This window comes from Thiocapsa bogorovii, assembly GCF_021228795.1.
GTDB classification, from domain to species: domain Bacteria; phylum Pseudomonadota; class Gammaproteobacteria; order Chromatiales; family Chromatiaceae; genus Thiocapsa; species Thiocapsa bogorovii.
Genome location: NZ_CP089309.1, coordinates 2,183,350 through 2,239,868 on the forward strand (window position 1 = coordinate 2,183,350; position 56,519 = coordinate 2,239,868).

General features: G+C 63.7%; 55 protein-coding genes, 1 tRNA gene and 1 pseudogene (2 of these 57 only partly in view). 29 read left to right on the top strand and 28 right to left on the bottom strand.

Going from position 1 to position 56,519, the window contains the following annotated elements; translation table 11 throughout:
- From LT988_RS09845 to LT988_RS09860, 4 genes are all read left to right on the top strand, one after another.
- Positions 1-440, top strand: partial view of a NapH/MauN family ferredoxin-type protein gene (locus LT988_RS09845; RefSeq protein WP_232409973.1) — the 3' portion only. It extends 532 nt beyond the left edge of the window; 440 of the gene's 972 nt are visible here — the last part of the coding sequence; the start codon falls outside the window, past its left edge; it ends in the stop codon at positions 438-440.
- A complete protein-coding gene (locus tag LT988_RS09850; protein ID WP_232409974.1) occupies positions 437-1,321 on the top strand; it encodes an ABC transporter ATP-binding protein in 885 nt (294 codons plus the stop codon). The genes LT988_RS09845 and LT988_RS09850 overlap by 4 nt, the downstream gene beginning before the upstream one ends.
- A gap of 211 nt (positions 1,322-1,532) precedes the next feature.
- Entirely contained in the window at positions 1,533-2,042 is a 510-nt protein-coding gene (locus tag LT988_RS09855; RefSeq protein ID WP_232409975.1) for a nitrous oxide reductase accessory protein NosL, read from the top strand.
- A gap of 23 nt (positions 2,043-2,065) precedes the next feature.
- The gene (locus tag LT988_RS09860) at positions 2,066-2,893 is read left to right on the top strand and encodes an ABC transporter permease (RefSeq protein ID WP_232409976.1); all 828 of its coding nucleotides are present in this window, start codon (positions 2,066-2,068) and stop codon (positions 2,891-2,893) included.
- Positions 2,894-3,348: 455 nt separating this feature from the next.
- On the opposite strand, the gene LT988_RS09865 is transcribed toward LT988_RS09860, so the two are convergent.
- Positions 3,349-3,978, bottom strand: coding sequence for a hypothetical protein (locus tag LT988_RS09865; RefSeq protein ID WP_232409977.1), 630 nt, complete (start codon positions 3,976-3,978; stop codon positions 3,349-3,351).
- A 305-nt stretch (positions 3,979-4,283) separates the two neighbouring features.
- On the opposite strand from LT988_RS09865, the gene LT988_RS09870 reads away from it, so the two are divergent.
- The 7 genes from LT988_RS09870 to LT988_RS09900 all read left to right on the top strand — a co-directional run bounded on the left by LT988_RS09870 (position 4,284) and on the right by LT988_RS09900 (position 12,427).
- Positions 4,284-4,502, top strand: coding sequence for a hypothetical protein (locus LT988_RS09870; protein ID WP_232409978.1), 219 nt, complete (start codon positions 4,284-4,286; stop codon positions 4,500-4,502).
- On the top strand, positions 4,499-6,640 hold the full coding sequence (locus LT988_RS09875; RefSeq protein ID WP_232409979.1) for a type I restriction-modification system subunit M: 2,142 nt from the start codon (positions 4,499-4,501) through the stop codon (positions 6,638-6,640). The genes LT988_RS09870 and LT988_RS09875 overlap by 4 nt, the downstream gene beginning before the upstream one ends.
- Positions 6,637-7,803, top strand: a complete 1,167-nt coding sequence (locus LT988_RS09880) for a restriction endonuclease subunit S (RefSeq protein WP_232409980.1) — start codon at positions 6,637-6,639, stop codon at positions 7,801-7,803. The genes LT988_RS09875 and LT988_RS09880 overlap by 4 nt, the downstream gene beginning before the upstream one ends.
- Positions 7,800-8,324 (top strand): AAA family ATPase, encoded by a 525-nt coding sequence (locus LT988_RS09885; protein ID WP_232409981.1) that lies wholly within the window; start codon positions 7,800-7,802, stop codon positions 8,322-8,324. Before LT988_RS09880 ends, LT988_RS09885 begins: the two co-directional genes overlap by 4 nt.
- Positions 8,321-8,533 carry a hypothetical protein gene (locus LT988_RS09890; protein ID WP_232409982.1) on the top strand — a complete coding sequence of 71 codons (213 nt, stop codon included), beginning with the start codon at positions 8,321-8,323 and terminating at the stop codon, positions 8,531-8,533. Before LT988_RS09885 ends, LT988_RS09890 begins: the two co-directional genes overlap by 4 nt.
- Positions 8,534-8,803: 270 nt before the next feature.
- A complete protein-coding gene (locus LT988_RS09895) occupies positions 8,804-9,013 on the top strand; it encodes an addiction module protein (RefSeq protein WP_232409983.1) in 210 nt (69 codons plus the stop codon).
- Between the two features lie 21 nt (positions 9,014-9,034).
- Complete coding sequence (locus LT988_RS09900; RefSeq protein ID WP_232409984.1) at positions 9,035-12,427, top strand: type I restriction endonuclease subunit R; 3,393 nt, start codon at positions 9,035-9,037, stop codon at positions 12,425-12,427.
- 829 nt (positions 12,428-13,256) lie between these two features.
- Here the strand turns inward: LT988_RS09900 and LT988_RS09905 are convergent.
- Positions 13,257-13,332, bottom strand: a tRNA-Asn gene (locus LT988_RS09905).
- Positions 13,333-13,396: 64 nt separating this feature from the next.
- Positions 13,397-14,581: a pyridoxal phosphate-dependent aminotransferase gene (locus tag LT988_RS09910; RefSeq protein WP_269752120.1), complete on the bottom strand. Its 1,185-nt coding sequence runs from the start codon at positions 14,579-14,581 to the stop codon at positions 13,397-13,399.
- A 108-nt stretch (positions 14,582-14,689) separates the two neighbouring features.
- Between LT988_RS09910 and uvrB the strand changes: the two genes are divergently transcribed.
- Complete coding sequence (gene uvrB / locus LT988_RS09915) at positions 14,690-16,699, top strand: excinuclease ABC subunit UvrB (RefSeq protein WP_232409985.1); 2,010 nt, start codon at positions 14,690-14,692, stop codon at positions 16,697-16,699.
- 121 nt (positions 16,700-16,820) lie between these two features.
- On the opposite strand, the gene LT988_RS09920 is transcribed toward uvrB, so the two are convergent.
- Complete coding sequence (locus tag LT988_RS09920; RefSeq protein WP_232409986.1) at positions 16,821-17,084, bottom strand: hypothetical protein; 264 nt, start codon at positions 17,082-17,084, stop codon at positions 16,821-16,823.
- A 211-nt stretch (positions 17,085-17,295) separates the two neighbouring features.
- Between LT988_RS09920 and LT988_RS09925 the strand changes: the two genes are divergently transcribed.
- Entirely contained in the window at positions 17,296-18,003 is a 708-nt protein-coding gene (locus LT988_RS09925) for a biliverdin-producing heme oxygenase (RefSeq protein WP_232409987.1), read from the top strand.
- A complete protein-coding gene (gene mtgA / locus LT988_RS09930; protein WP_232409988.1) occupies positions 18,003-18,833 on the top strand; it encodes a monofunctional biosynthetic peptidoglycan transglycosylase in 831 nt (276 codons plus the stop codon). Before LT988_RS09925 ends, mtgA begins: the two co-directional genes overlap by 1 nt.
- A gap of 29 nt (positions 18,834-18,862) precedes the next feature.
- On the opposite strand, the gene LT988_RS09935 is transcribed toward mtgA, so the two are convergent.
- The gene (locus LT988_RS09935; RefSeq protein ID WP_232409989.1) at positions 18,863-19,915 is read right to left on the bottom strand and encodes a 3-deoxy-7-phosphoheptulonate synthase; all 1,053 of its coding nucleotides are present in this window, start codon (positions 19,913-19,915) and stop codon (positions 18,863-18,865) included.
- A 430-nt stretch (positions 19,916-20,345) separates the two neighbouring features.
- Positions 20,346-20,945, bottom strand: coding sequence for a histidine phosphatase family protein (locus tag LT988_RS09940; protein WP_232410558.1), 600 nt, complete (start codon positions 20,943-20,945; stop codon positions 20,346-20,348).
- A 126-nt stretch (positions 20,946-21,071) separates the two neighbouring features.
- On the opposite strand from LT988_RS09940, the gene LT988_RS09945 reads away from it, so the two are divergent.
- The 3 genes from LT988_RS09945 to LT988_RS09955 all read left to right on the top strand — a co-directional run bounded on the left by LT988_RS09945 (position 21,072) and on the right by LT988_RS09955 (position 22,552).
- Positions 21,072-21,374 carry a hypothetical protein gene (locus LT988_RS09945; RefSeq protein WP_232409990.1) on the top strand — a complete coding sequence of 101 codons (303 nt, stop codon included), beginning with the start codon at positions 21,072-21,074 and terminating at the stop codon, positions 21,372-21,374.
- A 42-nt stretch (positions 21,375-21,416) separates the two neighbouring features.
- The gene (locus LT988_RS09950; RefSeq protein WP_232409991.1) at positions 21,417-21,887 is read left to right on the top strand and encodes a hypothetical protein; all 471 of its coding nucleotides are present in this window, start codon (positions 21,417-21,419) and stop codon (positions 21,885-21,887) included.
- Positions 21,888-22,051: 164 nt separating this feature from the next.
- Entirely contained in the window at positions 22,052-22,552 is a 501-nt protein-coding gene (locus tag LT988_RS09955; protein ID WP_232409992.1) for a bacteriohemerythrin, read from the top strand.
- Here the strand turns inward: LT988_RS09955 and sdhB are convergent.
- The 6 genes from sdhB to LT988_RS09985 all read right to left on the bottom strand — a co-directional run bounded on the left by sdhB (position 22,527) and on the right by LT988_RS09985 (position 28,390).
- Positions 22,527-23,282 (bottom strand): succinate dehydrogenase iron-sulfur subunit, encoded by a 756-nt coding sequence (sdhB, locus tag LT988_RS09960; protein WP_232409993.1) that lies wholly within the window; start codon positions 23,280-23,282, stop codon positions 22,527-22,529. The genes LT988_RS09955 and sdhB overlap by 26 nt on opposite strands.
- Positions 23,279-25,168: a succinate dehydrogenase (quinone) flavoprotein subunit gene (gene sdhA / locus LT988_RS09965; RefSeq protein WP_232409994.1), complete on the bottom strand. Its 1,890-nt coding sequence runs from the start codon at positions 25,166-25,168 to the stop codon at positions 23,279-23,281. Before sdhA ends, sdhB begins: the two co-directional genes overlap by 4 nt.
- Positions 25,165-25,797, bottom strand: coding sequence for a succinate dehydrogenase (locus tag LT988_RS09970; protein ID WP_232409995.1), 633 nt, complete (start codon positions 25,795-25,797; stop codon positions 25,165-25,167). Before LT988_RS09970 ends, sdhA begins: the two co-directional genes overlap by 4 nt.
- Positions 25,798-25,963: 166 nt before the next feature.
- A complete protein-coding gene (locus LT988_RS09975) occupies positions 25,964-26,767 on the bottom strand; it encodes a tRNA 2-thiocytidine biosynthesis TtcA family protein (protein ID WP_232409996.1) in 804 nt (267 codons plus the stop codon).
- Positions 26,764-27,387 (bottom strand): metallophosphoesterase family protein, encoded by a 624-nt coding sequence (locus tag LT988_RS09980; protein WP_232409997.1) that lies wholly within the window; start codon positions 27,385-27,387, stop codon positions 26,764-26,766. Before LT988_RS09980 ends, LT988_RS09975 begins: the two co-directional genes overlap by 4 nt.
- A 4-nt stretch (positions 27,388-27,391) precedes the next feature.
- Positions 27,392-28,390 (bottom strand): zinc-dependent alcohol dehydrogenase family protein, encoded by a 999-nt coding sequence (locus LT988_RS09985; protein ID WP_232409998.1) that lies wholly within the window; start codon positions 28,388-28,390, stop codon positions 27,392-27,394.
- A 166-nt stretch (positions 28,391-28,556) separates the two neighbouring features.
- Here LT988_RS09985 and LT988_RS09990 point away from each other — a divergent pair, with 166 nt between their 5' ends.
- The 4 genes from LT988_RS09990 to LT988_RS10005 all read left to right on the top strand — a co-directional run bounded on the left by LT988_RS09990 (position 28,557) and on the right by LT988_RS10005 (position 32,512).
- Positions 28,557-30,131 carry a bifunctional GNAT family N-acetyltransferase/carbon-nitrogen hydrolase family protein gene (locus tag LT988_RS09990; protein ID WP_232409999.1) on the top strand — a complete coding sequence of 525 codons (1,575 nt, stop codon included), beginning with the start codon at positions 28,557-28,559 and terminating at the stop codon, positions 30,129-30,131.
- Between the two features lie 687 nt (positions 30,132-30,818).
- Entirely contained in the window at positions 30,819-31,319 is a 501-nt protein-coding gene (locus LT988_RS09995; protein WP_232410000.1) for a fibronectin type III domain-containing protein, read from the top strand.
- A gap of 179 nt (positions 31,320-31,498) precedes the next feature.
- Positions 31,499-32,002: a hypothetical protein gene (locus tag LT988_RS10000; RefSeq protein WP_232410001.1), complete on the top strand. Its 504-nt coding sequence runs from the start codon at positions 31,499-31,501 to the stop codon at positions 32,000-32,002.
- Between the two features lie 225 nt (positions 32,003-32,227).
- Positions 32,228-32,512 (top strand): hypothetical protein, encoded by a 285-nt coding sequence (locus LT988_RS10005; protein ID WP_232410002.1) that lies wholly within the window; start codon positions 32,228-32,230, stop codon positions 32,510-32,512.
- Positions 32,513-32,572: 60 nt separating this feature from the next.
- On the opposite strand, the pseudogene LT988_RS10010 reads toward LT988_RS10005, so the two are convergent.
- The 8 genes and pseudogenes from LT988_RS10010 to LT988_RS10045 all read right to left on the bottom strand — a co-directional run.
- Positions 32,573-32,908 (bottom strand): annotated as a pseudogene (locus LT988_RS10010) (chorismate-binding protein); the annotation flags it as partial.
- A gap of 200 nt (positions 32,909-33,108) precedes the next feature.
- A complete protein-coding gene (folK, locus tag LT988_RS10015) occupies positions 33,109-33,708 on the bottom strand; it encodes a 2-amino-4-hydroxy-6-hydroxymethyldihydropteridine diphosphokinase (protein WP_232410003.1) in 600 nt (199 codons plus the stop codon).
- Positions 33,709-33,829: 121 nt separating this feature from the next.
- The gene (locus tag LT988_RS10020) at positions 33,830-34,336 is read right to left on the bottom strand and encodes an Hsp20/alpha crystallin family protein (protein ID WP_232410004.1); all 507 of its coding nucleotides are present in this window, start codon (positions 34,334-34,336) and stop codon (positions 33,830-33,832) included.
- 181 nt (positions 34,337-34,517) lie between these two features.
- A complete protein-coding gene (locus LT988_RS10025; RefSeq protein ID WP_232410560.1) occupies positions 34,518-35,918 on the bottom strand; it encodes an AMP-binding protein in 1,401 nt (466 codons plus the stop codon).
- On the bottom strand, positions 35,807-37,963 hold the full coding sequence (locus LT988_RS10030) for an MFS transporter (RefSeq protein WP_232410005.1): 2,157 nt from the start codon (positions 37,961-37,963) through the stop codon (positions 35,807-35,809). Before LT988_RS10030 ends, LT988_RS10025 begins: the two co-directional genes overlap by 112 nt.
- Positions 37,964-38,259: 296 nt before the next feature.
- Entirely contained in the window at positions 38,260-38,967 is a 708-nt protein-coding gene (locus tag LT988_RS10035) for a c-type cytochrome (protein ID WP_232410006.1), read from the bottom strand.
- Between the two features lie 5 nt (positions 38,968-38,972).
- Positions 38,973-39,617, bottom strand: coding sequence for a c-type cytochrome (locus tag LT988_RS10040; protein ID WP_232410007.1), 645 nt, complete (start codon positions 39,615-39,617; stop codon positions 38,973-38,975).
- A 271-nt stretch (positions 39,618-39,888) separates the two neighbouring features.
- Positions 39,889-41,535 carry a serine hydrolase gene (locus LT988_RS10045; RefSeq protein WP_232410008.1) on the bottom strand — a complete coding sequence of 549 codons (1,647 nt, stop codon included), beginning with the start codon at positions 41,533-41,535 and terminating at the stop codon, positions 39,889-39,891.
- 24 nt (positions 41,536-41,559) lie between these two features.
- Between LT988_RS10045 and LT988_RS10050 the strand changes: the two genes are divergently transcribed.
- Complete coding sequence (locus LT988_RS10050; RefSeq protein ID WP_232410009.1) at positions 41,560-41,991, top strand: acyl-CoA thioesterase; 432 nt, start codon at positions 41,560-41,562, stop codon at positions 41,989-41,991.
- 24 nt (positions 41,992-42,015) lie between these two features.
- Here LT988_RS10050 and LT988_RS10055 read toward each other — a convergent pair whose 3' ends face one another.
- Positions 42,016-42,381 carry an acyl-CoA thioesterase gene (locus tag LT988_RS10055; RefSeq protein WP_232410010.1) on the bottom strand — a complete coding sequence of 122 codons (366 nt, stop codon included), beginning with the start codon at positions 42,379-42,381 and terminating at the stop codon, positions 42,016-42,018.
- 168 nt (positions 42,382-42,549) lie between these two features.
- Here LT988_RS10055 and LT988_RS10060 point away from each other — a divergent pair, with 168 nt between their 5' ends.
- The 3 genes from LT988_RS10060 to LT988_RS10070 all read left to right on the top strand — a co-directional run bounded on the left by LT988_RS10060 (position 42,550) and on the right by LT988_RS10070 (position 46,132).
- Positions 42,550-44,379, top strand: a complete 1,830-nt coding sequence (locus LT988_RS10060; protein WP_232410011.1) for a sodium:solute symporter family protein — start codon at positions 42,550-42,552, stop codon at positions 44,377-44,379.
- 201 nt (positions 44,380-44,580) lie between these two features.
- Positions 44,581-44,751: a symporter small accessory protein gene (locus LT988_RS10065; RefSeq protein WP_232410012.1), complete on the top strand. Its 171-nt coding sequence runs from the start codon at positions 44,581-44,583 to the stop codon at positions 44,749-44,751.
- Positions 44,741-46,132 (top strand): alginate export family protein, encoded by a 1,392-nt coding sequence (locus LT988_RS10070; RefSeq protein ID WP_232410013.1) that lies wholly within the window; start codon positions 44,741-44,743, stop codon positions 46,130-46,132. Before LT988_RS10065 ends, LT988_RS10070 begins: the two co-directional genes overlap by 11 nt.
- Before the next feature lie 177 nt (positions 46,133-46,309).
- Here LT988_RS10070 and LT988_RS10075 read toward each other — a convergent pair whose 3' ends face one another.
- Entirely contained in the window at positions 46,310-46,777 is a 468-nt protein-coding gene (locus LT988_RS10075; RefSeq protein ID WP_332460581.1) for a Uma2 family endonuclease, read from the bottom strand.
- A 143-nt stretch (positions 46,778-46,920) separates the two neighbouring features.
- Here LT988_RS10075 and LT988_RS10080 point away from each other — a divergent pair, with 143 nt between their 5' ends.
- On the top strand, positions 46,921-48,435 hold the full coding sequence (locus LT988_RS10080) for a transposase (RefSeq protein WP_232410014.1): 1,515 nt from the start codon (positions 46,921-46,923) through the stop codon (positions 48,433-48,435).
- Between the two features lie 70 nt (positions 48,436-48,505).
- On the opposite strand, the gene LT988_RS10085 is transcribed toward LT988_RS10080, so the two are convergent.
- The 5 genes from LT988_RS10085 to ppsR form a co-directional block, all read right to left on the bottom strand.
- Entirely contained in the window at positions 48,506-49,870 is a 1,365-nt protein-coding gene (locus tag LT988_RS10085; RefSeq protein ID WP_232410015.1) for an IS110 family RNA-guided transposase, read from the bottom strand.
- Between the two features lie 594 nt (positions 49,871-50,464).
- Positions 50,465-51,865, bottom strand: a complete 1,401-nt coding sequence (locus LT988_RS10090) for an NAD(P)(+) transhydrogenase (Re/Si-specific) subunit beta (RefSeq protein ID WP_232410016.1) — start codon at positions 51,863-51,865, stop codon at positions 50,465-50,467.
- Between the two features lie 12 nt (positions 51,866-51,877).
- Positions 51,878-52,174 carry a proton-translocating transhydrogenase family protein gene (locus LT988_RS10095; RefSeq protein WP_007194942.1) on the bottom strand — a complete coding sequence of 99 codons (297 nt, stop codon included), beginning with the start codon at positions 52,172-52,174 and terminating at the stop codon, positions 51,878-51,880.
- A gap of 120 nt (positions 52,175-52,294) precedes the next feature.
- On the bottom strand, positions 52,295-53,392 hold the full coding sequence (locus LT988_RS10100; protein ID WP_232410017.1) for a Re/Si-specific NAD(P)(+) transhydrogenase subunit alpha: 1,098 nt from the start codon (positions 53,390-53,392) through the stop codon (positions 52,295-52,297).
- Positions 53,393-53,529: 137 nt separating this feature from the next.
- The gene (ppsR, locus tag LT988_RS10105) at positions 53,530-54,345 is read right to left on the bottom strand and encodes a posphoenolpyruvate synthetase regulatory kinase/phosphorylase PpsR (RefSeq protein ID WP_232410018.1); all 816 of its coding nucleotides are present in this window, start codon (positions 54,343-54,345) and stop codon (positions 53,530-53,532) included.
- Positions 54,346-54,549: 204 nt separating this feature from the next.
- On the opposite strand from ppsR, the gene LT988_RS10110 reads away from it, so the two are divergent.
- The gene (locus LT988_RS10110) at positions 54,550-55,005 is read left to right on the top strand and encodes a hypothetical protein (protein ID WP_232410019.1); all 456 of its coding nucleotides are present in this window, start codon (positions 54,550-54,552) and stop codon (positions 55,003-55,005) included.
- A gap of 58 nt (positions 55,006-55,063) precedes the next feature.
- On the opposite strand, the gene LT988_RS10115 is transcribed toward LT988_RS10110, so the two are convergent.
- On the bottom strand, positions 55,064-55,309 hold the full coding sequence (locus LT988_RS10115; RefSeq protein WP_232410020.1) for a HypC/HybG/HupF family hydrogenase formation chaperone: 246 nt from the start codon (positions 55,307-55,309) through the stop codon (positions 55,064-55,066).
- A gap of 120 nt (positions 55,310-55,429) precedes the next feature.
- Between LT988_RS10115 and LT988_RS10120 the strand changes: the two genes are divergently transcribed.
- Together LT988_RS10120 and LT988_RS10125 are read left to right on the top strand one after the other, a co-directional pair.
- Entirely contained in the window at positions 55,430-55,900 is a 471-nt protein-coding gene (locus LT988_RS10120; protein ID WP_232410021.1) for a HyaD/HybD family hydrogenase maturation endopeptidase, read from the top strand.
- Positions 55,901-56,293: 393 nt separating this feature from the next.
- On the top strand, positions 56,294-56,519 hold the 5' end (the start) of the coding sequence (locus LT988_RS10125; protein ID WP_076611726.1) for an IS1380-like element ISTro1 family transposase. It continues 1,169 nt past the right edge of the window; 226 of the gene's 1,395 nt are visible here — the first part of the coding sequence; its start codon is at positions 56,294-56,296; the stop codon falls past the right edge of the window.

The following is a 56,519-nucleotide window of genomic DNA, read 5'->3' on the forward strand; positions in this document are numbered from 1 at the left end:
TCTATGTCGTCTTCGCCCTGCTTGCGCTGCTGACCGGCTATACCGTCTTCGAAACCATCTCGCCGACCGGGATCCTCAGCCGCGCGCTCATCTACGGTCCCGGCCTGGCGCTGCTCTGGATCCTCGCCCTGCTGGTCTTCGAGGTGCTGCTCTCGCGCCGGGCCTGGTGCCGCTATATCTGCCCGATCGGCATCACCTACGGCCTCGTCGGTGTCGTCTCGCCGCTGCGGGTGCAGTACAACATGCGCAGCTGCCATCACGAGGGCGACTGCCGGAAGATCTGCATGGTGCCGCATGTGCTCGACGTCACCATTCGCGGCCGTGCGCAAGGACTCACCACCGACATCGGCGCGGACTGCACCCGCTGCGGTCTCTGCGTCGACATCTGTCCGACCAGCTCGCTGAGCTACACATTCAAGGGACTGGAGAAGGCCCTATGATCCGTTTCGAGCAGGTCAGCAAACGCTTTCGTCGCCAGACCGTTCTGAAGGGGATCGACCTCGTCATCGAGCGCGGACATCGCGTCGCCCTCGTCGGCTCCAACGGGGCCGGTAAGACTACGCTGATCCGCTGTCTGCTCGGGGAGTACGTCTGCCAAGGCAAGGTCCGTGTCGATGATCTGGACCCGCGCGAGCACCGACGCGAGGTGCTCGGCAAGATCGGATTCGTGCCACAGCTGCCGCCGCCGCTCAAGATGCCGGTCGGGCAATTGATCCAGTTCGCTTCCGGGGTCTGCCGTGCCGATCCGCGCCGCATGGAAGCGGTCGCGACACGGCTCGGGCTGGATGCGAAGGCATTTCGGCACCAGCCCTTCGTCAAGCTCTCGGGCGGCCAGAAGCAAAAGCTGCTGATCAGCATCGCCCTGGGTCGGGATACCGACTTGCTGGTCATGGACGAGCCCGCCGCCAACCTGGATCCCGACGCGCGGCACATCTTCTTCGAGCTGCTGGCCGAGCGACAAGACAGTGTCGCCATGCTCATCTCCAGCCATCGGCTGGACGAGGTCGCTGCACTCGTCAACCGGGTCATCGAGATGGACCAGGGCCTGGTCGTGCTCGACGATCGCGTCGCGGACCTGGTCGATCTCACTAGCCGTCTGCGCTGCCATTTGGTCCTGACCCGCGCGGACGACGCCTTTACGCGGGCGGTCACGCCATGGGGTCTGCGTAGCAGCGATCGGGGCATCAGCTGGGACGGCTGGGTCGCCGGGGCAGATCGGCTGCGGTTCCTCGGGCTGCTGTCGCGTTACGCCGCGCTGCTTGATTCCATCCGATTGGATACGGCGACCGAGCCGGAGTTGGCGGAGGTGCGGTATGCGTAAACCGCGTCCGGCAGATTATGGATTGGTTGCGCACGAGCGCTTCATCCGCGGCAATCAACAGGCGTCGCGGTCGACGCGGTGTAATGATCAAGTTTTTCGTTTTCTGAACCGGGTCCAGCTCGGATCTATCGAGTTGTGCAGGTCGGCGAGTTTGCCGCCGAGTCCCCCGTCATCGCGCGGGACGCGGTTCACGAGCATCGTTTCGGCGGTTGTGCTGACACTCCTCGTTTCCGCCTGCGGCGGCGATCCGGGACAGGGACCGGTCGAGGTGAAATGGGACCGCGATGCCTGCAAGCGTTGCCGCATGGTCCTCTCTGACCGTCTGCACTCAGCTCAGGTGCGTGTCCCGACACCGGACGGGCGTTCGCGCGTCTATCGCTTCGACGATATCGGATGCGCGCTGATCTGGCTCGAAGAGCGTGCCGAGCGCGATGATCCGGCCACCGAGATCTGGGTGAACGACTGGCGCACCGGGGACTGGATCGATGCGCGCACCGCGACCTATCTGCGCGGCCAGGTCACGCCGATGGAATACGGCCTCGGCGCCCAACCCGAGGCCGCGCCGGACGGGCTCAACTTCCCGCAAGCCAAGGCGCACGTCTTCGATGTCGAAGCCCGGTTCAACGTCCACGGCGGACATCTGGATGCCAACTCGGCGCCGCCCGGCGCGGCATCGGATCAGGTCCCGCCGACCGAGCAAACGCATGACCACGCCGATTGAGCCGTTAACGGAGTCCCGAGACCATGCGTGAATTCTGGCTGACCGCCCAAACCGATCTCCTCGAGTCGTTTCGGGCCAAGTGGTTCGTCGCCTACACGCTCGTCTTCGGCGGACTGGTCGTTCTGCTGTTCGCCTTCGGACTGACCGAGTCGCGGATCATGGGATTTACCGGGCTGTCCCGCCTGATGGTGACCTACATCCAGCTCGCCATGGCCATCCTGCCGGTCTTCGTGCTCATCACCACCGTGCGTTCGGTGGCCGGCGACCGCGAGGCCGGCGTCTACGAATACCTGCTCTCGCTGCCCATCGGTCTGGCGCCTTGGTACTGGGGCAAGCTCGCCGGGCGCTTCCTGGTCGTCTTCCTGCCCGTGTTCCTCGCGATGATCGGCGCGATCGTCTGGGGCTCGGTCAAAGGGGCTGCGGTACCTTGGTTGGTCTTCATCTGGTACACGGCTCTGCTGATGGCGCTCGCCTGGTGTTTTCTCGGCATCGGGATGCTGCTCTCGACCCTCAGCCGTTCGGCAGACGTCGCCCAGGCCTCGGCCTTCGTCGTTTGGTTGACGCTCCTGCTGTTCCTGGACCTCATTCTGCTCGGCACCCTGATCCGCAATCAGATCCCGCCCGAGACGGTCGTCGGCATCGCCCTGGCCAACCCCATGCAGGTCTTCCGCACCGCGGCCATGCTCCTGCTCGATTCGCAGCTGGTCATGCTCGGCCCGTCCGCCTACGTCATCCTCGACAACTTCGGGCAGGCCGGTTACATGGCCTATGCGATTGTCTACCCGATGCTTCTCGGCACCGCCTGTGCCTTCGGCGGGTATCTGCTCTTCCGTCGGGGCGACCTACCGTAGGCACCCGTTGCGCACGCAACTCGACCGGGCGCGGCGCGATCCACTCCCGACGTCCGCCGATCTCATGCGTCGCCTTGTCCACGCAGACGACCGGCGCCAGATGCCCGCCTTGGCCGGCCTTATAGCGCTCCGCCTGCTCGGATGTATGGCCGTCCGGAAGCTCGTTGCGCGTGAATCCGAACAGCAGTTGCCGGGGTCCCGGCTGCCGCCGAGCCAGTTGCAGAAAATCGTCAAATGACTCCAGCGCGATATTTTTCATCGTTGTTGTGATGACCTCGCCTCTTTGGTGGTCTTTGATTCAGTGCTGTCGACCGGCCATCCGACGACTGACTCAAGCCAAAGACTCGTCGTGCATCAGTCTCTTACCCGCGAATAACCAACCGCAGAAGTCAGAGTACCGACCTCACGACCAACAGCGTCAATTTACCCCGAAGGCTGATCCCGATCCGCCGCCATCACACCATCACGAGATAGTCGTATCGCCCCGGACCACAGCGACGCTCCAGCTGCTTGACGATGCGCCGCTGGATCGCAGGGGTATCGTTCGGCCCGTTGATATAGAAAGGTTTGCCGTCCTTACCGAAGGTGAAGGACACCGGGCAGGCGCCGGCATCGATGTCCCCGAAGATCAACCGAGCAATCCGGTAGTCTGCGTGCGGCTCGAAGCCGAGGTCCTTGGCATAGGCCAATGCCTCCTCGACCAGTTTGCGCGCATAGCTCGGATGCTGAGTCTCGACCGATTCCGTTAGATTCCCTCGGATGCGGGCCAGGACGGTCGGATACTCTGCCGCATCGACAATCTTGTACAAGGCGTCTTTGATGCCCAGACAAAAAACATCGACGACCATCCCGGCTAGGGCATAGCGCCCATCCGGTAGACTCCGGCTCACCCAGACCGTGCCGATGCCCAGCTCGAAGATATTGGCCGGGACAAAGACGTCCGCGATCGGCGCCCGGCCCACGTTGGCCCATACGCTCGCCCGGGATAGGGCTCCCGGCAGCCCCGAAGCCGCCGGCTTGGTTTGCCTGCGTTTCAGCTCACGCTTGGCCCGCTTCTTCTGCAACGCCTTTTGATCGAGCGCCATAAAAAATCCTCGCATGTCTTCGTTGATGGATCGTTTACCGAAGCCTTCTGTCGTCTGGACCGCAGACACTCGGCTGCGCGAAGCCGAAAATGGTACGCGCAGCTCCACGGACGCGCCCACGGAGGCGATCCAGGTGGTCGAGAAGCATCGCGCCATCGCGCCATCGCGCCATCGCGCCGATCCGAAATCAGCGAAGACAAATCCACGACAAGCCATGATTTCGCACACGCCTCGACGCCTTTACCGATTGCCGACACAGCAGTACTTTGGCAGTACCACAAGGATAACGATCAGGAGACCGCGGCATGGCACGCACCAAGAAAAAAGTTCTAACCATCCGCACCTCCGTCGAGGTCAAGGCGCTGCTCAAGCTCTCCGCGGAGCGCGAGCGTCGCTCCGCATCTTCGATGATCGAAGTGCTGGTTCTCAGCTACGCCGAAGCCCACGGACTGGCTGTCCCCGCGTCGAATCAGCCCGAGACCACGGGCTCCATCACAATCAAAAAAGCGAACGCTTCGGAATGACAGGGAACGCCCTCAAAAACATCGAGCAGATCGAAGCCAGCCTCTGGGATGCGGCCGACCAGCTCCGCTCCAACTCCAAGCTGACCTCCAGCGAATATGTGATGCCCGTGCTCGGCATCATCTTTCTGCGCCACGCCGCCAATCGGTACTACGCCGCTAAAGCCGCCATCGAGGCCGATCAGGCGGCGGGCAAGATGCCCAAGCGCCCGCTGCTCCAGGCCGATTTCAAGAAGCGCCGGGCGATGCTGCTGCCGCGGGAGGCGCAGTTCGATGAGCTACTGAGGCTCCCGAAAGACGCCGACCTGGGAGCAGCACTGCTCGGCGCCATGAACGCCATCGAGGCCGCGTTCCCGCCGCTCGCCGATCAGCTTCCGAAGGACTACGAGGGTTTCGATCCCGATCTGCTCGAAAACCTGCTCCGAATCTTCGACAGCGAGGCCCTGCGTACCGCATCGGGCGATGTCTTCGGCCGTATCTACGAATACTTCCTGATGAAGTTCGCCATGCAGGGGGCGCAGGACAACGGCGAATTCTTCACGCCGCCCTCGCTGGTGCAGACCATCGTCAACGTCATCGAGCCCGATCACGGCGTCGTCTTCGACCCGGCCTGCGGGTCGGGTGGCATGTTCGTGCAGTCGAGCCACTTCGTCGAGGAGCGAGGACGAGACACCAGCCATGAGGTCACCTTCTACGGCCAAGAGAAGACCGGCACCACGATCCGGCTGGCCAACATGAACCTCGCCGTGCATGGGCTCGAAGGCGACATCCGCGAGGCCAACACCTTCTACGAGGACCTGCACAGCCTCTTCGGCCGATGCGACTTCGTCATGGCCAATCCGCCCTTCAACGTCGACATGGTCGATGCATCCCGCGTCTCGGGCGATTGCCGTCTGCCGTTTGGACTCCCAGGCATCACGAAGAACAAGCAGACGAAAAAGGAGACCGTCTCCAACGGCAACTACCTGTGGATCTCCTACTTCTGGAGCTATTTGAGCGAGACGGGGCGGGCCGGTTTCGTCATGTCGTCTCAAGCCTCCAGTGGCGGCCATGGCGAGGCGTTGGTGCGCCGCAAGCTGGTCGAGACCGGCGATGTGGACGTGATGATCGCCATCCGTTCCAACTTCTTCTACACCCGCACCGTCCCCTGTGAGCTGTGGCACCTGGACCGCGGCAAACCTGAGGAGCGGCGCGACCTGGTACTGATGATCGACGCGCGCAACGTCTATCGGAAGGTCACACGCAAGATCTACGACTTCAGCCCCGAGCAGCTCGCCAACCTGACGGCCATCGTCTGGCTCTACCGAGGGCAGCGGCAGCGCTTCCTGGATTTGGTCGCGGGCTACTTCGACCGAATACGCGACGAGATCGCCCTGATCGAGGATGCCGTGCTCGCATTCGAGGAACGGCTCGTCGAGATCGAGGACGGACTCAAGGCATTTGCCGATGGAGTCGGCGGCATCGCGGGCATCGACGAAGCGCAACGGAAACCGCTGGCCGATGCCCTGACCGAGTTGACCGAGACCGAGAGCGCCTACGAGACCGATCGCGCCACCCTGCTCAACACCCTGGCCACCTTCGCCGAGGTGACGAGCAAGACACCGCCCGACAGCAACGAGGAACAGCACGCCGCCCGACACGCCTTCGCCCCGCTCGCCGATCGCACCAAGGGACTGGTCAAGCAGATCGACCTGCTCTACAAGCTCGCCGCCCGCGCCGCGCAACTGGCCCAAGACCTCACCCGCGATGAGCCTGAAGGGGCGAATTCATTCGTCCGCGACGCCAAGGCCATGTCACGCCGCCTCAAACCGCTCGACGCCGACCGCAAGACCGCGGTCGAGCAGCTCAAACTCGCCGTCTATTTCCACCGTCAGATCCTCTGGCTCCAGGAGCGCTTCCCCGAGGCCGAATTTGTCGCCGTGCCGGGTCTGTGCAAGGCCGTCACCCGCGCAGAGATCGAGGCCGCCGACTGGAGCCTGACGCCTGGTCGCTATGTCGGCGTCGCGCCACCCGAGGAGGACGAGAACTTCGACTTCGAGCAGACGCTGCGGGACATCCATATCGAGTTGGCGGACCTGAATCGCGAGGCGGCCGAACTGGCGGCAAGGATTCAGGAGAATTTTGAGGAGTTGGGGGTGTGAGTTGGGCTAAACGGAACTTCGAGGAATTGGTTGAGTTCCACGATCACGAACGCATTCCCCTTTCGACGCTTGTACGCGAAACCCGTCAGGGCGAATATCCATACTATGGAGCACAAGGAATCATTGACTCAATCGACGATTTCATATTCGACGGTGAGTATGTACTGATAGCTGAGGATGGAGCGAATCTCGTAACGAGAAAAGAGCCTACTGCACGAGTAGTGCACGGTCAATTCTGGGTTAACAACCATGCACACGTTGTAAGAGCAAGAAAGGGGATAGCTACAAACAGATTTCTCAACCTCTTACTGAATCACTCTGATCTTCGCGGTTACGTCACTGGTGCTGCTCAGCCGAAACTGTCACAAGGCAATCTGCGGAAAGTGACGTTTCTTTGCCCGAGTTATCAAGAACAGCTTCGAATCGAAGCTGTTGTGTCGGAGTACGACGACCTGATCGAAAACAACCGCCGCCGGATGGCGCTGTTGGAGGAGGCAGCGCGGCAACTCTACCGGGAATGGTTCGTCCGCCTGCGCTTCCCCGGCCACGAGCACACTCGCATCATCGACGGTTTGCCGGAGGGCTGGGAAAGAAGATCGTTGAACGACCTCGCCGAGTTTCAACTTGGGAAGATGCTCGATGCACGAAAGAACAGAGGTGAACTTCGACCTTATCTTGCCAACATCAATGTGCGATGGGGTCAGATCGATCTCAGTTATCTTCGGGAGATGCCTTTTGAAGAGCACGAAATCGACAAGTACGGCTTGAGGTATGGCGACATCGTCATGTGCGAGGGTGGCGAGCCAGGCCGTTGCGCCATCTGGAAGGGTCAAGCTCCCGGGATGATGTTTCAGAAGGCGATCCATCGTATTCGTGCCGCCGAGAGCTTTGACCACCACTTTCTCTACTACAGCCTCTATTACAAGGGCATATCCGGGCAATTGGCGGGGCTTTTCACAGGCGCAACAATCAAGCATCTGCCTCGCGAGAAGCTCGCAAAAGTAGACGTGAAAGTGCCGCCTAGACGTCTGATCGGACTATTCTCCGAACATGTCGGCCCTATCGAGCAGCAGATTGGCATACTGCAAGCCGCAGCGAGACGAGCGACCGAGGCCCGCGACCTCCTCCTCCCCCGCCTCATGAGCGGCGAGATTGCGGTATGACGGTCCAGAGGAAGATCGTCATCATCGCCGGCCCCAACGGCGCCGGGAAGACAACCTTCGCCCGCGAACTTCTGCCCAATGAGGCCAACTGCCCCATCTTCGTGAATGCCGACCTCATCGCCGCGGGACTGTCCCCGTTCCGACCGGAAGCGGCAGCGTTCCGCGCCGGACGGCTGATGTTGGAGGAGATACGCCGCCACGTCGCGAACGGGCGCAGCTTCGCCTTCGAGACCACGCTCTCCGGCCTGACCTATGCCGCCATGATCGACCGTTGGCGGGCCGACGGTTATGTCGTGAAGCTGGTCTTTCTATCATTGCCCTCGGCGGAAGAGGCCATCGCTCGAGTGGCCGTGCGCGTGCGTCAAGGCGGTCACGATGTCCCGACCGACACCGTCCGACGGCGCTTCGCATCCGGGCTCGACAACTTTCAGAATGTCTACCGCCATCGCGTCGATTACTGGCAATGGTTCGATAACGGCGGCGAATCGCCAGTCCTGTTAGCCGAGGGGAAGAAGCCATGAGCAACCCTGAACATACCACCCCGGTATCCAATCTCCAGGATGACGACATGCAGGCCGTCCCGCACGCGCTCGTCCGGGCCGCCCAACGGGCACGAGAGATCGCGGCCAGGACGGGCACGCCCTTGATCGTGAGCCGGGCCGGGCAGGTCGTCGAATGCCCTATGACCGACCGGAATCTGGAGCAGGCCGGCACCGATGGATCAGGTTGAGACGCCGAGTGCTCGGTAAGAGAAGCGATACCTTTGGCTCAGCGAAGCCGCAAAAACAGGCAAAGAGCCGCCCAGGTGAGCCATTCGCGGCACGCGATCATCGCAAGCAACTGTTTTAGAAATAGTTTCGCCAAACCCACCTGATATCGAATGAGCCAAAGTCGAGCCAAACGGGTGAGCCAAACACCGGAACATGCCACTATGCTCGACAAGATCCTGCCCTCCGAGAGACACGGTGTCTGAACGGACCGTCCCGTAGAGGAATCAGCCATGACATCCAACCCGCGCCAATTGCCGGTTAGCGAGCGCACACGCCTGGTCGAAGACCTGTGGGACAGCATCGCGGCTGAGCAGTCGGCGCTCCCCTTGACCGATGCGCAGAAGCGGGTGCTGGACCAGCGGCTGGATGCCTATGAATGCGACGGAGACTCGGGCCGGCCGGCACGGGAGGCGATCGCGGAGATCAGGACCAGGAGTTGATTTCAGGCGGAGGGATAAGCCATGGCCATCACGGATATCAACAGCGAAGACCGCTTGGTCCAGGAGACCTTCGCGGATCATCTGCATCGGGTCCTGGGGTGGGACAGCCTCTACGCCTGGAACCAGGAGACCTTCGGACCCGACGGCACACTCGGGCGCACGGACACCAAGGAGGTCGTGCTGACCCGCGATCTGCACGCCGCCATCGCCAAGCTCAACCCGGAGCTGCCCGCAAAGGCCGTGGAGGACGCCATCGCCCAGCTGACCCGCCAGGACTTCACCCGCTCGACGCTTCAACACAATCAGGGGTTCTACCGCTACATCCGCGATGGGGTGCCGGTCAGCTATCGGGATGCCAAGGGGCAGATGCGCCAGGGCTTTGCCCGGGTCATCGACTTCCGCCGGCCCGAGAACAACCGCTTCCTCTGCGTGCGCGAGCTGAAGATCACCGGGCTGCGCACGCCCAACTACAATCGCCGCGCCGATCTGGTCTGCTTCGTCAACGGCTTGCCGCTGGTCTTCATCGAGCTGAAGGCGGTCTACAAAAACATCCGCGCCGGCTTCGACGGGAATCTGCGCGACTATCTGGACGAGCATGTCATCGCCCATGCCTTCCATCACAACGCCTTCCTGATCGTCAGCAACGGCCACCGGGCGCGCTATGGCTCCATCACCAGCCAGTGGGAGCATTTTGCGGAGTGGAAGCGCCAGGACGAGCGCGACGCGGGCAGCCTGGAGGCCGAGGTGCTGCTGAACGGCCTGCTCGCCAAGGAGCGACTACTCGATCTCGTCGAGAACTTCATCCTCTTCGATGCCAGCAAGCCGGGCGCGGTTCGCAAGATCGTCGCGCGCAACCATCAGATCCTGGGCGTCAATCTCGCCGTGGATTCGGTCGTTCGACAAGAGGTGTTGAAAGGCGAGTTTCCGCGCGGCAAGCGTCTGCGCAGCCGGGTCATCGAGCTGCCGCTCGAATCCCAGCGGTTTTTGAAGGCGGCCGAGGAGCCCAGTCCCTACATCCCCAAAGGACCGATCGAGCTGATCGAGCGTGCCCACCCGGACCTCGGCAGGCTCGGCGTCTTCTGGCATACGCAGGGCAGCGGCAAGTCCTACTCCATGGCCTTCTTCACCGAGAAGGTGCGCCGGATCGTGCCGGGCAACTTCACTTTCGTCCTCATGACCGATCGCAACGATCTGGACAGTCAGATCTACAAGACCTTCGTCGGCTGCGGGGTCGCGGACGACCGGACACCGCGCGCCGGGTCCGGGAAGGAGCTGGAGCAGCTGCTCAGGGAGAACCATCGCTACGTCTTCAGCCTGATCCACAAGTTCAACCAGGCCGTGAAGTTCGACGAACCCTACAGCAAACGCGACGACATCATCGTGATCTCGGACGAAGCGCATCGCACTCAAGCGGGCTGGCTCGCACGCAACATGCGCCTGGCCTTACCGAATGCTGCCTTTATCGGCTTCACCGGAACACCGCTGTTCAAGCACGACGAGCTGACCAAGCGCATCTTCGGCGGCTATATCTCGTGCTACGACTTCAAGCGCTCCGAGGAAGACGGGGCCACGGTCAAGCTGGTGTACGAGAATCGCGGCGAGAAGCTAGGCATCGCCCGGCTCGATCTGAACGACCGCATCGCCGACAAGATCGATGAGGCCGATTTGGACCCCGATCAGGAGGCGTTGCTGGAGAAACTGCTCGGCAAAGACTACGAGATCATCACGGCCGACGATCGGCTGGACAAGATCGCCGAGGACTTCGTCGAGCATTGCGCGACCCGCTGGGAATCCGGCAAGTCGATGCTGGTGTGTATCGACAAGATCACCTGTGCCCGTGTCTTTCAGCGCATTCTGCCGCGCTGGACGGCCAAGGCCGAATCCGTGCACGGCAAGGCCGAGGCCAAGCACGTCGAAATCGCCTCCGAGACGGATCCGTATGTCCGCGAGCGCCTGAGGGCGGAGTTGGATCGGCTGCGCAGCCAGGCCCGATGGCTGGACAAGACCCTTATCCAGATCGTCATCAGCGAGGCGCAGAACGAGGTCACCGACTTCAAGAGGTGGGGCTTCGACATCATCCCGCATCGGGCACTGCTGAAGCAGGGATTCGAGACGACGGACGGCAAGCGGGTGGATGTGGAGACCGCTTTCAAGGACCCGGAGCATCCCTTCCGTGTCGCCATCGTCTGCGCAATGTGGCTGACCGGATTCGATGTGGAGAGCCTGTCCACGCTCTACATCGACAAGCCCATGAAGGCGCACACCCTGATGCAGGCCATTGCACGCGCCAACCGCTGCTATCCGGGCAAGGACTTCGGTCTGATCGTCGACTACAACGGCATGCTCAAGAGCCTGCGCGAGGCGCTCGCCCAGTATGCACTCGGTGATGACAGCGGAGGTGAAGAGGAGATCATCGCACCCATCGAGGAACGGGTGCAGGCGCTGCTCGAAGCCATCGAGGCGACCGAGGCCCATGTTCGTGCCCTGGGGGCGGAGATGACGGCCCTGCTCGGCACACACGGATTCGCTCGCATCAAGGGTATTGCGGATGCCGTGGACGCCGTCTACACGAGCGATGAATCCAAGCGGCGTTTCGAGATCCTGGCCCGTCAGGTCTTCGTCCGCTTCCGGGCACTTCTGATGGAGCCGATGGCCTTCACCTATGCCGAGCGACACGACAACATCGAAGCCATCTACAAGAAGCTCACCGAGCGGCGCGACACCGCGGACGTCACCGAGCTTCTGAAGGAGCTGCACCGCATTGTGAATCAGGCCATCCGCGCCGACGCACCGGGGGACGACCAAACCGTGGGGCTGACCTACGATCTCAGCCGGATCGACCTGGAGAAGCTCCGCGAAGAGTTCGCGAAGAAGGTCAACCATAAGGCGACGGCACTCCAGGACATCCGCGAAATCGTCGAGCAAAAGCTCGCCGAGATGCTTAGGCACAATCCGAAACGGATGGATTATTACAAGCGTTACCAGCAGATCATCGCCGACTACAACCGCGAAAAGGACCGGGTCACGATCGAGGACACCTTCACCGAGCTGACGGACCTGATTGAGGGTCTTGATGCCGAGCAGAGACGCGCTGCCGAGGAGGGTCTCAGCGAAGATGAGCTCGCGCTCTTCGACCTGCTGCAAAAGGAGACGCTCGGCAAGGCGGAACGCGAACAGGTCAAGCAGGCGAGTCAGTCCCTGTTGGCGTCACTGCGCGAGCTGCTGTCGCCCATGGAGCGATGGACAGAAAAGGAGCAGACCCAAGCCGAAGTCGAAATCTTCATCCTCGATCGGCTCTACACTGAGCTGCCGTCGCCACCCTTCACGGACGACGATAAGCAAGAAATGGCCGCGGTCGTCTATCGCCACGTCTGGCAGCAGTCGGTGAGCGGCGCACTCGGAATGGCGGCTTGACGCTCATGGAGCAGGCGAACGTCGTGTCGATCTGTTAAAGGCAGTGAGGTTGAAGCACGTCTTCGATTTCGAGGGAGCAGATCGCGCGAGCCAGCGCCCAATTCCCATCCGATTACGAAACTCCGCATGGCCCTCAACCAACATCAACTGAATAAATATCAGAGTTTTATGCAGAGATCGAGGCAATGACCGGGCAACGTCGAAAGCTGCGGCAGCGGGGTCCCCCAGGCAAAACGGAAGCGCCGAGGACGCGGGAGAGTCTAGGCAACAAGAGATGCAGCTCTAGATCAACTGAACCTGACCCTTTCTTCGAAAGATCCGCTACTTATAACGCCAGCAACACAAGCGGGAGTTCGACCCGGACGCCGTTCTGAATTGTTTCGGCCCAGGGAACCGCCAGCAATGTCGCAGATCGGCGGCGAAGGATTCCAGTAACTTACTGTTTTATAAGCATTCCGGCTTTAGGTTAGCGCCATTCGAGCCAGGCCCCTCTTATCGGTGCCTTGACCGCTTGCCGACACAGCTGTACATCGCAATACGACCGAGGACGAGGCCAGACGATAACCACTTCGAATCGAGATCGAACCTCGCGCGGCCGAAATGGATGGTCGGGTTCAATCTCGCCTTCACCATGGCGATCCATTGGAGCGTGCTTTCGTAAAGATCGGCCCGTCACGGTGACAGAAACACCCGCCGTTATGGCGGATTTTCTGTGCCGACGTGGATCGTTGCTGACGCCTTAATGAGGGCCAGACGGGGATTTCGTGGGGACAGTGAGCGCGAAAAGCAGAAGGGGTCGCAGGCGGAAACCTGTAACCCCTCGATTTATTGGCTCCCTGGGACGGGCTCGAACCGCCGACCTAGTGATTAACAGTCACCCGCTCTACCGACTGAGCTACCAGGGATCTATGGTAGCCCGCAATGTTAGCCGGGCACCCGGGTGGAGTCAAGATCGCGAAGATGCTGCATTTATGCGACCGCAGCGGCGATCCGCTCCAGCGCCTGCTCCAGATTCGCACGGCTGGTGGCGATCGAGATGCGCGCGTAGCCGTTGAGGCCGAAGGCGGAGCCGGGCACGAGGGCCACGCCGGCCTTCTCGATCAGGTATTCCGCGAAGTCCAGGTCGTTGGCGATTCCGGGGAGCTTGTCGATCGCGCCCTGCACCTTCGGGAAGACGTAGAAGGTGCCGTCGGTCGGCAGACATTCGATGCCGGGGATCTGGTTGAGGCGTTCGACCACGAAGTCGTGGCGCTCGTGGAACGCCTTGAGCATGACGCCGATGCACTCCTGCGGGCCTTCCAAGGCGGCTTGGGCGGCGACTTGGGAGATGGAGGTCGGGTTGGAGGTGCTCTGGCCCTGCACCTTCTTCATGGCCTTGATGATCTCGGCCGGGCCGCCAGCATAGCCGATGCGCCAGCCGGTCATGGAGTAGGCCTTGGAGACGCCGTTGAGGACCAGGCTCCGCGGGTAGAGCTCCGGGCAGGCGTTGACGATGTTGACGAAGGGCTCGGGGCTCCAGCGGATGTGCTCGTACATGTCGTCGGTGGCAACGAGGGTGCGCGGGAACTCGCGCAGCACCTCGCCGAGCGCTTCAAGCTCCTCGCGGCTGTAGGCCATGCCGGTGGGGTTCGACGGACTGTTGATGACGACCAAGCGGGTCTTGTCGGTGAGGGCGCCCTTGAGCTGTCCGGGGGTGATCTTGAAGCGCTGATCGGCCCCGGCATGCACAAGCCCGGGCGCGCCGCCGGCGAGCAGGACCATATCCGGATAGGAGACCCAGTAAGGCGCAGGGATAACGACCTCGTCGCCCGGATCCAGAAGCGCTTGGGCGAGGTTGAAAAAGCTCTGCTTGCCGCCGCAGGAGACCAGGATCTGGTCGTGGGCATAGTCCAGCCCGTTCTCGCGCTTGAACTTGTCGATGACGGCTTGCTTGAGCTCGGTGGTTCCGTCGACAGCGGTATATTTGGTGAAGCCGGCGCGGATCGCGGCGATCGCCGCTTCCTTGATGTGATCGGGCGTGTCGAAGTCAGGCTCACCGGCGCCAAGCCCGATGACGTCCTTGCCCGCGGCGCGCAGGGCCTTGGCGCGGGCCGTGATGGCCAGGGTGGCGGAGGGTTTGACAGCCTGAACGCGCGCGGCGAGCTTGATGGTCATCGGGTGTCTTCTCTGGGCTCTTGTGGTAGGGCGATGATAGTCGTGACTGGACATGCGGTGTCTCGCTCCCAATCATAACGAAACCGCAAACACCCGGCACGTACTCCGATGTCCGAACGCCCTTTTCAACTGGTCTCGCCGTTTGCCCCCGCGGGCGATCAGCCCGAGGCGATCCGCCGCCTGGTGGAGGGCCTAAGTGACGGGGAGTCTGCGATGACCCTACTCGGCGTGACCGGCTCGGGCAAGACCTTCACGATCGCCAACGTGATAGACCGGGTGCAGCGCCCGGCCTTGGTCCTGGCGCCGAACAAGACCCTCGCGGCCCAGCTCTACGGCGAGATGAAGGAGTTCTTCCCGCACAACGCCGTGGAGTATTTCGTCTCCTATTACGACTACTACCAGCCCGAGGCCTACGTCCCTTCGACAGACACCTATATCGAGAAGGACTCCTCGATCAACGAGCACATCGAGCAGATGCGTCTCTCGGCGACCAAGGCGCTGCTGGAGCGTCCCGATGTCATCATCGTGGCGAGCGTCTCCTCCATCTACGGCTTGGGCGACCCGGACGCCTATCTTAAGATGGTGCTGCATCTGAACCGCGGCGATCTGATCGATCAACGCGCCCTGCTGCGCCGGCTCGCCGATCTGCAATACCGGCGCAACGAGATCGAGCTCTCGCGCGGCACCTACCGGGTGCGCGGCGACGTGATCGACATCTACCCGGCCGAGTCGGACGACGAGGCGCTGCGGGTCGAGCTGTTCGACGAGGAGATCGAGAACCTATCGCTCTTCGACCCGCTCACCGGCGAGCAGCTGCGCAAGGTCCCGCGCTATACGGTCTTCCCGAAGACGCACTACGCCACGCCGCGCGAGACCATCCTGAACGCGGTCGAGCAGATCAAGGTCGAGCTGAAGGACCGGCTGACCTGGCTGCGGGACAACGACAAGCTGGTCGAGGCCCAGCGCCTGGAGCAGCGCACCCTGTTCGATCTGGAGATGATGCTCGAGGTCGGCTACTGCTCCGGGGTCGAGAACTACAGCCGCTATCTCTCCGGACGCGGACCCGGCGAGCCGCCGCCGACGCTGTACGACTATCTGCCGGCGGATGCCATCGTCGTTATCGACGAGAGTCATGTCACCGTTCCCCAGCTCGGCGGCATGTACAAGGGCGACCGCTCGCGCAAGGAGAACCTGGTCGACTACGGCTTCCGGCTGCCCTCCGCGCTCGACAATCGCCCGCTGCGATTCGAGGAGTTCCAGGCCCGCCAACCCCAGACCATCTATGTTTCGGCCACCCCGCGCGACTATGAGATCCAGCACTCGGGCGCCGTCGTCGAGCAGGTGGTCCGACCGACCGGCCTAGTGGACCCGGAGGTCGAGGTCCGTCCCGCGCTGACCCAGGTCGACGATCTGCTCTCCGAGATCGGACTGCGGGTCGCCGCCGGCGAGCGGGTTCTGGTCACGACGCTCACCAAGCGCATGGCCGAGGATCTGACGGAGTATCTCAACGAGCACGGGGTGAAGGTCCGCTATCTGCACTCGGACATCGACACGGTCGAGCGCGTCGAGATCATCCGCGACCTGCGCCTGGGCGAGTTCGACGTCTTGGTCGGGATCAATCTGCTGCGCGAGGGGCTCGACATGCCGGAGGTCTCGCTGGTGGCCATCCTGGACGCGGACAAGGAGGGCTTCCTGCGCTCGGAGGGCTCCTTGATCCAGACCATCGGGCGCGCCGCGCGCAACGCCAACGGCAAGGCGATCCTCTATGCCGATCGCGTCACCGGCTCCATGCGCCGTGCCATCGACGAGACCGAGCGGCGCCGCTCCAAGCAGATCCTTCACAACACCGCCGAGGGCATCACGCCTCAGACCATCCGCAAGGCGGTCGCCGACATCATGGAGGGCGCCATCCCGGGCGCGCCCATGAAGGCACGCAACTATGCCAAGGTTGCCGAGGAGATCATCGAATACGCCACCCTGACGCCGCAGCAGATGTCCAAGAAGCTCAAAGCGCTGGAAAAGACCATGTACCAGCACGCGAAGAACCTCGAGTTCGAGCAGGCCGCCGCCGTCCGGGATAAGATCAAAGAGTTGCAGGGACGCGGGCTTGCGGCCTGAGGTTTTTCGGCTCGAGTCCGAGCGCGGTAGCTCGATCCGGCGACGCACTTCATGTTGAGAGACACCTACGCCGAAAACCGATCGATACGCTGCCGACATCGTCGCTTGGTCCGATCAGGCATCAACCGCCACGCCCCGGCAGAACAATCGGTCCCGGTACCGAGACCGCGGGGCTCGGCGAATCGGTGACCGGATCCACCGGCTTGCGCCGAGGACGGACCACGCGAGAGCGACGCCGCGGACGTTGTGGCCGCACGCGCGTGCGCCGCAGCCGTGCATCCGCCTCGTCGGGAGCATGCTCGAAGACGGCGCACACAAGGCTCAGGATCACGAAGATCCCGGAAAGGCACAGCAGGATGACGAAGAGGTCAGTAAGGGTGTTCATCGTCGGCTCCGCAGGGTTTGCACTGGACGGAACCACAGCATGCCGCGGTGGGTGGCTCAAAACGTGAGCCCGCGACCCCGGATACTCGACCGTTCGTCGGTCGAGCACCGTCGGTCTATCGTGCCGCACGACGGACCGGTCTTTTTCAGGGATGACGAGGACGGGTGTTAGACTTGCCGCGAGCGCAGAGCGCAGCGAGCCCGAAGACCCCATGCAAGACATTCAAGACACGTCCCGACCGGCGACCTCCGAGCGACTGGCGGTTGTCCTGCGCCGCGCGACGGCCGAGACACATGAGGCGGTCGAACGCTTGCCCCTGATGACCCGACTCACGTCGCCGACGGTCACCCGCGAAGACTATCTCAAGTATCTGCATGCCTTGGCCGATGTCTACGCGGCCCTGGAGGACGGCCTGCTCGACGCGCTGGACGAGGAAATCCGCAACGATCTGGGGGTTCGACGCAAGTTGCCGGCGATCCTCAAGGATCTTGCTGAGCAGGGCCAGCCGCACGTGCTGCGCACCTCGGCCCAGCTCGCCCCGAGCGGGGCAGCTGCCGCGCTGGGCGGCCTCTATGTGCTGGAGGGTGCAACGCTCGGCGGTCGGGTGATCGCGAAACACCTGCGCCGCTGTCTTGGCCCGGTGCTGGGCTCCGCCGGTTTCCTAGACTTTCACGGCAAGCAGTCCGCGGCGGCCTGGAAACGCTTTGCGAACATCCTCGACAGCCTTCCCGTCCACGGTCGCATGGATCCGTCCGAGGTGATCGCAGGCGCACTTGCGACCTTTACGGCGATTCATCGGATGCTCGAAAGCCCAGGCGCATGGAGCGCACCCGCACGGGCAGATCCGTCTCCCGTCGGATTGCCGTGCCGGAGGCGGAGACACCTGAGGGACTCGGTTCCACCCACCAACGAGGATTGATGAAGGACGACAAGCAAGGGTCGGAAACGCTCGGAGTGGATCGCGGGATCGAGGCTGGACACTATGCGGCGCCGGGCGAGCCGTTGTCGCAAACCCGCGTCTTTCACATCCGATCCATCGGCCATGACCGACATCCGCTGACCCGCGTCGGTCGCTTTCTGCTCAGAGCGTTGGGCAATCTGGCGCTGCTCTCGATCGCGCTGGTCTTGACGCTACGCTGGGTCGACCCGCCCGCATCCGCCTTCATGCTGCGGCACGCCTTTAACCTCTGGCGACTCGACCAATCGCCGCCCTACTATCATCAGACCTGGGTACCCTGGGATCGGATCTCGCTGCCGACTCGCCTGGCGGCCATCGCCGGCGAAGACCAGCGTTTTCCGAGCCATCGGGGTTTCGACCTGATCGAGATTCGCCTGGCTTGGGCCGACTATAAAAACGGCGGACGCCTGCGCGGAGCCAGCACCATTACGCAACAGGCGGCCAAGAACCTCTTCCTCTGGCCGCGTTCGGATCTGCCGCGCAAGCTGCTCGAGGCCTGGTTCACGCTGCTGATGGAGCTCCTGTGGCCGAAGGAGCGCATCCTCGAGGTCTATCTGAACATCGTGCAGTTCAGCCCCAACACCTACGGTATCGGCGCGGCCAGCCTGCGCTATTTCGATCGACCGGCGAGCGAGCTGACCATGCGCGAAGCCTCGCTGCTGATCGGCGTGCTGCCTGCGCCCGGACATTATCGTCTGGACAAGCCCTCGGAACGTTTGGAGCGACGCGCGGCCTGGATCAGCGATCAGGCGAGCCGACTGGGTGGCATCCGTTACCTGGACCAGCTTTAACGCCGGATTTCGGGTTTCCGGATCCGGGGTCAAAGGCCGCGGCGGCGCGCGACGGCATCCGCAAGCTCCTGCAGCATCGGCACCGTATCGTCCCAGCCGATACAGGCATCGGTGACGCTTTGACCGAAGACCATACCGTCGCTCGAGGCTAGGTCTTGCCGTCCCCCGACCAGGTGACTCTCGATCATGACGCCCATGATGCCGCGATCCCCGCGCGCGATCTGACCGGCGACGTCCTGGCAGACCCGCACCTGTTTTTCGGGGCGCTTGCGGCTGTTGGCGTGGCTGAAGTCAATCATGATCTTTGGCGTCAGACCGGACTCGATGATCTGCTCCGCGGCGATGCTCACGCTCTCCGTATCGTAGTTCGGCCGTTGGCCGCCGCGCAGGATGATGTGGGTGTCGACGTTCCCTGTGGTGCTGAAGATCGCAGACTGACCCTCCTTGGTGACCGACATGAAGACGTGCGGACGCGCCGCGGCGTGAATGGCATCGATCGCGACCTTGACATCCCCGTTGGTGGCGTTCTTGAAACCCACCGGGCAGGACAGACCGGAGGCCAGCTCGCGATGGCCCTGGCTCTCGGTCGTACGCGCACCGATGGCGCCCCAGCTCACCAGGTCGGCGATATATTGCGGGCTGATAAGATCGAGGAATTCGGTCCCGGCTGGGATCTGCATACTGTTGAGGTCCAGCAGGAGCTTGCGCGCAATGCCGAGCCCCTGGTTGATCTCGAAGCTGCCATCCAGGTTCGGATCGTTGATCAGGCCCTTCCAGCCGACCGTGGTCCGTGGTTTCTCGAAATAGACACGCATGACAATCAGCAGGCGATCGCTCAGCGCGTCGCGGACGCCATGGAGACGCGCGGCATACTCGAGCGCGGCACGGGGATCGTGAACCGAGCATGGACCCGCAACGACCAGCAGGCGATCGTCCCGACCGTGGAGGATCTGCTGAATGGCGTGGCGCGTGGAATAGACGGTCTGCGCAGCCGCCTCCGAGATCGGGAATTCCCGGTGCAACGCGCTCGGGGAGCGGACTTCTTTGATTTCGCGGATGCGCAGATCGTCGGTCTTTTGCATGGTCTGGGGTTACAACGACGTCGAAAGCCGTTGAGTATAGCCCAATCGTCCCGGTCTCCTCTCCTCGATGCTCGGGCACAGCCCGCGCCACGCGCCGGCACAGGGCGTTATGGGGGCGTGATCGCGAGCCTGCAGAGCGACGCCGCGGACTTGTGGCGTCGTTCATGATATCGGCCGGTAGGGTGGACGAGTGCGAGCGAAGTCCACCGAACCCGGCGCCGGCGCTGGTAGACTGCGCTCCGCCGTCCACCCCGCGCAACGTCATCGCGGTGGCCGGCGTGACGAGCACCGCCCGCGCTCGTGACCGCCCCTCCGCTCAGGTCACCGGTAGCCATCGTGCAGCAGTTGCACGACGGCGAACGGACAGGTATCCGGAAGATCGGCAGGATTCAAGTCCATCTCGAGCGCCGCATGCTGGCGAGCGTTAGCACTAACACAGCGTCCGCGCGTTGACCCACTCGATGCTCGGACCGAGACGCCCGTGACGGACCCGCACGAGCCCGGCGTAGTCGATCCTGATGCGATACCAGCGGCGCGCATCGGCACCGAGCAGATGCCCGACCAGCGCCCGCATCACACCGGCATGGCAGACGATCAGCAGCCGGCGACCCGGATAGGCGGCCAAATGACGGGCGTAGGCATCCGCAACGCGCGCGAGCAGGCGCTCCAAGGGCTCGGCGCCGGGCGGGCGCTCGCCAACGGGATCCCGATAGAAGGCGGCGAAGCGCTCGGGCTCCTCCTCGGCAACCGCGCTGCGGGCACGCCCCTCCCAGGCGCCCATACCGACCTCGATCAGGCTCGGGTCGACGACCAGCGGCAATCCGTATCGCCCGGCGAGATCCGCGGCAAAGACACGGCAGCGCGACATCGGCGAGCTGATGACCTGATCCCAAGGCGCCGCCTCGCCGAGCGCCTCGGCCATCTGCGACCAGCCCGCCGGGCTGAGCGGATCGTCGGTCCCGTTGCCGCGATAGCGCGGACCGCCGACGGGCTCGCCGTGACGGATCAGATCGACCAGGATCTCGGACATGGGCAGGCTCGCTTTGGTGGACCGCATCGATGGCTCAGACTCGGCCTTGGGTTCGGCCTCGGGCAGACGTAGCAGTCGGAGAGGCAAGGCGCTAGAGTGTAGCGGATATCAACCAGGGCAGACCTTATGAAGAACAAGATCTACGAGGGCATCGACAAGCAGCAGGGCGGCGCCATGACACCGACCGCCAACATCATCCGAGACGCCTGGGTGTTCGGCATCATCCCCGAGGAGCAAACCTGCGCGGGCTGGACCATTCAGGGCATCGAGGACCTCTACGACAAGGTCACGGAGGCATGGCACCCCTACGGACATCTCGTCTCCAGACTCCCGCCCGAGTTGCGCGAACGACATGAGCGGATCTATTCGGCGGCGATCGAGAAGGCACGTGCAGCCGGCTGGGATCCGGAGCTCGGCGACAGCGACTGAGTCAGCACCGTTTCCAGTGGCGGCCCATCGACATCCGGATCCATGGGACATTTCGACATGGCCGACTACTTGATGCACGAGACCTTCTTTCGACCCGACGAGGCACATGCGTACGAGCAGACGCGGATCCCGGCAGCGCTTTACAACGGGATGCAGCTGCTCCTGCGACGCAGCGCTGGAAAAGCCGTCTTCATCCCGATCCGCTCCATGCAATATCAGGCCGTGGTCGATCGCGAGGAGGTCGTCTTCGTGGACAGCCACGGCGGTTATGCCTACCAGGACGGCGAAGGCGGTCGCCTGATCCGTATCGCCTGGCGACCGGCGGTCGGACGGGAGTCCATTTCGGACCCCGTCGATTGTGAGGTCGTCTACTATTACAAGGATCTAAAGGAGACACAGACCCGGCTGCTCGGCGAGATCCATATGGCGATCAAACAGATGCTCGAGCGCCAGCGAACCACGGGAGAACCGACGCAGACCCCGCGGGTCTTAGCGTTTAGGCGCCCCGCCTAGTTACCGGTGCTTGGCCGAGGACAAGCTCCGACCCGCCGGCACGACAACAACAAGATGTCCCTTGGTCTCGACGACACAGCGGACCCTGCGCCCGACCCATCCCGGGAGGGCGAGACCTTTCGGCGCCCGCAGGCTGCGGCGCCGGCTGGACGACGGAGGACCCGATGACAAGGCTTTTGGCTTGGCACGACGAATGGTCACTCAACATCGAGAGCCTGGATGCAGAGCATCGTGGGCTCATCGAGCTCCTCGCGGATATCTGTCACCGTTTCGGTCCCGAGGCGTCCCCGCGACGCTCCGGCGACGCCTCCGCCCTCATTGATGCCCTGACCGACCTCGGCGAGGCCGCGCGGGAGCACTTCAAACGCGAAGAGGACATGATGCATGCAGTCGGCTACGAGGACATGGCCGAGCACCGCACAGAGCACGCGCTCTTGATGGCCGAGTACACCGATCAGCTACGCCACTGGCGTGCCGAAGGGATCGACGTCTTCGACGAGGAGGCGCAGAACAACGCGCGCGACTGGATCCTGGACCACATTCTGGGCGCGGATCGCGATTTCGCGAAGGCATTTCACGAGATTGAAGGCCACTTGCCCGCTCCGGGCCACCCCCATGACGTGGCGGAGCAGTCCCGCCTCAACGCGGCCCGAAGATATCCTTGAGCAACTGCACCGTGGTCTGACGCCCAAGCTCGCCGATCGCCGTCGTCAAGGGGATCTCCTTGGGGCAGACCCGGACGCAATTCTGCGCATTGCCGCAATCGCTCAACCCACCATCGGCCATGATGGCGTGCAGGCGTTCCGTCTTGTCGTAACGCCCGGTCGGATGGGCGTTCATCAGGCGGACCTGGGCCAGCGGCGCCGGACCGAGAAAGTCCGAATCCGTCCCAAACTGCGGACAGGCGGCCATGCAGCAGCCGCAGGACATGCAGCGGCTGTAGAGATAGTTCGCCGCCCACTCGCTCGGTCCGATGCGCGGGGCGCCTTCGTGCGTGTCCCAGACGCCGTCGATCTTGATCCACGCCTTGACCTGCTTGAGACCCTGATCGATCCGACGGCGATCGACCAACAGATCGCGCACGACCGGAAACTTCGGCAACGGCTCCAGCCGGATCGGCTGCTCCAGCTCGGCGACCAGAGCCGAGCAGGATGGTCGCGGCACGCCGTTGATCAGCAAGGCGCAGGCGCCGCACACCTCTTCCATGCAGTTGTGCTCCCACACGACCGGATCGACCCGCTGGCCCGAGACCGTGACCGGATTCTCCCGCAACGCCATCAGCAGCGAGACGATGTTGTGGTCCGAACGCCCAGGGATCGCAAACTCCTGCCAATAGGGCGCGCTGTCGGGTCGGTCCTGACGACGGATACGCAAATGGATCGGCTGCTCGGTCATCGGTAGTCCCTCGGCTCGGTCGGCGGATAGACGCTCAAATCCACCTCCTGGTAGCTGAGCCGAGGCCCGTCCTCGGTGTGCTCGGCGATGGTCGTCTTCAGCCACTGGGCGTTGTTCGCGTGCCAGCGCGCGCGATACGTCTCGAACTCGGGGTCGCCTGCGAACTTCCCCTCCGGAATCGGGATCCGAAACGCGGGTTTGTAATGGGCACCGCGACACTCGTCGCGGGCCAGTGCGCCCCGGGCCACGACTCCGGCCAGCTCGATCATGTCGCCGAGTTGACGCGCGAAGGCCAGACTCTGATTCGACCAGGTGCTCGACTCGCCGAGCCGGGCGTTGCGCAAGCGGTCCCGTAGCACCTGAAGCTCGCCGACGGCGGATTCCAGCTCCGGGTTCGAGCGCACCACACCCACCTTGGCCGTCATCAGTGCACCCAGCTCCTTCTGAATCAGATACGGCGTGTCCGCTCCATCGGCCCTCATGAGATCCGCGTTGATCGCCTGCTGGCGCGCGACCTCGGCCTGCGGGATCTCCGGAGCCAGAGACGCGCCATCGGAGGCGAGCCCCTTGAGATAGCTCACCACCGACTCTCCGGCGATGCGTCCCGAGTAGCTCGCCGACAGGAGCGAGTTAGCACCCAGTCGGTTGGCCCCGTGATAGGCGTAGTCGCACTCGCCGCAGGCATAGAGTCCGGGGATGTTGGTGGCGTGATTGCGTGGGCTGTCGGGTTGAATGCCGCCGTCGGCCGAGCGCTCGAAATCGACCCAAAGGCCGCCCATCCCGTAATGGGCCGCCGGAAAGATCTCCATCGGCTCGGTCATGGGGTCGACACCGGCGAACTTGCGATAGATCTCCAGGATGGCGCCCAGGCGCGCGCCGATGAATGCCGCATCCAGGTGCGTGAGATCGAGATAGACCCGGTCACCGCCGTCACCGCCGATGCCCAGCCCCATCTGTCGGGTCACGGTCCAGATGGCGCGCGCCGCCTCGTCGCGGGCCACCGTGTTGCCGTAGGCCGGGAAGAACTCCTCCAGAAAATAGAAGCGCTCGGACTCCGGGATGGTCTTGGGAGGTCGCCGGTCGCCGGGCGTCTTCGGCACCCAGATGCGCCCGCCCTCCCCGCGCGCCGCCTCGCTCATGAGGCGATTCTTGTCGTGCCCCATCATGGCGGTAGGATGGAACTGGAAGAACTCGGCGTTGGCCATCCAGGCACCCTGTCGGTAGCAGCGGCTCGCCGCAGCGCCGGTCGAGTTCGTCGACGTCGTGCTCTTGGGCGCATAGAGCTGGCCCATGCCGCCGCTCGCGACCACGATCGCATCGGCCGCGAAGGCTCGCACCTCCAAACTTTTCAGATCCATCGCCACGATGCCGCGACAGACGCCGTCGGCATCCAGCAGCAGGGACAGAAACTCCCACCACTCGTGCTTGACGACCTTGTCCTCGGACTCGAGTCGCCGGACCTGCTGGTCGACGCCGTAGAGGAGCTGTTGCCCCGTGCTGGCACCCGCAAAGCAGGTCCGCTTGTTCTTTACGCCGCCGAAGAGACGCTGATCGAGCAGTCCCTCGGACGTTCGCGAGAAGGTCACGCCCATGCGCTCGAAGGTGCGGATCAGGCCGGGGGCATCCTCGCACATGGCCTTCACCGGTGGCTGATTCGCCAGATACTCGCCGCCCTTGACGGTGTCGATGATGTGCTGACGGATCGAGTCGTGCTGCCCCTTGCTGTCGAGCACGGCATTGATACCGCCCTGCGCACAGACCGAGTGGCTGCGCTTGACCTCGAAGAGCGAGAAGAGCTCGACCGGAAAGCCGGCATGGGCGATCCGCAAGGTCGCCCAGAGCCCGCCCAGGCCGCCGCCGATGACGATGACGTTCGGCTTGCTCATGACAGAAATCCCATCAATCCATGGATACCCATGGCCGACAACAACAGGCCGATCAGGACGCAGAACCAACCGAACAGTCTTTGCGCACGAACCGAGGTTGTGAGCCCCCAGACGATCGCCATCGAGGCGAGCCCGTTGGCCAGATGAAACACCGAGAGCGCCAGTCCGAGCAAATAGATCCCGAGCATCCAGGGTTGGGTCAACATCGCCTGCATATGGGCGAAGAGATCATCGCCCACACTCGGGTCCCAGAGTCCGGCAATCCGCGTCATCCCCACATGCAGCAACAGAAAGAGCAGGATGCCGATGCCGGAGATCCGCTGCATCCAGTACAACAGGTTGCGCGTGTAGCTGTAGCGAGCCAGCTCGGAGCGCATCTGAGCCGTGATCACCAGTCCGTAGCCTGCATGAAGGAGCAGGGGCAGTGCGATCACGAAGATCTCCATCAGGGGCAGATAATTCATACCCTTGAGCGCTGCAACGACATGCTCGTTGTAATGCTTCGCACCGAAGCGCGACTGAGAGTTCTCCCAGAGATGGAAGATCAGGAAGGCGCCGACGGGGAGCAGACCAAGCAGGGAGTGCAGGCGACGCAGGAGAAAATGCGGATTGTCGATGGATGCGGACATGGGCGAGCGGACAGCAGGAACCAGAGGCAAAGCTTACCGTGATCAGGTTGCCGAGGATCTGATCGGGCTCAGTCGAGTGTGATGTTGGTCGGTAGAACAGCGTGAGGCGGCCGGTCTTTGGTGTCGGTTGTCGGGTGTCGGCTTCCGGCCAACTTCATGAACGACCCTATCGACGCCCTTCGGCTGGCGGCCGGCGGACGTACGCGACCGCAGGTGGCTCCCCGGGGAGTCCGCCTTCGACCATGATCGGCTTGATCGCATGCAGGATGTTGGCGAAGAGATGACTGTGCTCGGCCTCTTCGCGGGACAACAGGGCCTTCATGTGCTCGCGTCGGGTAGGCATGGAAAAGCAGGCCGGGCATGAGTCCAGGACGACCGGGAGCCCGGCGCGCTCGGCATAGTCCGCGGTCTGGCGCTCGCGGCAATAGACCAGCGGACGGATGATGCGCACGTCGCCTTCGCTGTTGAGATAGTGGGCCTTCATGGTGCGCAGTTGGCCACCGTGAAACAGCGACATCAGCAGACTTTCGGCCAGATCGTCGAGATGCTGGGCCAGTGCGAGCACGCCATAGCCCTGCTCGCGGCAAATGCGGTACATGATGCCGCGCTTCATGCGCGAGCAATAGGCGCAGAAGGAGTCGCCGTCCATATGCTCCTTAGCCTGATCCATCAGGGGCTGCTGCTCGTAGAACCAGGGCACGCCCAAACGTTCGTAATAGTCCTTGAGGTGCTCCGGATCGAATCCAGGTACCTGCGGATCGACGGTCAGCACCGCCAGATCGAAACGCACCGGGGCATAGGTCTGCAGATGCTTGAGGATGTGAAGGAGGGAGAGCGAATCCTTTCCGCCCGAGACCCCGAGCAGGATGCGGTCGCCCTCGCCGATCATGCGGAAATCCGCGATGGCGCGGCCGACGAGACGCAGCAACGACTTCGGGGGTTTCGGCTGATTGCGAGTGATAGGGCTCATGTAAGGGTCGTCTTCGCGTGCCGTACGACTTTGCGATCGAAAACCGGGGCCTTGGAACGGCGGGTTGCGAGGAAGGCGAACCGATGGACCTCGACCTGCCAATCGGTCTCGCCGGCAATCAAGAGCAGGCAGGAAGGCCCGCCGTAGGTTCGGGTCCGGCCGGCAGCACCCGGATTCAAAACCCAGGGCACCGTGTCCATGTCCAGAACAAGCCGATGGCTGTGCCCGTAGACGATCGCCCGTGCCATCGGGAAGCGGGCGCGTAGACGCGCATGCCGGTCGCGCGCCGGACCCTGATGGCCGTGGATCACGACTAAGCACCCACCCGGCAGCGCGAGCTCGAGCCATTCCGGAAGCTGGCGCAAGAGGTCATGATCGCGCTCCGGCCATCGGCGCGAGACATCGTTGTTGCCGAAGACGGCGAACACGCGTCCGAGACCGGGCTGCATCCGGGCCAGGATGTCGGCATTGCCGATATCCCCGCCATGGATCGCCAGATCGCAGGTCGTGACCATGTGTTCGACACGCGCGTCGAGGTGTCCGTGCGTGTCGGACAGGATCGCGAGGCGCAGTCTGCGGCCGGGTATCCGAGCAATCACCCCCGCAGCACCGGAGCCCATCGCCCTACTCCATGGTCAACGCGAGCTTTCCGGTCACATGACCCGTCTCGAGACGCTTATGCGCCTCCTGAACTTGCTTAAGCGGGAAGGTCTCCGAGACATGGATATGCAGGTCGCCCCGGTCGATCAGCTTGGCGCAGCGGCGCAGGATCTCGCCCTGATGGGTTCGTGCCCGCGGCAGATCCCGAAGCATCGGGGTCAGCATGAGCTCCAGGCTGATGCGCAGATTGCGCACCCGCGCCTCCTTCAGATCCAGGTCGGGCCCGGGATCCAGAATCGTCACCAAGTCCCCGTAGTGCGCCATCGCCGGGACGGTCTTGCGGAAGACATCCGGGCCGACGGTATCCAGCGCGATATCCACGCCCTGCCCTTCGCTCCACTCCATCACGGATTCGACGAGGTCCTCTTCCTTGTAGTTGATGCAATACTCGGCGCCGAGCGCATGGACGAAATCGGCCTTCTCCGAGTTGCTGACGGTCGTGCAGACGCGCGCACCGGCCGCCTTGGCGAGCTGGATCGCGACATGCCCGACCCCGCCTGCGCCACCGTGGATCAGAACCCGCTGCCCCTCGGCCAAACGCGCCCGGTCGTGCAGGGACTCCCAGGCCGTGAGCAGCACCAGCGGCGCCGCGGCGGCCTCGACGAACCCGATTTCGCGCGGCTTGGCCTGAGCCAGATGGTTGTCGAGCAGGATATACTCCGCATAGTTGCCGACCGGACCACCGAGCCCGCCCCAGCAGAACCAGACCTCGTCGCCCGGCTTGAAGCGCGTGACCGCCTCGCCCGCAGCCTCGACCACGCCGGCCCCGTCGCAGCCCAAGACCGCCGGCAACCCGTTCGGCACCAGGGGACCGTTGCTGCGGATCTTGGTATCCACCGGATTCACACCGGCGGCCTTGAGCCGAACCAGGATGTCGTCCGGCCCGCCGATCTCGGGACGAGGCCGATCGACCAGTTGCAGGACGGCCGGCCCGCCGGTCTCGCGCATCTCGATTGCCTTCATGGACGTTTCACCTCGTGTCGTAAGTCTTCTGAATCCACTACCGACGGCAGCGCTCGGGGCATGCTAGCCCCATCGACAGGTTCGGCACAATCCGAGGAACCGGCCGAAAGCACGGCCGGAACCGAGCCCTGCCCTGATCGCCAGCCATCACACCGGAGTACCCAGCATGTCCAGCACGGCCAAGACCAAGCACCCGAAACCGCCTTTGATCGTGCGCAACGCTCGCGTGAAAGACATCCCCCACATCCGCGGCCTGGTTTCGCGCGTCTATCAAGCCAGCGGCATGGGAACCTATTCGCGGGCCATGCTTCTCGGCCAGATCCACAACTTCCCCGAAGGGCAGTTCGTCGCGGAATACGAGGGTGCCATCGTCGGCTACTGCGCCACCTTCCTGATCAACGGCGACGTGGCTCTCAAGCCGCACACCTGGAACGAGATCACCGGGGGCGGCTACGCCTCGCGTCACGATCCGAACGGGGACTATCTCTACGGCATGGAGGTCTGCGTGGACCCCGATTATCGCGGGTTGCGGCTGGGCCAGCGCCTCTACGACGAACGCAAGAAGCTGGCCCGCTCCTGGGACGTCAAAGGCATCGTCTTCGGCGGGCGCATCCCCTCGCTCGGCAAACGCCTGCGGCGTTACGGGACTCCGGATGCCTATCTCGAGGAGGTCAAGGCGAACCGATTGCGGGATCCGGTCCTGACCTTCCAGATGCGTAACGGCTTCGAGGTCTTGGGGCTGTTGCCGCGCTACCTGCCCGAGGACAAGGAATCCGAGGGATACGCGGTTCACTTGGTCTGGCGCAATCCCAATGCACCGGACGAGAAGGAAGAGCAGCGCGCCAAGAGCTACGGAGGCCGGTTACCCGACACCGTACGCGTCGCGACCGTTCAGTACATGCAACGCCGGGTCGGCTCGTTCGAAGAGTTCACCGATCTGGTGCGCTACTTCGTCGACGTCACCGCCGACTATCGGGCGGACTTCGTCGTTTTTCCCGAGCTCTTCACCCTGCAGCTACTTTCGATGGAGGATCAGGAGCTCTCGCCCGCCGAGTCCATCGAGGCCCTGACGAAGTACACCGAGCCGCTCAAAGAGGCGCTGCGCGACATGGCCGTGCGCTACAACATCAACATCATCGGCGGCTCACACCCGACGCGGATGCCCAACGGCCGAGTCGAAAACATCTGCTACGTCTGTCTGCGCAGCGGCGAGGTTCATGAGCAACCCAAGATCCACCCGACTCCGAACGAGGTCTACTGGTGGAACATTGAGGGCGGTCATTCGCTGAACGCCATCGAGACCGACTGCGGCCCCATCGGTGTCCTGATCTGCTACGACGCCGAGTTTCCGGAGCTTGGCCGCCATCTCGCCGACCAGGGTGCAAACATCATCTTCGTGCCCTTCTGCACCGACGAGCGACAGTCCTATCTGCGGGTACGCTACTGCGCCCAGGCACGCGCAATCGAGAACCAGTGCTACATCGCCATGTCCGGCAATGTCGGCAACCTGCCGAAGGTCCACAACATGGACATCCAGTACGCACAAAGCTGCATCCTCACACCCTGCGACTTCCCCTTCGCGCGCGACGGTGTCGCCGCCGATACCACGCCGAATGTCGAGACCGTGGCCTTCGCGGATCTGCGCCTGGAGGCCCTGCGCGCCGCCCGCAACTCGGGCACGGTGCAGAACCTGAAGGACCGCCGGCACGACCTCTATACAACCGTGTGGCGGGAACGCTGAGGGCCGGGGTCGAGGATCAAGCGTGCAGACCGCAATCGCGCTCGAGCTGAAAGATGCGGGTCCGCTCCGCCCGGCCGCGCTCGACGTTTGCTTTACGCCGCGCAGTCGAGCCGACGCTATCGATCGAGGACACGATCGCGCGTTACCTTGCCGATCGGCCCCCGCAGCTCTATCGCGGGGGGCCTGAGCGCGGCGGCCGGGATCAGGACATCACCGCTCAGGGAATCACCGCCGCCTTGATCTGCTCCGCGGTCAGCGCCCGGGCGCGCATTCGAAGACGAAGCGCATGGGATAGTCACGCGGAAATTAGCCGCCTCGCGGGGCCAAGCGGCGGTGTTGACCTCGAACATGTCGGGGGGTGTCGAGTAGGCACAGGCTCGCCTCGCACGCCGATAGGCAGCCGCTCCGTACCGCACCGCACTCGCACCCGGTCGTCGTCACGGGAGTGCATGCCATTTCCATGCAATAGCAAAAGGTAATCACGCAACATCGCAAGCTTGACGTATTCTCTCGATTGCCCCATTTTTCTACTGTGTACTTGAGACTCGCGAATAGATGATCGATTTTGTTGGGATCGGACTCCGGAAGGAAGACTTCCCTTCCTTAGAAGATTCAGAATCCTCTGCAGACCTACCCAATTGTTCGGATGCCGACCCCTTCCATGCGGATCCGGCATGAGCCGACACAATGATCGAACCTACCGCAACCCCTGAAGCGCGATTGCTCATGTCGACCATCAGGCATCGACTGAGGTCTTCGAACGAAGATCGCGAGGAGGCCTGGTTTCGCAATCACGGGCGCCGCTTCGCATCGCGGCGATTTGTTGTTTTCGGGTGGGCCTTGACTGCCGTCTCGTTCGCCGGAGACTGCTTCGGTGCGGACGTGCGGCTCACCTGGAACCCGGTGAATGATCCACGAGCAGCGAGATACCAGGTCCATTTCGGGCAAACGAGCCGGACATACGCAGGCTCGCTGGATACAACGCAAACGACCGTCGTCATCAATGGCCTTACCCCCGGACAGCTCCACTATTTCGCCGTACGTGCCTGTACGCAAGACGGCCGAGTATGCAGTGAATTCTCGAACGAGGTGATTGCCGCCATCGCGGCTGACGGCGAAGCGCTTCCGGTTGAGCCGTGCTGGGCGTGCCTACCGAATCAAGGAGGCTGGCGCATACTGTTGAAATGAGTTCGGATTGCCACGCGGCCGCGGCGTTCCGAATGTGTTCAAGCGCACTCTAAGACTCCGCCGGCATTCTCACGATACAAGCTCGGCGCCTTGACGTTATGACCTTTCGATATAACCTGCTCGTGGTGGTCGCAGCGGTGACTGCGGCTCTGGCTCTAACCCCGGACGAGCAGGGACGAATGCTGTCGCAACCGAGCGAACATGAGCGGATCTTATCTCTGGACGATGGGCCGCCTGCCGACGGAAAGACGCCCGGTCCCGCCACCGCGGCCGTGCCTTCGGTGACTCACGAGACATTCCGCTCGGATGCGAAGAGCGTAGGAATGGCCCGGATGACAGGCCGAGTCGAACGGCGACGCGGTCACGGCATCAGTGATCCGATCCCCGTTGAAGAAACCGGGCTAGTGACCAGGCCCGAAGTGGTGGATATCGGGGAACTCCTCGACGCCGATGCGCTCTCCGCCGAGTCGGCTGACGCTCGGGAATCCATGCCAATTCAGATCGGCGGGATCATCGACGCGAACGATACTGATGTTTGGTATCTTTCCGAAACATCCGTCGAGGTCATCGAGATCGGCGCCCGGCTCGACGCCGATTTTCCATGGCCGGAACACACTCAGGAACGGGAGCCCGTGGACATCGGGCCACCAATCGAGCCCGAAGGACTCGGCACCTTGTTTTGAGGCGATGGTCCTGCGGGTTTCGGTGCGAAACCCGAGCGCGTCGGCCGCCGTTTACACCTATCCGGTATACGGCCCGACCCACAGCACCATCTGCTCCTCAATGTCTTCAAACGTGGAAGAATGCCGGGGGCACCGATGAATTTTGTTTCGATCACCAGGAAAGCAGTCGTCGCTGCAAGCCTGCTTAGCATTTTGTCCAGCAGCGCGGTCTTCGCGGCCGAGGCCATGATTTCGGCCCAGGTCAATCGGGTTTTGATCTCGGCCGACAGCGCTTACGGGGGCTGCATGGCCGCCCTGAGTGCCGATCCCCAGGACGTCTTGCCGGCGTGCCTCGCCGACTGGGTGAGCTTCAGCTGCAGCGGTCACTTCACGGATGCGGTCCGCGGGTTTCGGATGTTGGACCAAGCACAGCTCGCCCTCGCCACCAACAAGAGTGTCCTGGTCGCGGTGGACGACAGTCGCCGCCACAATGGCTATTGTTTCGCGTCTCGCATCGATGTGATCCGATGAAGCGGGTTGGATGAGCTCCGATTGCTTCGGGCGACTCCAAGCGCTTCGGCCTGATACCGATCAGGACGTCAGCAGAAACGCAGTCTCGTCTACCGGAAGCACCTGAAATAGCGTTGGGACAGGCACGCTGCCGATGGCGCAGACCTTGCCCAGATCGTTGTACAGCAGATCGGTAATCATGAGGCTTTCGGCCCGGTCCTTCGTGCTTTGGCGCAGAGATTCCGCGAGCATCCGATCCTCGGCGGAATGACTCCGCGGCCTGGTCTCTATGATCAGCCTGATCTCGGCCCGCTCGCCGCGCACTCGCAGGAAACGCTCGGGCGAGGAGCAAAGGATCCGGCAGTCCGGTGTCTCGCGATAGGCCCGAAACGGCGCAGGATTCAGCCGCCGAAGGGCCTTGTACGCCTGTCAGGCGGCGCGCCCTTTTTCGGGAATAACCCATGAGCGCACGGCATGATGAGCATCGTTCGCACCCCAAGCGAAAATCGCCGCCGCACAATGATCCATCTCTTCTCGGGTACCAGAGGCATGAGCTTCGGCTTCGACGCACACCCTTCGTTCCGAGTGGGCGCCGCATTCGACGGCGAGCGCAACATCTAGGGGTGACCGTCGGAGCTCCGGATGGGGCCCGACCCGCTCCGAGACGGTTTCCCCTCGGGATCCGAGTCGCCCAAGGGCTTCACCCCGTCGCGCGCGCATCGCTCTAACAGCTCGACCAAAATCCCGACGCCGGGCACAGCAAGATCCGGCGGCGCAATATCGGCCAGCGGGACCAGCACGAAGGCGCGTCGGGCCATCTCCGGATGCGGGATCGTCAGGCCGGGCTCGTCGAGGCTTAGGTCGCCGTAGACGAGGATGTCGAGATCCAGGATACGCGGCCCCCAACGGGTACCATCGCGCCGACGGCCGTGGGCCAGCTCGATCCGATGGAGCTCCGCCAAAAGAGCCTGCGGTGCCAGCCGTGTCTCGAGACGAACCGCCGCATTGATGTAGTCGGGTTGGCCGAGCGGGCCGACGGGCGCGGTCCGATACAGTCGCGAGGCGGCTCGGAGACGGGTTTCAGGCAGCGCGGCCAGCTCGCCGATGGCTGACTCGATCTGACGCTCCGGCTCCTGTAGATTGCTGCCGAGGCCGATCCAGACGGCGACCGGCGCACCGTGGGTCAACCGGCGGGAGGAAGGGTCAATCAGGGTCATGGAGGCCGCCTCGAACGCATCCGCAAAAAGACCGCCCCCGGCATCCGTTCTCGCGGATGTCCGGGGGCGGTCGGCGCACGCGCGATAGCGTGCGATCGGGCGCTCCAGGCGCCTTTAAATGTTACGCAACCTCGATCCGCCGACGCTCCGTTTTCTCGGTCTTCGGCAGATGGACCTCAAGCACACCGTCCTTGAACTCGGCCTTGGCGTTCTCCAGGTCCACGTTCTCCGGAAGCCGCAGCGAGCGCACGAAACTGCCGCGCGCAATCTCGGACCGGTAGTAGGTGCCCTTCTCTTCGGTCTCCTCATGCTTGCGCTCGCCTTTGAGCGTCAACACTTGGCCGACCAGCTCGATTTCAAGATCCTTTTTCTCGACGCCAGGCACCTCGGCGCGCACCAAGACCTCATCTTCGCGATCGATCAGGTCGACCCGCGGGGTGAGATCGACCGCCTGCTCAAGGCGCGCCCACTCCGGCCACATCTCCCGGAACGGGTGCATCCACCCGTGGCGCCAGCCGCGCGGCGTGCCGCCCAGCATCAGATCATCGAAGGCGCGATCCATCTCGTCGAAGAGTGTCATCTCACGACGCGGGACCGCTTCGCCAATCGCTTTGCTCTTGGTTTTCATGGCAGTCCTCCTGTCTTCTATTCCCAATTAAAGTATAGCTCAGAGGCCCGAGCTTGCTCGTCAGACCGGCCCCTGGACAAGCGCAGCGCAGTCGACCAGCGTCGGCGCCGGGCTTGGGCCGCTGGCCTTCAAATCAGCGGAAGAAGTCGACTGCAAGTCGACGATCCCGGGGGCTGTCGCCTCAAGCGGCCAGCGCCAGCCGCTTGGCCGCGCCGAAGTCGGTCTTGCCGCTGCCGAGCTTGGGGATCCCCTCGACCTGCACCACCTCGGCGGGGATGCCCAGCGGATTCACCCCGGCCTCGAGCAGCTGCTTGCGCAGTCCATCGGCATCGATCTCGCCGGCGACCAAAAGCAGAATCCGCTCGCCCTTGCGCTCGTCGGGGAGGTTGACTGCGGCCAGCTCCAGCTCGGGTTGGCCGAGGATGCGGCGGATCTGGTCCTCGACGGCGCCCAGGCTGATCATCTCCCCGCCCAGCTTGGCGAAGCGCGAGTAGCGATCCACGATGGTGAGGAAGCCGTCCGGGTCCAGATGGCCCTTGTCGCCGGTCTTGTACCAGCGCTGGCCATCCAGCTCGACCACCGCATCGGCGGTCTTTTCCGGGTCGTTGAGATAGCCCTTCATCACCTGGACACCGCCGATGAGGATCAGCCCGTCCTCGCCGGGCGGCAGGGTCTTCAAGGTCTCGGGATCGACGATGCGGAAGCTGGTGCCGGGCAGCGGCAGACCCACGGTGCCGGGACGCGAGCCGGATTGGATCTTCCAAGTCTCGGTCTCGAGTGCGTCCGGGACGTTGACGCTGGCGACCGGCGTGGTCTCGGTCGCACCATAGCCCTCGTAGATCGGCTTGTTGAACTTGAGTGCGAAGGCATCGCGGACCTCCGGGGCAAGCCGTTCCGCGCCGGCGACCACCACACGCACGGACTGAAGCATCAAGGGATGGACACGCTGATTGCGGATATAGAGCCGCAGGAAGGTCGAGGTGCTGCACAACACGGTCGCGCGATAACGGGCAATCGCCTTGGCGGTGCCGACCGCGTCCGTGGGATCGGGATGGCAGACCATCGGGATACCTTCGAGCAGAGGCAAGAAGGTGGTGACCGTCAACCCGAAGGCATGGAAAGGCGGCAGGTTGGCGAGGATGAGATCGTCCGGCTCGGTGTTGAGCACATCCGAGATCTGGCGCACGTTGGCCATGATGTTGCGATGGCTGAGCTCGATCCCCTTGGGCGTGCCCTCGCTGCCGCTGGAGAAGAGGATGGCCGCGGTGTCGTCGGGTCGGCCGGGCCGACCGAACAACCAGAGCAAAACGCCGGCGGGGAGGAGGCTGCCGATGCCCAGCAGCGCCAGCGCCTCCGCCTTGCCGATCTCTGCGCGCAGCCCTTCCATCGGATGCAGCGTCGCCTCCGCGAAAGCCGTGTCCAGGTCGATCCCGCGCTGCTGCAGCTTGGCGAGGAAGCGATCCGAGGTGATCACATGGCGCACGCCGGCGTTGCGCATCCCGGCCACGAGCGCCTCGCTGCTCGCGGTGTAGTTGAGATTGACCACCTGCTTGCCGACGAGCAGCGCGGCCAGATTGGCGATGGCCGCCGCGCTGCTCGCGGGCAGCAGGATGCCGACGGCCGGCTCGGGGCGAGACGCTTGATCCGACGCGCGAACAACAAGACCGCCGCGATCAGGCGCCGATTGGTCAGCCGGGTGCCGACCGAATCGATCACGGCGACCTCGCCGAGACGCCGCTTGGCCGCGGCGAGCCAGGCCGCGGGGAGTGTCGGCAGGGTCGCGATGTGGGTCTGCCAGGAGGTCACCGACAGCTCGAAGACCGCCTGCTTGACCTGCTCCGCGCTCGCCTCGCGCGGCAGCGGCTGGCCGAAGGCGACCAGGACATCGCGGGTGCGGCCCTCGCGGCGACTGGCCTTGAGCTTCTCCTTGGCGTAGGAAAAGCGGCTGCCCCAAAGACCGCGTAGGTAGAATGGCAGGATGACGCCGGACGTGGCGGCCCGCGCGGACTTCTCGAAGCCGCGCTTGAACTCCGAGAGCTGCCCGTTCTTGCTGATGGTGCCTTCCGGGAAGATGCAGACCACCTCGCCCGCGTCGAGCAATCGAGAGACGGTCTCGATCGCCTCGCGGCTGCGCCCGCCCGAGATGGGCACCACACCGAAGAAGTCCAGGAACCAGCGCAGATACCAGCGCTCGTAGATCACCCGCTCCATCACGAAACGCACCGGCCGCGGGCTGGCCATCTGCACCATCGCCCAGTCGACCCAGCTGATATGGTTGCCGAGCATCAGCACGCCGCCCTGCGCCGGGATGTTCTTCAAGCCGATCACGTCGAGGCGATAATGGGTCGACATGGCGCGCATCATCAGGAAGCGCACCATCGACTGAGGCAACTGATAGAGGGTGTAGATGGCCCCGCAGAGCGCAACGACCGCAAGCGCGAGCATCACCGTCAGACCGCCGATCTGCAGATAGGCCGCCAGCACCGTGAGTCCGAGGAAGCTCAACATCACGATGTTCTGAATGAAGTTATTGGCCGCGAGCACCCGCCCGAGCCCTGTCTCGCCGGCGTTGAACTGGATGAGTGCGTTGAGCGGCACCAGAAAGACACCGCCGAGGAAACCGAGCAGCAGAAAGTTCAGCCCGTGCGCCCAAGCCGATCCCAGCCCCGGCAGAACAAAGAGCGCCGCCGCGACGCCGAGTGCGCCCACCGGGATCAGGCCGGTCTCGATATGATTGCGCGACACCCGGCCGGCCACGACCGAGCCGAGGATGATGCCGATCCCGGAGCAGGCAAGAACGCCCTGGATCACGACCGTGTTGGTCTCGCCGAGCGTCTCCTTCGCGAACGCGGGGAAAGCGGCGAGGATGACCTGCGCGATCGACCAGAAGACCGCAAGCCCCACGATGGAGAGCCAGATCACCTGGTTGTCCCAAGCGGCATGCAGATTGTTTCGCAGATAGCGCCCACTGGCGTAATCCGGCCAGTTGAATCGCATCTCGCTGCCGGGGGCGCGCACGGGCAGACGGTAGGCCAACACGACCTCGATCAAGGCGCCGGCAACCAGTGCCCAGCCGATCGGCGCCATCATCCCCATCACCTCGTCCGGTGTGGTGTAGCTCGTGCCGGCCAGACGTCCCTCGAAGAGGATCGAGAAGAAGAAGATCCCCGCCAGGATCGCCGTGGTGGTCGTCGCCTGGACCCAGCCGTTGGCCGAGGCGAGCGCCTCCTTGCCGACCAGCTCCTTGATATAGCCGTACTTGGCCGGGGAATAGAAGGCGCTCTGCACCGCCAACAGGAAGGTCATGGCGAAGGCCGCCCAGAACCAGCCCAGATAATAGAAGAGCGTAATGGCGAGCGTGACGGCGACCGCCACCCAAGCGCTCGCGCGCATCACCAGATGCTTGGGGAAACGGTCCGCGAGGTAGCCGGACGGCGTGAACAGCAGGACGAAGGGCAGCAGGATCAAGGCATTGACGATCGCCGTCAGCAGGATCTGGGCATCGCCGTCATAGGTCTTGAAGAGCGTATTCTGGATGATGATCTTGTGACCCAAATCCACGAAGGCATTGAGAAAGATCATGCCGATATAGGCGACGAAACCGGTGATGCGAAAGAGCTGACCCATGCGAATGCGCCCCCTGGCGTCGACCGAGATTGTTGTCGTTGTGGCCCGTGGACCGCGTGATTGCCGCGGACGGGCCTCGTGCATCACTCCGGCCGAAGCGGCACCTGGCGCGGAGCGCCAAGAGAGGCGTGACACCGCATGAGCGGTGTCACGAGCAATGCCGGCGAGCGAGCAATATCACCGGAGAAACGCGCGACGCGACAGAAAAAAAGCAAAGCGGGTTCATTTTCTGAATCGCGTCGAGCGCCGAGCTCTTGGGGTTCAACAATCGACGCTTACCCCCTGTACACAAATCGTCACTCCGGACGCGATTCAACCGGTAAGCGGGACATATAGTCGCTCACCGCCGCAATATCCGCGTCGCTGTACCCCTTGATCGCCTTCACCATCTCGGGATTCGCATTGCGCCGTTCGCCGTCGCGAATGAGCTTGGACTCACGGTCGAGATAGCTGAAGTGCTGATGCGCGACCCGCGGGTAGAACTCCGCGGCGTCGCCCTCGCCGTGCGCCCCGTGGCAGGTCGCACAGTCCTTCTCGTAGAGGGCCTGACCGCGCGCCAGGTCCGTGCCGTCGCCTTTCAGATTGGTCGACGGGATGGGGAGCTGCGACAGATAGGCGGCGATATCCGCGACCTCCTCGGATGACACGACCCACTCGGCGACGAACGGGTGCATCTTGGGGTTGTCGCGGCGCCCGGCGCGCACGTCGACCATCTGCTTGATCAGCACACTCGCGTGTTGGCCGGCCAGCTGCGGATAGATGGCGTCGCCGCGACCCGAGCCATCCGCCTGATGGCAACCCCGACAGACGGCATAGGCCTCCGCGCCGTTCTCGGGGTCGGCGCGATGGGCGAGCGCGATCATCTGCTCCTCGTTGGGCGCGTTCCAGACATAGCCGGGCGATTCGATGCCGGGTGCATGGGGCTGCGGCGGCGTAGACGCCGAGGTGGTGCCGGCTAGGAGTGCAAGAGCGAGCGATCCGAAGCAGACGAGACGGGTCATCATGGCGTTCATTCCTCCTCCGTGTCGAGGACCATCAGGCTGGCGATGTATTGGGCCACGGCTAGGGTCTCGGCCTCGCTCATGCGCTCGGCCACCGTCTGCATGAGACCTCGATCGTTGGTCCGCTCGCCGGCGGCATAACGGCGCATCTGCTCGAGGGTGTAGCCGATGTCCTGACCGGCGAGTCGCGGGAACCGACGCGTGCCCTCGCCCGCGTCGCCGTGGCATCCGGAGCAGGCCGGTATGCCGCTGCCAGGGTTGCCGTCGTCGTAGACCCGTCGGCCGAGCTTCAGCAGCGAAGGGTCGGTCACTATGCCCGGTATCACCTCCTGAACGGCATAGTAGGCCGCGACGTGCGGGATCTCCTCGTCCGTCAGACTCCCGATGTAGCTGCCCATCACCTCGCTGGTGCGCCGACCCGCGCGGTAATCCTTCATCTGCTTGACGAGATAGGTCGCGTGCTGGCCGGCCAGACGAGGCGTGTTGGGCATCGGACTGGTCCCGTCCTCGGCATGACAGGCCACACAGACCCGCGCCGCGATCCCCGCACCGATCTCCGGATCGCCCTTGGTTTGAGCAAACAGAGGCGTGGCCGAAAGGATCCCGACACAGCCGGCCACCCCGACGAGCGATTGAATTGCGAGCAATCTCACTGCGGTTCCTCGAATTTGATCGTTCCCCAATCATGTCGCACGCCATTGGCTCCGGGCAAGTCGACCGTCTTGCGCCCGTGCTGAAGTCGCCATCGCTCGAAACCGCTCGTGCTCATGCCGAACCCGCAAGCCGACTCTTCACCTAAACCGCGTCTCACAAGGTTCCCGGGTCGAGCCAACACCGAGCCGACACCACGACAAGGCAAATCACTCGGGACGCGGTTTAGCGGTTTAGCGGTTTAGCGGTTTAGCGGTTTAGCGGTTTAGCGGTTTAGCGCCTGAACGTCCCCATCCCCTCCTCGTCCAGATATTCGATCTGCAGGGACGCGGCGCGATCGTCCTTGAAACCAAAGACCGCACCGCTGATCCCGAGCGCGTCCTCGCCGATGGGTCGGAAGGTGAAGGCATCACCGTCGAAATGACCCATCGGAAGCGCAATCGGACTCGGGCCGAGCCTCAGGACCAAACCGGCATCGGTCGCTTCCACGACAGCCGGTCCATAGAGGTCGTTGGCATATCGACCGACATAGGCACCCAACGGGCGTGCCGGGGCGGGTGCGCTCGGGGTCTCTGCGAACGCGGTGGTCTCCGCGTAGAGTCTCGCGATCGCACCGCCGAAGAGGGCCGGCCAGTCGTGCCGGATCTCGCCGGTCTCCACCAGCTCGAGGAAGCCGGCGGCGACACCCTCGGGCGCACCGACAGGTTGTCCGTTGGTCAGGATGACGATCCCCAAGGACTCCGAGGGCAGCATGGCAAGCGTCGTCGACGCGCCCAAGAGAAAGGCGCCCGAATGCGACCAGCGGACGCGCCCGGCGCTATCGACACTCACTCCGAGACCCAGCCCGTAGAAGCTCGGACGGCTGCTCGGTCCGTGCAGGGGGGAGCTCATCAGATTCGGCGCGTGGATCCGTGCCAATGCCTGCGCTCCGATGACCGGCTTGCCCTCCAGCATTCCCTCGCCCAGAACCAGCCGTAGCCACTGCGCCATATCGGACGCCGAGCTGCTCACGCCGCCCGCGGGCGACTGTGCATCCGGCTGGCGAACCTCGGGCGTCACCACCCAGACACCGTCTCGGCGGACGTGTCCGATCGCATGATTGGGGGCCGAGATGAAGTCCGCGAAACGCGAGCTGGTCGAGGTCATGCCGAGCGGGCTGTAGAGGAGCTCTTGGCTCAAGCGCTCCCATGAGGTGCCCTCCGCGCGCGCGACAGCCTCCGCCGCGGCGGTCAGGCCGAAGTTGGTGTAGGCGTAGCTGGCCCGGAAGGGTGCCAGGGGGTAAAAGCGCAGGCGCGAGAGGATCTCCGCACGCCCGTAGCCGATGCTCTCCAAGAGGTCGCCGGCATGGTCGGGCAGTCCGCTGCGATGAGCGAAGAGATCCGCGATCGTGACCCGCGACGTGATCGCCGGATCACTCAAGGCGAAATCCGGTAGATGGCGGACGATCGGGTCATCCCAGGTGACACCTGCTCGGCTGCTGACTTCTCCGTCGACGCCGCCTGGATCGACACCTGCTCGCTCGCCGTGGGCGCGATCGATCGCGGCCGCGACCACCGTCGCCGCAACCGGCTTCGACAAGGAGGCCAGCTGAAAGACCGTCTCGTCATCGACGCGCGCCTCGCCGTCGAGGCTACGCCGACCAAAGCCCTTCAGATAGACGACGCGATCGCGGTGCACGACCGCGATCGCCATGCCCGGGACCCCGGTCGTCTCGAGCGCCGCCTCGGCCATGGCGTCGAGCTGCGCCACGGCAGCCTCGACGCGCCCCTCGGGGATCGGCACGTCCGAGAATGCGGAGGGATCGAGGCGGGCCGACTCGTCCGGGTTCTCGCTCGCCGCCACACCGAACGACATCATGAGCATCAGCGCCAAGATCACGAACGGACGAGCCTTCAGCGGCTTCACGTTAAGATCGATCATCGCCACAAGCCTCCGGAGTCAGACATGGATCCAAACCGTTTCGCCTATGCCTTCAACGTCCGCCTTCACGACACGGACGCGGCCGGACGGCTGTTCTTCGGCCACCTCTTCCGTCATGCGCACGATGCCTACGAGGCCTTCATGGCGCAGGTCGGCCTCCCGCTCGAGCGCCTCATTCGCGAGGGCGAGATCCTGCTCCCGCTCGTGCACGCCGAGGCAGACTATCACCGACCGCTCTGTCAGGGTGATCGGGTCGAGGTCGCGCTGGCGATCGAAGAGATCCGCACCCGATCCTTCGCCGTCGGCTATCGCTTCGAGACGCAGGACGGGACGCTCGCCGCAACGGCCAAAACCGTCCACCTCCAGATCAATCGAGACGGCTCACCCGCTGCGGGTCTGGACGATGCGATTCGCGACGCCATCCTGCCGCACCTCCGCGAGGACCGCCCGCGGTGACCAAACGGCCGCCGGCGCGGCATCTCAGGTCACGGGCGGCAACAAGGGGATCTTCTGCCCCTGCTCATCGACCCGCACGAAGGTGATGCAGGTCGTGAAGATCGGCTCCTCGTCGCCCGTCTGCAGATCGTCGGCGAAGACGTGTACCGAGTAGCTGAGCGAGGTATTGCCGCGACAGCTCTCGATTGCGTCGAAGCGCAGCACCGCGCCCTGACGCACGCTGCGGTGAAACTCCACGCGATCCATCGCGATGGTCACGAAACGGCACCCCGGATGATCGCGACTGGCCGCGATCCAGGCGATCTCATCGACCCATTTCAGCAAAAAACCTCCGAAAAGATAGCCGTAATGGTTCAGAAACTCGGGGCGTACGACTTTGAAACTCTCCACGAGCGGGCTCTCCTGGTCATCGAAACGTCAGCAATGGGTCGTTGAGGGGTCAAAACCGCCGTTTAACTGCGCTGGATCTATATAACGATACGAACGTCCAGGTTATTTTTCGCCCCCGCACGTCCTGACAAGACAACAACGACTGTTTCGGGATCCTGAGGGGGACTCATGACGGCGCATTCTTCCGTAGGCTGGGTCGACATCGTCGTCATTCTGGCCTACCTCTTCGCGACCGGCTATCTCGGCTGGCTCGGCTATCGCGGCACCCGCTCGGCCGCGGACTTCTTGGTCGGCGGGCGGTCGGCCCACCCGATCATCATGGCGGTCTCCTACGGGGCCACCTTCATCTCGACCGCAGCCATTGTCGGCTTCGGTGGGGTCGCGGGGCTCTTCGGCATGAGCCTCCTTTGGCTCACCGTGCTCAACATCGGGGTCGGGATCCTGATCGCCTTTATCCTGCTGGGCGAACCCACACGGCGACTCGGTCATCATCTCGGCGCCCACACCTTTCCCGAGCTGCTGGGTCAACGGTATCAGAGTCGCGGTATCCAGATCTTCGCCGGCGCGCTGATCTTTCTCTTCATGCCGCTCTACTCGGCTGCGGTCATGACCGGGGGCAGCATCTTCGCAGCCACCCAGTTCGGGATCGATTTCGAGGTCGCGCTCCTGATCTTCGCGCTCATCACCGCCGCCTACGTCATCCCCGGCGGCATCAAGGCGGTGATGTACACCGATACGCTCCAGGGCTTCGTCATGGTCTTCGCCATGATCTTTCTGCTGATCTTTACCTACATGAGCCTCGGCGGCGTCACCGAGGCCCACCGCACCCTCACCGACATGGCGGATCTGGTCCCCGCACCGCTCGCGCAGATGGGCCATCAAGGTTGGACCGCAATGCCCGCCTTCGGCTGGGGCGCGACCACCTACGATCTGTGGTGGACCGTCATCACCGCGCTGGTGCTCGGCGTGGGGATCGGCGTGCTCGCTCAGCCCCAACTGGTGGTTCGCTTCATGACGGTGCGCAGCCGTCGCGAGCTCGACCGGGCCGTGCCGATCGGCGCCGTCTTCATCCTGCTCATGGTCGGGACGCCCTTCGTGGTGGGCAGCCTCTCGAACGCCTGGTTCGCGCAGAACGGACCGCTCCTGCAGGGCAAGGTCGTCGAGGTCATCGATGCCGAGAAGGATCGCGCCTTGGTCGAGCTGATGCAGCAGGGCGAATCCGGGACCTGGACCTCGATCATCAGCCCCAAGACGCAGGCACCCGCACGCGCGCCCATGATCATCAGCGAGCGCACCTCGGCACAAGACGGCGACGGCGCAACCTTCGAGCGCGTCGCTGGCCGTTCCATCGCCGCGACCTACACCAAGGGCGACGCCGACAAGATCATCCCGGCCTTCATCATGGCCGCGATGCCCCATTGGTTCGGCGTCATCTTCTTCCTCGCCCTGCTCGCCGCCGCCATGAGCACCATGTCGAGCCAGTTCCACACCATCGGCACGGCGGCCGGGCGCGACCTCTACGAGCGTATCTCGGACAAGGGACATCAACGGGAGCCGAGCATCCTGGTGATGCGCCTCGCCATCATGATCGGACTGCTGATCGCCGTGACCATCAGCTATACCGTGCGGCAGGAATACGTCATCGCCCGCTTCACTGCGATCTTCTTCGGACTCTGCGCAGCGAGCTTCCTGCCCGCCTACATCGGCGGACTCATCTCCAAGCGCGTGACCCGAGCCGGCGCACTCGCCTCCATGACCGTCGGCATGAGCGTCTCGCTGTTCTGGCTGGCCTTCATCAAGGCACGCGAGGCCAGTGCGATCGGGCTGGTGCAGCTGGTCACCGACGGCAAGACCAGCCTGCTCGCGGATTATCCCAATTGGCCGTCGGTGGACCCGATCATCATCGCGCTGCCGGCATCCCTGCTGACCTTGATCCTGGTCAGTGCGGTGACACGGCCGCCGGATAAGGCGCACCTGCGTCGCTGTTTCCCCGATTAAACCGCGTCTCGGTGGGATATGAGAGATTTCAGCTTGCTGCTGCGTTCTCGCCATTAATGAATCTTGGCGCGGACGCGGTTTAAGTCATTAAAATTTTTGTTTGAATTGCGTCGGCTGGGTTTGTTTTGGGAGCGGCGAGGGAACGCGTTTGCACCAGGACCAACCGTCGCTCGGACCCAATTCAATTCAGGAGCACACGGGATGCTGGGTATCGATGATCCGTATGTCCTCATGGCCTATCTCGGCGCCATCGCGATGGCCGTGATCGGCATCCTCTACGGGCTCGTGCGTCGCAATGCGGCGCGCGACGAGGTGACCCCGGAGGACCGCCTTTGGGCGCTGGACGAGAAGAAGGTGGACGATGAGTTCTAGACACGCATCGACATGGCTGGCGGCACTCGCCGCGGCGCTGGTTTCGACGGGAGCCTCGGCCGGCACTCAGGAGACCGACGCGGTCTCGAGCTTCAAGCCCGGGGCGGATCTGCGTCTGCGCCAGGTCTTCGTCGGCAATGTGGGCCTGAACGACCAGAGCCCGATCGCCGATCGGACCTTCCAGCGATACCGCGGGCGCCTTTGGGGGATCTACGCACCGACCGACCATATCGTCGGCACCGCGCGACTCATGTGGGAAGGCCGTCATTACAACAAGCCCAAAGAGAATCAATGGCCGGTGCCGGGTTTCGAGACCTGGTACAGCGGTGGTCTCTTCTTCGACCTGCTCGATGTCACCTTCAACGAGATCGTCGGCTCGCCGCTCTCGGTGAAGCTCGGCCGCCAGGAGATCATCCTCGGCAACGGCTGGCTGGTGCTCGAAGGCACCCCGATCGACGGTTCCCGGACTATCTATTTCGACGCGGCGCGTGCGACCTACAACCTCGAGTCCATCGGGACCACGCTCGATGTCATCTATCTGAATCAGGACGCCGACACCGGCCGCTTCCCGAGTCCGCTGAACGGCGTGATCGAGGATCAGATCGAGCAAGACGAGACGGGCGCCATCCTCTACGCGCGCAACAAGGGCCTGGTCAAGGCCACCGACCTCGACGCCTATCTGATCTACAAGAACAGCACTCCGGACAACACACCTGGCAATATTCGCGTCAACAACGGTGCACCCTTTCCGTCCCCTCCCGACTCGGGCGTCGCCTACACGGTCGGCCTGCGCGCCGAGTCCAAACCGACCCCGCAATGGGCACTGCGTGCCGAGGGCGCCTACCAATGGGGCACCCGCAATGATGCCGACCTGGATGCCTTCGGGTTCAACGCACGCGCCACCTACAGCCTGAACGATCCGCTCGCCAACCGGTTTCACCTCGGCTATGAGTTTCTCTCAGGCAACGACCCCGACAGCAACGGCACACAAGCCTTCGATCCGCTCTGGGGCCGCTGGCCGCAGTGGAGCGAGCTGATGATCTACCAGTGGCCACTGGAGAGCCGCGTCGGAGAGGCGACGAATCTGAATCGCCTGAATCTCGGCTGGGGGATCCAGGCCCATCCGACCACCTTGGTCACGGTCGACTATCACGCCCTCTGGGCCGACGAGATGACCACCCGAACCCCGGCGCAATTGGTCAACCTCAGCGGAGAGAGCCGCTTCCGCGGACATCTCGCCGCCGTCTGGGTCAAGACCAAGCTCAGCAAGCACGTCGCCGGTCATCTGGTCGCCGAATACCTCTGGCCTGGGGACTATTACGCGGAGAATCGGCGCGACGAATCCTATTTCGTCCGCGCGGAGTTGAGTCTCAGCTGGTAAGGCCGGGCGAGACAGGCCATCGCCGCCGAGCGGCGAGCCCGCCCGGGATAGTCGACTTGCAGTCGACCCGCTGGCCTTTAGGCCGGCGGAAGAGGCCGACTGCAAGTCGACTATCCCAGGGAATCCGTATTCGCGTGTCGAGAGGATCCAAACGGCGCAGCATTCGTGCAGTTCGACTCAGCCCGCGCTGCCGAACACACAGCCCAAATCGATCTCGACGGCATCGAAGGGCGGCACCCGGACAGGTCCGGGTACCGTACCGAGCGGGTATTCAGCGGAGAAGATGACGCGATAGCCGCCCGCATCGAGCGCATAGGCGATCAGGGTCCGATCTTCCGGGGAAATGATCCAGTAGTGCGGGACATGGGCACGCTGGAGCAACATCAGATGATGAACCAGGTCTTTACCCTCGTGACCGGGCGAAAGGATCTCGCAGACCCAGTCGGGGACCAGCGTCATGACGCCGCTCGGGCACTGCGGAACCCGCGCCTTGCGCCATCCTGCGAGATCGTGGCTCGGGCACTGGTGCTCGCTGTATTGGACACTGATCTCGGTGACGATCCACCATCCGTCCGGACCGCCGCGACGCTTGAAGACCTGGATCTCGTCTGCGGGGCGTCGCTTAAACCGCGCCCAGCGCGGTATGCGTCGTTTGTTGGATTGGCTTGGCCACGCCGGCTACGATTATTGTCGGAGGCGACACGGCTTAAGGTATTAACCTAAAAAGAGCAGTTAAACCTTGCCTCGAGTGATCCAAGCCGCTGAAATATCGGCGCAAGGAGGTCCCCATGAGCAACCCGATCCCTCACCCGCAGGGTGAACCCGAAACCACCGCATTGGTACCGCATGCCGGCCCGGTTGCGGTGGACACGTTTGGCGGCCGCGTCCACGTCGAGTGGGATGCGCAGGCGGCGGTCACCCCGCTGGGGCAGCTGCCGTTCTTCACCGAGTTTCTGCGCCTGGGCGGGCGTTTCGATGCCTGGGTCGAGAGCTGCCCGCTGAAGCTGACCAGCCCGAACGCCCCGAGCACGCGCGACGTTCTGGGTACCGCCATCCTGGCGGTGCTGTCCGGGCATCAGCGCGATGCCCACATCAGTGCCCTGCTGGGCATGGAGGCGGTGGTGAGCGAGGACTCGGTGCGCCGCAACCTCGGCAAGCTCGATGAAGCCGACGGGGTGGACTGGTTGCAGAACCACCTGGACGCCTGCATGGCGCCGGTGCTGGGCGTGCCCTGGATTCTCGATGCCGACGTGACGGTCAAGCCGCTCTACGGGCATCAAGAGGGTGCGCTCAAAGGCGACAATCCGCACAAGCCGGGTCGGCCCTCGCACACCTACCATACCTATTTCGTTGCCGGTCTGCGTCTGATCCTGGACGTGGAGGTGCTGGACGGCAACCAAACCGCGTCCAAGTACAGCGCGCCGGGGCTGTGGGAGTTGCTCGCGCGCCTGCCGCGGGCGCACTGGCCGCTGTGCATTCGCGGCGACCGCGATTGGGGCACCCAAGCCAACATGGCACGGGCCGAGCAGGAGGGGATCCCGTATCTGTTCAAGCTGCGCATGACCTCCAAGGTCAAACACACCGTCGAGCGCCTGATGCGCGACGCCGAGTGGCGCGATGCCGGTCAAGGCTGGCAGGGGGCCGAGACGACCCTGCGTCTGTCGGGCTGGAGCCGTGCCCGGCGCGCCGTCGTGCTGCGCCGGCGCATCAAGGCCGACCTGGCCGTCGTCGAGCAGGGTGATCCCGAGCAGCTGCGCCTGAGCTTCGCCGAGTTCACCGACCAGACGATCCTCTACGAGTACGCCGTGCTGGTGACCTCGCTGCCCCATGAGATCCTGAGCGTGGCGCAACTCTATCGCGATCGCGCCGACGCGGAGAATCCCTTCGACGAGCTCAAGAACCATTGGGGCTGGGGCGGCTTCACCACCCGCGACATCAAGCGCTGCCGCTTCATGGCGCGCATCACCGCCTTGACCTACAACTGGTGGAGCCTGTTCGTGCGCCTGGCCGACCCGACTCGGCACACCGAGGCGATCACCAGCCGCCCGCTGCTGCTCAGCGCACCGGCACGACTGACCCGTCACGGCGGGCAGACGCGCCTGACCATCAGCCATCCCCATGCCGAAGCCGGGTGGGTGGAGGCGACCTGCCGCGAGATCGCGGCCTTCTTCAACACGCTGCGCCGAACTGCGGAGCAGTTGAGTCCCCTGCAACGCTGGTACCGGCTGCTCTCGCGTGCGCTGGTGAAGTACCTCAACGGCCGCCAATTGCAGCCGCCGGGGGTGTTACCGGCCCCGGCGTAGCCGCCGAACCGCCGGTATGTGTACTCGCCCGCGGGCCGAAAACGCTCCGCGACGGGCGCTAACTGCTCTCCTAAGAAACTCCGGCTGCCGGGGCGGGCTCAAGGGTGAAACCGAGCTGTTTGGCGCGACGCTCGAGGTTTTGCACCACCCGCCGGCGATGCCGCTCTTCGTAGTCGGACGCTCCCGGATCACTGTAGTCCATTCCATGGCGAAGCGTGTTGTAGAAGAGCACCGCGAGCTTGCGTGCGGTGGCGGTGACGGCCTTGGCCTTGCCGACACGCATCGCCAGGCGACGATAGAAGGCGCCGAGCGCGCTGTCGGTCTTGCCGACGTTGACGGCCGCCAAGCGTAGCAGGGCACTGGCGCGGTTGTGCGAGCGGCGGGTGCGCGCCGAGAGGACCTTGCCGCCCGAGATCTTGTTGCCGGGCGAGAGGCACAGCCAGGAGGTGAAGTGCTTGGCGGTCGGCCAGGCGGACAGGTCGGTTCCGCATTCGCCGACGAGCTTGAGTGCCAGATAGGGGCCGATGCCGTGGATCTGCGTCAGATCCACGCCGATGACGGCATGCAGCGCCTGGCGAACCTCGAAAGCGAGGGCATTGGGCTGGCGGGTCTTGTGTCGGGGGGCGGGTAACGGCTCGGACGGCGGCTCGGGTGGCGCCAGTTGTGCGAGCGCCGCTTCGATGCGCCGATCACAGGCCACAACCCGTTCCTGATAGGCGTCGTAGAGCGCCACCGCCTGTTCAAGGGCAAACAGGTGCTCGGGTCGATAGTTGCCCTCCAGCGCCTGAGCAATGGTCTCGACCGACGCCTTGCAGCGCCCGTCGCGATAGCTCGCGAGCACCTGCGGATCCCGTGTCCCGTCAAGGATCGCGCGGATGATGCGCATCCCGGTCTTGCCGGTGATGTCGGAGACGACGTGGTGCAGCTGCAGATTCATCTGCGTCAGCGCCTTCTGCATGTGCTGGATGTGGGAGGCTGCGTAGTCGAGCAGACGCTCGCGCTGGCGCAGATAGGCGCGCAAGGCGGCAATGTCGCCCGGAGGATGAAAGCTGCCGCGCAGCAGGCCATAGGTATGCAGTTGTTGCAGCCACTGGGCGTCGTTGACGTCGGTCTTGCGCCCCGGCACATGCTTGACGTCGCGAGCATTGGCGACGACCACGCGGATGCCGCGTGCCTCGAGGATCTCGTAGAGGGCAATCCAGTACACGCCCGTCGACTCCATGGCCACCGTTTCGATCCGGCAGGCGACCAGCCAGTCCGCGAGGCGATGCAGATCGCCGGTGAAACTCCGAAAGGTGCGCACCGCCTCGGCATCGCACTCCGGCGGGACGGCAACAACATGAAATTGTGCACCGACGTCGATCCCCGCCGCACGGGGATTGACGGTGGACAGCGGTTTGGCGCGACGGCTCTTCTTGGACGGGATCGGCTTCATGACATGGCCCTCGACAGTCGAACAGGATCGAGAGCAGGGACAGCGAGATCAATCACCCTAGATCCGGCAGTTGAACGGCCCCTGGAGTGCGTCCCGCGTGGTGTCCGGCAAGGCGCAACGAGGCGTCGTAGTGGTTCTACGACAACGAGTTGCAACGCGGTCGGGCGCCGCGCGGGACGTGCTCCAGGGGTCGTAGCGGCCGCCACCCGGCGGGTGAGGCATCAGATGACCATGATGCTCAACAAGGTCAAACCCTTGCATGCGGCACGAAGCGGTCAACTGCCGGATCTAGGATCACCTTCCTATTCGGGATCGCCGAACGGCGTCACCACACGCAGACTCGCAACAGTCCCCGGGCCACGTTTTTTTACGGGGTCAACGCCACCAAAAAGCAGACGGCCTCGGCTCTCGAAGTCGCCCCAAGTCTATGCCGAAAGGAGTTTGTGCGCCTACAGGAGCGGGGCGCGCCCCGAGGAGGGTTTTTTAGGATTAAAAAATATAAAATTCTAAACCGCGTTCCCGCTAAGGGCCGTGGATGCACCAAACGTCGAACTCACGCGAAAGTGAGCATCTCGCTCTGGACGCGGTTTAGGCTCAGTGCCCGCCGCCCTTCAGCGCGCTGTTCATCCCCTCGATGGTGTCCTTGGCATCGCCGAAGACCAGCGAGGTGTTCTCTTGGTAGAAGAGGAGGTTGTCGACGCCCGAGTAGCCCGGCCGCATGGAGCGCTTGAGGAAGTAGACCTGACGCGCACGCCCGGCCTCGAGGATGGGCATGCCGTAAATGGGACTGGACTTGTCTTCCTTGGCCGCCGGATTGACGACGTCGTTCGCGCCGACGACCAGCACCACGTCCGTGCTCGGGAAGTCGGGATTGATCTCGTCCATCTCGAGCACGCGGTCGTAGGGAATGTCGGCCTCGGCGAGCAGCACGTTCATGTGTCCGGGCATGCGGCCTGCGACCGGATGGATGCCGAACTTGACCTCCACGCCGCGCGCTTCGAGTAGCTCCATCAGCTCCTTCAAGGCATGCTGGGCTTGGGCGACGGCCATGCCGTAGCCGGGGATGATGATGACGCGGTTGGCGTCCTCCATCCAATAGACGGCATCCTCGACGGCAGCCGATTTCACGCCCTTCTCGGCGGCGACCGCGCCCGCGCTCTCCGCCCCGCCGCTGTCCGAGCCGAAGCCGCCGAAGACGACGTTGAGGATCGAGCGGTTCATCGCCTTGCACATGATGTAGGAGAGGATCGCGCCCGAGCAGCCAACCAGTGCGCCTACGATGATGAGCAGGTTGTTGTGCAACGTGAAACCCGTCGCGGCCGCGGCCCAGCCCGAATAGCTGTTCAGCATCGAGATGATGACCGGCATGTCCGCCCCGCCGATCGGGATGATCAAGGTCACACCGAGGGTAAAGGCGAGCAGGGTCATGAGGATCAGCGAGATCAAGCTGCCGGTCATGGCGAAATGGACGGCCAAGGCGAGTGTTGCGATCCCCAGGCCCGCATTGAGCAGGTGCTGACCCTTGAACTTCACCGGGCTGCCGCTCAGGAGACCTTGCAGCTTGCCGAAGGCGATCACGGATCCGGTGAAGGTGATGGCGCCGATGACCACGCCGGCGGAGATCTCGCCCATCAGCAGCGCGCTCAACTCGCCCGCGCTGCGCTTGGCGAGGAAGGTCCCGACGGCCACCAGGACGGCGGCCATGCCCACGAAGCTGTGCAGGGCCGCAACCAATTGCGGCATGGCCGTCATCTGGATACGCAGGGCCACGATGACGCCGATGACGGCGCCCAGGGCCATCCCGACGATGATGAATCCGTAGGATTGGACCTGATCGCCCATCAGGGTCGCGACGACGGCGATCAGCATACCGAGCATGCCGTAGAGGTTGCCGCGTCGGGCCGATGCCGGATGGGTCAGGCCCTTGAGGGCCAGGATGAAGAGAACAGCGGAGGCCAGGTATGCCACCGCCTGAAGATTCACCGAGAGCGTCATATCGGCCGGTCCTTACTTTTTCTTCTTGAACATCGAGAGCATCCGGTGTGTCACCAGGAAGCCGCCGAAGACATTGATGGACGCCAGGAGCACGGCGATGAAGCCGATGATCTGGGTAAAGAGCCCCGCATCGGGATCGCCGGCGACGAGCAGGGCGCCGACCAGAACGATACCCGAGATGGCGTTGGTGAGCGCCACCAGCGGGGTGTGCAGCGAGGGCGTGACGCCCCAAACCACCCAGTAGCCGATGAAGCAGGCCAGAACAAAGACATAGAGGGCAACGAGCGAGGGATCGAGTGCCTCGGGCATAGGGGTAACTCCGGTTGGACGGTGATCATGGGCGCGTCGCCGATGATCCGTGGTCAGTCATCGCAAAACAGGCGATCGGGCCGCAAAGCCGCCTTTGCGGCTCGCTGTCTCCGACCGCGCTTAGGCCGAGGGCTTCACGAGCATGGCCGCCGTGATGTCGTCCTCGGCAAGGTCCTTGAGAACCGGGCCGGACTCGCTCGGGGAGAACATGATCTCGATCAGATTGGCGAGGTTGCGCGCGTAGAAGGCGCTCGCGTCGGCAGGCACCAAGGCCGGAAAGTTGGTCAGGCCGACGATGGTCACGCCGTGGCGCTCGACGATCTCGCCCGCGACCGTCAGGGGGCAGTTACCACCGTTGGCCGCAGCCAGATCGACGATGACCGAGCCCGGCCGCATGCGTTTGACGACCTCTTCGGTGACCAGGACCGGCGCGGGACGACAGGGAATCAAGGCGGTGGTGATGATGACGTGGGCCTTGGCGAGCTGGTCGCTCAACGCGGCTTGCTGTTTGGCCTTCGCCTCCTCTGAAAGCTCCTTCGCGTACCCCCCTTCGCCCGAGCCGCTCTCGCCCAGATCCAGCTCGATAGGCTTGGCGCCGAGGGAGCGGATCTGCTCTTGGGTCTCGGGCCGCACATCGTAGGCATAGACATCGGCGCCGAGTCGACGCGCGGTGGCGATTGCTTGAAGCCCCGCGACGCCAACGCCCAGAACGACCAGACGGGCCGGCTTCGCTGAACCCGCGGAGGTCATCATCATGGGCAGAAAACGCCCGTAGCGAGCCGCCGCCTCGAGGGTCGCGCGGTAACCGGCGATGTTGCTCTGCGAAGACAGGGCATCCATGGATTGAGCGCGCGAGGTGCGCGGCATCCGCTCCATCCCGAGGACACGCACCCCTTTGGCGAGCATGGCGGAGAGGATCTCGTCTTCCCCGCAACTTTCCAACAGACCGATGTAGAGGCCGCCCGGGCGCAACGCCTCGACGTCCGCTACATCGGGTCGACGGACCTTGAGCAGGAGGTCGACATCGAAGGCGCCCGCGCGGTCGGCCGGCGTTGCACCCGCCGCAGCGTAATCCTCGTCGGGATAACCGGCACGCACGCCGGCGCCGGCCTCCACCATGACCTCGAAACCCTTACCGACCAATTTCTTGACCACTTCCGGGATCGAGGCCACCCGGGTCTCGCCGGGGGCGGTCTCCAAGGGAATTCCGATCTTCATCGCTCTATCGTCCTATCCGCAGGTCGGCCGCCCGCGAGCGGCAAAAACCCCCGCATTATGGGTGGGAGGAACGGTCGCCGCAACCACTCGCAAACCGGGCCGAAAGGCAGTCGTTCCGAGCGGCCGTCCGCGCTCCCTCAGTGCTCTCCGCTCCCGCGAAGCGCCTTGATGATGTGCGAGGAGATCTCCTCGATCGACTGGCTGGTGGTGTTGAGCACCGGGATCTGGAGTCGCTTGTAGATCTGCGCAGCCATCCGGATGTCGTCTTGACAGCGCGCAAGCGACGCATAGCTACTGCCTGGACGTCGCTCTTCGCGGATCAGTTGCAGCCGCTGCGGATCGATGGTGAGCGCGAAGAGTTTGTGGCGACAATCCCAAACCAACTGGGGGACGTCGCCTCGCTCGAAGTCCTCTTCGGTGACCGGATAGTTCGCCGAGCGCAGACCGTAGTGCATGGCGAGATAGAGACAGGTCGGCGTCTTGCCCGAGCGCGAGACACCGATCAAGACGACGTCGGCGCGATGGAAATTATCCGGCCGGATCCCGTCGTCGTTCGCCATGGCGAAATTGATCGCCTCGATCCGCTTTGTGTAATAACTCGGCTTGGTGATGGCGTGGCTGCGCCCGGATTTGCGGCTCGGCGGCACGCCCAGCTCTCTGGAGAGCGGCTCGACGAAGCCCTCGAAGAGCTCGACGTAGTAGCAGTTGCCGCTCTCGAGGATCTCGCGGATCTCGTTGTTGAGCATGGTCGCAAACACGATCGGACGCACCCCGTCGCGGTCGGCAGCCTCCTGCATCCGCTGCGTCAGCGCCTTCGCGCGCAGGTCGGTGTTGATGTAAGGCATGTAGACCTGCTCGAAGTCGATGGTGTCGAACTGCGACAGCAGGCTGTGACCGAGCGTCTCGGCGGTGATGCCGGTGCTCTCCGAGACAAAGAAGACGGTGCGGTTCATAGGCTCCGAGGGAGTGATGCAAGTCAATGCAGTCTATATTGGAATTTGGTGATATGAATAATCGCTGATCCCGGCAACCCCGGCGCGACACCCAAGCCGGATGCACCGGACGATCCGAGAACGATTTCGATCGGCAAACCAGCCGATCTTCGCCGCGCCGGCAGGCCACCCGGCCGGCCCATTCACAGGCCGAGGAGCTTCCCGATGCCCAAGATCAACAACGACCGCGCACTGCGTGATGCCCTCAACGGACTCGACCCGCAGCAGCAACGTATTCTAGGCTCCCGCTTCGCTCATCACGTCATTCATCTGAGCAAGGACGAGCGGGTCAACCGCGCGATCGACGTCGGAATGCGCGAGGACGTCGCCCCCGGGGAGCTGGAAGACGCCTTCAAGGCCGCCAAGGCCTACGCAACCAAGACCTACACCGACTGCGGCAAGGACACCGATTGGCTGGCGCAAGCAGACCACTTCGTCGCGGCCGCCGCAGCAGCAGCCCTGACGCCCGATGCGCTCTTGACCGAAAAGCAAAACCGCGCATGGAAGGCCGCCATGCAGGCCCGAATGGCCGTCAACTGTATCCTGATCGAGGATGACGACGCACCCGAGACCTCCGAGGTGGAACATCAGTACGCGCTGACCGAGGCATTCCCGGGCTGAGTCTGAGGAGTCTGAGCGGCGGACGGGGTTGCCCGCTCGGGCATCGCTGCCCGCCGGATCAAACCTCGAGCCGTCCGCCGTCCTGCGCCGCCAAAATGGCGTCATAGATCTCCCAGGCCGCGGCCGCCTCCTCCTCGCTCATGCGACTGATCGCGTGGCCCAGGTGGACCACCACATAGTCGCCGACGCCGATCGTCTCGTCCTGGAGCATGAAGAGATTGACCTCGCGCTCCGCCCCCTTCGCCGTGCACCGGGCCACGAAGCCGTCGACGGACTGGATCTGCATCGGGATACCGAGACACATGGACAAGCCCCCAAGGGAAGTCGATCATTGCACTGCAGGCTAAGCCGCGCCGCGGACACCTGCAAGGACTCAGATCAAACGATCGCCCGATCACCCACCACAGGCATAAGGTCCAGCGCCGTGCAACCAACCACCCTCATCCTCGGCCTCGGCAATGTCCTCATGACCGACGAGGCGGTCGGCGCCGAGGTAGTCCGTCGAATGGAACAGGAGAGCGGTACGGACGCATCCATGGTGTTCATCGACGGCGGAACCTTGAGCTTTACGCTCGCCCTGCCGATCGGGGACTGTTCCCGCCTGATCGTCGTCGATGCCGCGACGATGGGCGAACCGCCCGGCAGTGTGCGCGTCTTCGAGGACGCGGCAATGGATCGCCAGCTCAGCGTCAATGCCAAGACCGTCCATGAGGTCAGCCTCTCCGACCTGATGGACATCGCGCGCCTCACCGACACGCTCCCGCTCCAACGCGCACTGGTCGGCATCGAGCCCGCTTTCGTCGGCTGGGGTGATCAGCTGACCCCCGCAGTCGAGGCGGCGATTCCTGATGCCATCGCGCGGATCCGCTCGCTGCTCGATCGCTGGTGCACTTAAACCAGATCCCGTAGATGTGTCGAGACCGTTCCTCGTCGTTGTCGGAATCGACCATAGATACGACCAGGACAACGACAATGATGTCGGACGGTCTCGGAATCTCTGCACTGCTCCGCTAGTCAAGAACGCTGCCCGGCGACGAGTCTGCACGCCGCGCACCGCGTCGCACGCCTCCGCGCCCGTCTGGAGAGCGTCGAGCATCCATCGACCCTCCGCGACCGCCGATCACCACCTTCTTCCTGTGGGCCTGGCAGCCAGCCGCCTGACGGATCCGTTTGGACTGGGATGAACCTAGCCCGAATATTTCATAAAAAAGGGCGACTCTCGTTCAACCCATTGATAAAATGGCTGTTCCGCCAAGAACGCTTCGGAAGAAGCTAAACGAGGTCGCCCATGCCCGAGTCTACCCCGGAACAGCTGCGTTTTCCCCCGGTCGCCGGTTTCACGGTCCGCGGCGACTTCGACGGCGGCGCCATGTCGTCTGACTTTGGCCCCATGATTCTGCGCGGGGTTGATCGGCAGATCGGCCTGACCGAGCGGTTGAGCGCAGCGATCGATGATTGGCGCCATCCGTCCTACACCACCCATCCGATGCGTGAGCTGATCGCGCAACGGGTCT

Bases quoted from the DNA above. Each gene is read 5' to 3' on its own strand.
- LT988_RS09850 (WP_232409974.1), top strand. From the start codon at position 437: ATGATCCGTTTCGAGCAGGTCAGCAAACGCTTTCGTCGCCAGACCGTT.
- LT988_RS09860 (WP_232409976.1), top strand. From the start codon at position 2,066: ATGCGTGAATTCTGGCTGACCGCCCAAACCGATCTCCTCGAGTCGTTT.
- LT988_RS09865 (WP_232409977.1), bottom strand. From the start codon at position 3,978: ATGGCGCTCGATCAAAAGGCGTTGCAGAAGAAGCGGGCCAAGCGTGAG.
- LT988_RS09870 (WP_232409978.1), top strand. From the start codon at position 4,284: ATGGCACGCACCAAGAAAAAAGTTCTAACCATCCGCACCTCCGTCGAG.
- LT988_RS09875 (WP_232409979.1), top strand. From the start codon at position 4,499: ATGACAGGGAACGCCCTCAAAAACATCGAGCAGATCGAAGCCAGCCTC.
- LT988_RS09885 (WP_232409981.1), top strand. From the start codon at position 7,800: ATGACGGTCCAGAGGAAGATCGTCATCATCGCCGGCCCCAACGGCGCC.
- LT988_RS09890 (WP_232409982.1), top strand. From the start codon at position 8,321: ATGAGCAACCCTGAACATACCACCCCGGTATCCAATCTCCAGGATGAC.
- LT988_RS09895 (WP_232409983.1), top strand. From the start codon at position 8,804: ATGACATCCAACCCGCGCCAATTGCCGGTTAGCGAGCGCACACGCCTG.
- LT988_RS09900 (WP_232409984.1), top strand. From the start codon at position 9,035: ATGGCCATCACGGATATCAACAGCGAAGACCGCTTGGTCCAGGAGACC.
- LT988_RS09910 (WP_269752120.1), bottom strand. From the start codon at position 14,581: ATGACCATCAAGCTCGCCGCGCGCGTTCAGGCTGTCAAACCCTCCGCC.
- uvrB (WP_232409985.1), top strand. From the start codon at position 14,690: ATGTCCGAACGCCCTTTTCAACTGGTCTCGCCGTTTGCCCCCGCGGGC.
- LT988_RS09920 (WP_232409986.1), bottom strand. From the start codon at position 17,084: ATGAACACCCTTACTGACCTCTTCGTCATCCTGCTGTGCCTTTCCGGG.
- LT988_RS09925 (WP_232409987.1), top strand. From the start codon at position 17,296: ATGCAAGACATTCAAGACACGTCCCGACCGGCGACCTCCGAGCGACTG.
- mtgA (WP_232409988.1), top strand. From the start codon at position 18,003: ATGAAGGACGACAAGCAAGGGTCGGAAACGCTCGGAGTGGATCGCGGG.
- LT988_RS09935 (WP_232409989.1), bottom strand. From the start codon at position 19,915: ATGCAAAAGACCGACGATCTGCGCATCCGCGAAATCAAAGAAGTCCGC.
- LT988_RS09940 (WP_232410558.1), bottom strand. From the start codon at position 20,945: ATGTCCGAGATCCTGGTCGATCTGATCCGTCACGGCGAGCCCGTCGGC.
- LT988_RS09945 (WP_232409990.1), top strand. From the start codon at position 21,072: ATGAAGAACAAGATCTACGAGGGCATCGACAAGCAGCAGGGCGGCGCC.
- LT988_RS09950 (WP_232409991.1), top strand. From the start codon at position 21,417: ATGGGACATTTCGACATGGCCGACTACTTGATGCACGAGACCTTCTTT.
- LT988_RS09955 (WP_232409992.1), top strand. From the start codon at position 22,052: ATGACAAGGCTTTTGGCTTGGCACGACGAATGGTCACTCAACATCGAG.
- sdhB (WP_232409993.1), bottom strand. From the start codon at position 23,282: ATGACCGAGCAGCCGATCCATTTGCGTATCCGTCGTCAGGACCGACCC.
- sdhA (WP_232409994.1), bottom strand. From the start codon at position 25,168: ATGAGCAAGCCGAACGTCATCGTCATCGGCGGCGGCCTGGGCGGGCTC.
- LT988_RS09970 (WP_232409995.1), bottom strand. From the start codon at position 25,797: ATGTCCGCATCCATCGACAATCCGCATTTTCTCCTGCGTCGCCTGCAC.
- LT988_RS09975 (WP_232409996.1), bottom strand. From the start codon at position 26,767: ATGAGCCCTATCACTCGCAATCAGCCGAAACCCCCGAAGTCGTTGCTG.
- LT988_RS09980 (WP_232409997.1), bottom strand. From the start codon at position 27,387: ATGGGCTCCGGTGCTGCGGGGGTGATTGCTCGGATACCCGGCCGCAGA.
- LT988_RS09985 (WP_232409998.1), bottom strand. From the start codon at position 28,390: ATGAAGGCAATCGAGATGCGCGAGACCGGCGGGCCGGCCGTCCTGCAA.
- LT988_RS09990 (WP_232409999.1), top strand. From the start codon at position 28,557: ATGTCCAGCACGGCCAAGACCAAGCACCCGAAACCGCCTTTGATCGTG.
- LT988_RS09995 (WP_232410000.1), top strand. From the start codon at position 30,819: ATGATCGAACCTACCGCAACCCCTGAAGCGCGATTGCTCATGTCGACC.
- LT988_RS10000 (WP_232410001.1), top strand. From the start codon at position 31,499: ATGCTGTCGCAACCGAGCGAACATGAGCGGATCTTATCTCTGGACGAT.
- LT988_RS10005 (WP_232410002.1), top strand. From the start codon at position 32,228: ATGATTTCGGCCCAGGTCAATCGGGTTTTGATCTCGGCCGACAGCGCT.
- folK (WP_232410003.1), bottom strand. From the start codon at position 33,708: ATGACCCTGATTGACCCTTCCTCCCGCCGGTTGACCCACGGTGCGCCG.
- LT988_RS10020 (WP_232410004.1), bottom strand. From the start codon at position 34,336: ATGAAAACCAAGAGCAAAGCGATTGGCGAAGCGGTCCCGCGTCGTGAG.
- LT988_RS10030 (WP_232410005.1), bottom strand. From the start codon at position 37,963: ATGGGTCAGCTCTTTCGCATCACCGGTTTCGTCGCCTATATCGGCATG.
- LT988_RS10035 (WP_232410006.1), bottom strand. From the start codon at position 38,967: ATGATGACCCGTCTCGTCTGCTTCGGATCGCTCGCTCTTGCACTCCTA.
- LT988_RS10045 (WP_232410008.1), bottom strand. From the start codon at position 41,535: ATGATCGATCTTAACGTGAAGCCGCTGAAGGCTCGTCCGTTCGTGATC.
- LT988_RS10050 (WP_232410009.1), top strand. From the start codon at position 41,560: ATGGATCCAAACCGTTTCGCCTATGCCTTCAACGTCCGCCTTCACGAC.
- LT988_RS10060 (WP_232410011.1), top strand. From the start codon at position 42,550: ATGACGGCGCATTCTTCCGTAGGCTGGGTCGACATCGTCGTCATTCTG.
- LT988_RS10065 (WP_232410012.1), top strand. From the start codon at position 44,581: ATGCTGGGTATCGATGATCCGTATGTCCTCATGGCCTATCTCGGCGCC.
- LT988_RS10070 (WP_232410013.1), top strand. From the start codon at position 44,741: ATGAGTTCTAGACACGCATCGACATGGCTGGCGGCACTCGCCGCGGCG.
- LT988_RS10080 (WP_232410014.1), top strand. From the start codon at position 46,921: ATGAGCAACCCGATCCCTCACCCGCAGGGTGAACCCGAAACCACCGCA.
- LT988_RS10085 (WP_232410015.1), bottom strand. From the start codon at position 49,870: ATGAAGCCGATCCCGTCCAAGAAGAGCCGTCGCGCCAAACCGCTGTCC.
- LT988_RS10090 (WP_232410016.1), bottom strand. From the start codon at position 51,865: ATGACGCTCTCGGTGAATCTTCAGGCGGTGGCATACCTGGCCTCCGCT.
- LT988_RS10095 (WP_007194942.1), bottom strand. From the start codon at position 52,174: ATGCCCGAGGCACTCGATCCCTCGCTCGTTGCCCTCTATGTCTTTGTT.
- LT988_RS10100 (WP_232410017.1), bottom strand. From the start codon at position 53,392: ATGAAGATCGGAATTCCCTTGGAGACCGCCCCCGGCGAGACCCGGGTG.
- ppsR (WP_232410018.1), bottom strand. From the start codon at position 54,345: ATGAACCGCACCGTCTTCTTTGTCTCGGAGAGCACCGGCATCACCGCC.
- LT988_RS10110 (WP_232410019.1), top strand. From the start codon at position 54,550: ATGCCCAAGATCAACAACGACCGCGCACTGCGTGATGCCCTCAACGGA.
- LT988_RS10115 (WP_232410020.1), bottom strand. From the start codon at position 55,309: ATGTGTCTCGGTATCCCGATGCAGATCCAGTCCGTCGACGGCTTCGTG.